Below are 57,671 nucleotides of genomic sequence, written 5' to 3'. Positions count from 1 at the left end.
TGGATATGTCTCGTCTAGCTGTGGCAGGCGAGACATCAAATTGATCTGTGATGTTGTTTACACTGATCATCTGTTGCTGTTCTAGCAACGATAATATTTTTTGATGTCGCTGTGATTCATTCATTTCACTGATTACCTATACACATCCATGCGTGATTATTTCGTGATTACTTCTGATTGGTTTTGATTCTATTTGCCAGTTATATTTCTGTCAAACAGTTATTGGCCTTTTTTGTGATCTATATTTGAATTCATATAAGTTGTTGTTTTTATTGATTTTTTATATTTTGATGTGATGGTGGTAACAAAAATAAAAGAAGATTTTGCTGGAAATTGATTTATATCAACATAATCAAAAGTGGTCATTGAATGATTACTTTTGATTACATATCGTCTTATCGTGAGCAAAAGCAGAGCTAAATAAGATCATAAAAACTTATCCGCTCTAATCCTACAAAACAAAAAATCTAAATTAAGAGGTAAATATATGGAAATGGTCTACAACGCCTTCTATATTTTTTACAGCCAAGTAATGACTAAAGCACCATTATTACTTGGTCTAGTCACCTTCCTCGGCTACTGGCTGCTCAGAAGGGATATGACAACTATCTTAAAAGGAACAATAAAAACTATTGTTGGTTTTATGATGGTTCAGGTCGGAGCTAACGTTCTGGTCGCTGGTTTTAAACCTGTAATTACTAAATTATCTGAATATCATGGTTTAACTGGATCTGTTATTGACCCATATACATCGATGATGGCAACGATGGAGACCATGGGAGATGACTACTCTTGGGTGGGTTACACTGTACTATTAGCACTTGCTATTAACATTATTCTAGTTTTATTTCGCCGTTATACGGGTATTCGAACCATTATGCTTACGGGACACATTATGTTCCAACAAGCAGGTTTAATTGCTGTCTTCTATTTTGTATTAGGCGGCAGTATGTGGGAAACCATTGTTTGTTCTGCGGTTCTAATGGCACTGTATTGGGGTATTTCTTCCAATATTATGTTTAAACCTACAGAGGAGGTAACCGGTGGTGCGGGTTTCTCAATAGGTCATCAGCAGCAAGTTGCGTCATGGATTGCGACAAAAATAGCGCCTAAATTAGGTGATAAGAATGAGAGTGTAGATAATCTCAATTTACCTAAATGGCTGCATATTTTTCACGATAGTATTGCTGCAACCGTAATTGTTATGACGGTTTTCTTCGGCATCATCCTTCTTTCCTTCGGCCTACAAAATCTGCAAGAAATGGCAGGCTCTACTCATTGGTCAATATATATACTTGAAACGGGTTTGAAATTTGCTGTTGCAATTCAAGTAATTGTTGCCGGTGTACGTATGTTTGTGGCGGAATTATCGGAAGCATTTAAAGGGATTTCTGAGCGCGTTATTCCAAATGCAGTCCTTGCTATCGACTGTGCTGCAATTTATGCGTTTTCTCCTAACGCAATGGTATTTGGTTTTATGTGGGGTGCATTAGGCCAATTTACCGCGGTTCTTGTCATGCTCGCATTCAATGCTCCTATCATGATCATTCCAGGCTTTGTCCCAATGTTTTTCTCTAATGCGACAATAGGTGTCTTTGCTAACCACTTTGGTGGTTGGCGTGCCGTCATGAAGATTTGTTTCGTAATGGGGATTATCGAAGTACTCGGTTCTGCATGGGCAATTCATTTGTTAAGTAACCAGGGAGCTTCATTTAATGGTTGGATGGGCATGGCTGACTGGGCAATCGTGTTCCCGCCTATTATGCAAGGTCTATCGGCAACTAAGCTGTTCTTCTTTGTCATCATTGCCTTAGCTTGTGTGTACATGTTCTTTGCTTCTAAAAAGCTTCGTGCTGAAGAAGATGCCGTGGGTGTTATTCAAGTTTCTGATGAGCCTGAAGTATTGCAAGTTGTTGAAGAAGCAATCAAGCAGCATGATGGTGTACGTCCAATCCACATTTTAGCTGTTTGCGGTAATGGTCAAGGTTCATCAATGATGATGAAAATGAAAATTGGAAAATACCTCGAAAAGAAAGGTATTCCACACGTTATGGATTCATGTGCAGTTTCTGACTATAAGTCCAAACTGGCTGCGACAGATATTATTGTTTCATCAAAACACCTTTCAGCTGAAATGGATGCCGGTGAAGGAAAGTTTGTACTAGGGGTTCAGAACATGCTTAATCCGAACACCTTTGGCGATGAACTCATTTCTTTAATTAATAAGCGTCTTTCAATTCAATAACTATATTTTATCTCTTACCAAGGTTGGCATTCTTTATTTAAAGAGTGCCAATGGGAGGCTTTATCATGGCTTTTAAACAATCATTAATTGAAAACAACTCTATTGCACTACAAGCATCTGCAACGACATGGGAACAAGCAATAAAAATTGGTACAGATATGTTAATTGCATCTGGTGCAATCCAGCCAAGTTATCACGATGCCATCATTCAAAGTGTTAAAACCCTTGGCCCTTATATTGTTATCGCACCTCAATTAGCGCTACCACATGCCCGCCCTGAAAATGGGGTTAATAGAACAGCATTTGCCCTTGTGACATTGCAGCAACCGATTGTGTTTGATGGTGAAGATGAACCTGTTGATGTGTTGATCACGCTGGCTGGATCTTCATCGGATGAGCATATGGAAGGCTTGTTGGAAGTCACACAAATTATTGATGATGAAGAAAGTGACACTGGTGTTGATCTCGATAAATTACGCCGCTGTCGAAGTGCTGATGATGTTTATCGTGTCATTGATGAAGCACTTGAAGCCGAGATGGCATAAGGGGGCACATTATGTATCAAGAATTAAAACAGCGCGTATTAAAAGCCAATCTCACACTGCCTAAATATGGTCTAGTGACATTCACCTGGGGCAATGTTTCTGAAATTGATCGTGAGCGAGGCGTTATTGCAATTAAGCCTTCAGGCGTTGAATACGACAATATGCAAGTCGATGATATTGTTGTTGTTAACTTACAGGGCGAAATCGTAGAAGGGCACTTAAACCCCTCTAGCGATACGGCTACTCATTTAGAGTTATACAAAGCCTTTCCAAAAATCGGAGGCATTGTTCATACCCATTCACGTAGCGCAACTATTTGGGCACAAGCTGGTATTGATATCCCAGCACTCGGCACCACACACGCTGATTACTTTTATGGTGATATTCCATGTACCCGAAAATTAACTCACCAAGAAATTAGTGGGGAGTATGAACGTAATACAGGTCTGGTCATTATTGAAGAATTTCAGCAAAGAGGGATAGATCCTTTAGCAATACCAAGTGTGATTGTTGCAGGACATGCGCCTTTCTCATGGGGGAATAATGCGATAGATGCAGTGCATAACGCAGTCGTACTCGAAGAAGTATCAGCGATGGCACTAGCGACCCGCAGTTTAAATAGCGGCATTCGCATTCAATCTGAGTTATCTGATAAGCATTATTTACGTAAACATGGCGAGCATGCTTATTACGGTCAACGGTGATAACAATGCATAAAATTTTAGCATTAGATCTTGATGGTACCGTACTTACTGATAGTCATACTATTCATCCGGAAGTAAAGGCATCCATTCAAGAAATTAGTCAAAAGTATCATGTTGTAATTGTGACAGGCCGGCATCATACCGCCGCATACCCTTATTATTTGGAACTTGGTTTAACCACACCAATTATTTGTTGTAACGGGACTTATATTTACGACTACAGCAGTAATACGGTATTAGCGCAGCGCTCAATAGAAAAAAATAAGGCATTAGCATTTATTGAGTTAGCGAAAGAATTTCAAATGAAGTTGGTGATGTATGTAACCAATAAAATGGTGTACTCACGTTCTACACCAATTACTTATATGCAAGCTCTTGAGAAATGGTCGCACCAATATCAGGAATCAGAGCGCCCAAGAATAGAGCAAATCGATGATTTCCAGTCATTAGCAAACAATGAAGAGTATGTGTGGAAGTTTGTAGTAGAAGGCTTACCGAGTTCGATTGAAAAACTAACAGAACACCCATGGATTAAAGAACACTTTAATGGTGAGCGTTCATGGTCAAATCGTATTGATTTTGCAGCGAAAGGTAATAATAAAGGCACGCTTCTCGCTCAATATGTCGAGCAACTCGGGTACCACGCTCATCATGTTATTGCCGTGGGTGATAACCATAACGATATTTCAATGTTGCAGTACGCAGGCTTAGGCGTCGCCATGCTTAATGCTGACGATATTGTAAAAGCTAATGCGCAATATATTTGCAAAACAGATAACAACAATAACGGCTTAGTCCAATTATTTCGTGAAAAATTTAAAGGATGATCTTATGAACAAACCAATGATTCAAATTGCTCTTGACCAAACATGTTTAGATGATGCAATGGCTGTTGCTGAAAAGGTTCAGAGTTATGTTGATGTGATCGAAGTTGGGACTATTCTCGCTTTTGCGGAAGGAATGAATGCGGTTAAAACCTTACGAGTTCAGTATCCTGAACACATCCTTGTTTGTGATATGAAAACGACGGATGGTGGCGCTATTTTATCTAAAATGGCGTTTGAAGCAGGGGCTGATTGGATCACTGTTTCAGCTGCCGCGCACATTGCAACAATCGAAGTATGTAAGAAAGTTGCTGATGAATTTAATGGCGAAATTCAGATTGAGATTTACGGTAATTGGACGATGGATGATGCGAAACGCTGGGTTGAACTTGGCATAACTCAAGCTATTTATCACCGTTCACGAGATGCTGAATTAGCCGGAATTGGTTGGACAGATAACGACATTGAAAAAATGCGTCAACTGTCGGAAATAGGCCTTGAACTTTCAATTACAGGTGGCATTGTGCCTGAGGAATTGCACCTATTTGAAGGTATTAAGGCGAAAACGTTTATTGCCGGACGTGCACTAGCAGGTGAACAGGGGCAACAAACTGCGACAGCTCTTCGTGAACAAATAAATCGCTATTGGGCATAGGGGTTTATTATGTATCAAACACTGACACGTTCCCGTATTGGCCTTTATGAAAAAGCATTACCTAATGATATGGGATGGGAGCAAAAAATAGTAACAACCAAAGAGTTGGGATTTGATTTTCTGGAAATTTCAGTGGATGAATCCGATGAACGTCGTAGTCGTTTAGATTGGGATGATGAAACTATCTATCAAATTAGACGGCTATCAGAGCAAAATCAGTTGCCGTTACATTCAATGTGTTTAAGTGCTCATCGTAAGTTTCCATTTGGTTCAGCAGATCCAGAGATCAGAGAGCAAGCTAAAGTGCATATGGATAAAGCCATTACGTTAGCTTATAAAATGGGGACCCGAACTATTCAGCTAGCAGGATATGATGTTTATTATGAGCCTGCAGATACGAGTACTCACCAACGGTTTATTGAAGGGATGCAATGGGCGGCAAAACAAGCTGAACGAGCAAGTGTGATGCTAGCTGTCGAAATTATGGATACTAAATATTTAAATTCATTGAGTAAGTTTGAAATTTTACGTCGTGAAATTAACTCTCCATTCTTTTGTGCTTATCCTGATGTCGGTAACATTTCGGGTTGGAATTATGATGTGTGTACTGAATTAGCACTAAGTATGCCTCACATAACTCAAATCCACTTAAAAGATACATATAATGTGAAAGAGAATTATAACGGGCAATTTAGAGACTTAGTTATCGGTCAGGGTGATGTTGATTTCAATGCTATTTTTAAAACCATCAAGCAAACGCAGTGTGTAGTGCCTTTTGTTTTAGAAATGTGGGCTCAAGATGATAACTGGAGAGAAAATATTGTTACGGCTAAAAGCCATTTGAATCAATCTTGTATGGCTGTTGGCTTACCACTATTTTTTGAATAAATAGAACAAGAAACAGTATACTTTTGTATGCTGTTTCTTTATTTATTTGATACTTTTCTAAAGATATACTCCCTTCCTTTCTTTATATATAATCGAGTAATTAACGCTAAAAAAGACGTATATAATGAAACGTATCCATTTACAGCTTTTTCTTTATGAGATGACTCATACATTGATTGAGCTTGAGGATTTACCGAGTCTGAGTAGTCGCCAGGCTACTGAGTTCCATGAATGGTACAAGACTAAACGTAAGCTTTTAAACTTTGAAGTACATTCTCAGTTATGGGTAAAAGTGAATGTGGATGGTTTCTCTACGCAGCTACAATTACAACCTAACGGTAAATTAGTTGAAGAAGATCTCTTTACAAAAAAGGAAATTAAAGGATTGTGGCATGTATCTGATGGTTTTTTATTTATGAAAATAATAAGCGGTGAAGTGATAGTTGAATATCAAGTCATTGGAAGTAATATAAATAATATTCACTCTGGATTTGAATATATTAATGGTATATTGAGTGGTTATAGTAAATTTATTCAAATAAAAAACAATTAGAATAAAAGATATTAAACCTCGAGTTTAACTGAGGTTTAATTGAGTTTTTTATAGTCTACTTTTCCCTGATATATTATCTTTTGACTAACGTTGTAATATGTAATTTATTTAATTTTTCATGCTTTTATTCGTTTCTATTTAAAGTGAAAACTTTAATGATATTGATTTAATAAGTCAATGATGTAAATGTTTACATCTATTAAAAGCAAAAATAAAGTTAAATTTTATTATTCGTTATATCAATAATATTATCTTTACTCGTTTTATTAAATATAAGAGAGTTTTAAATGATGATGGATATAGCGCTTATTATATTTTAATAATTGATTAAAATCATATTTGATAGTAAAGGGAGAAAAACTACCACTTTAGGGGTAAAAATAACCTTTTGACCATTAATAAAATACTCAATATTAGTGCTGAAATTTAAGTCGGACGTTATGTATGATCAGCACTAAATGGTTAGAACTCTATCTATATCTACAAAACCAACTTCCTTCACTACCATCACAACAAGACGTTGAGCCAAAGTTTAACGATCGTTTGATGTTTTTAAGTGCCCAATTTGCTCAAGCAGATCGTGAACAAGATAAAAATCAACTCGATTGGCTAGAGCATGAAAGTTTTACTCTAGTAATGAGTGAGTTATTTGAGTCACTTTCAATTACAGAGTCCCAACTGCAATTTTTGTTTGAAACCTTAATGGCTGCGCAGATGTGTCAGTTGGCCATGATCGTTACCAACCTATATAAATCGCTGCTTTCTGAGCATGAATTTAAAAGTAAATGTGGTCTTGTTTATCAGCAATTGGGCGATTACGAGATGGCTAAAGCAATGTTGCAGGAGTCTATTTCTCTCAATGAAAACAGCCCAATGGTGTATTGCCACCTTGGATTTAACTACCTTTATCAAGGTGACAGCTATTTAGCCGCCGAGCAGTTTCAACGCAGTATTGAAATTGATGGAAACTTCGTCGGTGGGTATCAAAATTTGGCGGGTCTACATTATCAAGACAGCAAATTTGAGTTAGCGACTGAGTATGCAGAGAAAGCGTTTATCTGTGATCAGTCATTAGTCTCTACTTATATCACCGCTGTAAGTTCATATCTTGCCCTTGGTCAAAATGATAAAGCTGATCAATGGATCACGATGGCATTAAATCACGATATTTCTTCCATTGAATTGGTGCGTTTAGCTGGGATCACCGCACACCAAAATGGTCGTTTAGACGAAGCGCTTGAAGCACTGGATCATTATCTTTTATTTAAACCAGAAAGCTACGATGTGGTTAGCATTCGTGCTCGTGTTAAAGCGGACTTACGCCTTTATGCTGAGCTAGAGCAAGACATTCGCCAATTACTTATCTTTGAACCACACGATGAATGGTGCTTAGAACATCTCTTCTTGTGCTATTTCCACACCGAAAAATGGGCAGAGGCGCAATTGGTGATGGTTGAGCTTAACAAGCTGGCAGCACACTACAAAATTACCTATCGAGATCAGCTTAATACCATTAACAAAGCGCTGAGTCTTGATGTGATCGAAATATAATTATAAGCCTGGAGTGAATGTGAAAGAGCAAGTTGAATTTGGTGTCGCAGACACCTCTCGCCGTGACTTTTTGAAGCTAGGTGGCGTCACTGCTGCAACGGTAACGGTGGGGGCTGCGGCAGGTGCTGGCTTTGTATTAGGTCGAGATCCTGATGCGAATGTCGGTTGGGGGCGCACTGAATCTGGTCACGATATGTATTTTGATCGTGAACCGTTCCGTGTTGATGTTGCACCCACTCTGGAAGTTGCTGGTGAGCTAACACGCCCAGAGTGGAGTGATTTTTTATTTCATCGCACCCGTGTACTGGGCGCAGAAATGAAAAATGGCTGGGTACCAACCACTGATTGGCGTGAGATCCCCAATGAAAGAGTGCGTGAATACTACTCACGTTACCCTGAACGTTGGGCTGATATGTACCAGTCATTTGAAGAGAAAGCCGAGCATGCACAAAACTTTGAACAGCATCGCTCACGCTTTGCTCTCGGCTGGGCGTATTCTGCAGCCTATATGCGTGGAGTGAAGAGTGACTTTCCACCAAGTCCGAAAGGTCACCCTGATGAAGTCGATTTTCAATGGGTTAAACGTACTAAACAAGAGTTTAAATCACCCAAACATGCCTCTGATTTGATCAAAAAAATGGCATTCAAGTTTGGTATGAGCATTGTCGGCATTACTAAAATGGATCCTAATTTTATGTTTAAAAATACCATGCGTGGTATGCCAGATTGGGATGAGTCGGTGCCTAAACACTGGAAGAACGTAATTGTATTTGGTACCCCAATGAACTGGGATCCAATGTACGCTGCGATTGGCTATTCCACATCTTATGACGGCTATTTCCGTGCGAAAAATGCCTCTGGTTTAATGGCGGCATTTCTTGGTGAATTAGGTTATGCCGCACGACCACAATGGCCGGGTTCTGACTATGAAATCGTAGTTCCACCACTCGCAATTCAAGCAGGAATGGGGGAGGCGGCACGTAATGGTATTTTGTTAACGCCTGAGCTAGGACCAAACATTCGCCTTGCTGCTGTGATCACTGAACTGGATCTTGAGGCTGATAAACCGATTGATACCAAGGTTAAGCACTTCTGTGAAGAGTGTAAGATTTGTGCTGATTCTTGCCCTAGTGAATCAATCAGTAAAGCAGATAAACCCGATGCGATTGTACGTGGTTATCGTAAGTTTGCATTTAACCAAGACAGTTGTTGGACAATGTGGCGTCAGGGTCCAACTGAAACGGCAATGGGCTGTCGTGTGTGTATAGCCGTATGTCCTTATACGCGTAAAAACAACTGGATTCACGCGTTGGTGAAAGAGACCGATCCTCGTGATCCAACGGGTATTACACGTAAAACGCTACTGGCAATGCAACATAACTTTTTCTATTACCCAGAGGCTGAAGCGTATCACGGTGATTGGAATGGTGGCCGTTTTGCAGGTTACCACCAACCACCAGAATGGATGCGTAGTGAAAACTACCTAAAGGTTGAGAAAACTTGGGAATACGATGGTAACTGGGAGGGCTTCTAATGTTTCCACAATCGACGGTACTTGATCCACTCTTTTGGATGGCATTTGGTGCACTCCAAGTGCTGGTTTTCGCAGGCGCTAATCAATGGGCTAAGCAATTTAAACTTGGTATGAATTGGTGGAAATGGACACTTGTTGGAGGTTGGTGGGCTTCTATCGTACTCACTGTTGCTGGCGCATTCACGCTATTAGGTGAAAATGAAGGTTTAGCCGGTTGGTACTTCTTAGGCTTTGCTGGGACAGGTCTTATCATCGGGGGCGCTGTGTTGCTACGCGTACTGATTGCACTGAAACCCAAAAACGCGCATTGATCCTATCCATTGTGATTTAGCACTATTTTAAGGAGCAAGCCACAAGGATTAAATTTAGTGGCTTGTCTATTTCTCTATGACAAGAAAAAAAATACAAACGCCAAATCGAAATAAAAACCTCGAGAAGATCCTCAGCATCTTATCAATATTATTACTGATGGTTGCTTGGTATTTAGGCGGCTTACGCTCGAATAACTCTCAAGCTCAATTTTTTGAACATATCGTATCACCAAGTGTGAGAATGCACGAAGTTGGGCCCAATTTATATCAATTGATTGATAAGGGTGGCGAAACAGATGCTAAATGGATTAGCTTTGGCTCGGGGATCGGCTATGGTGGAGAATTGACGGTTGGTGCAGTGTTTACGGCTTCTGGCGATGTTGAAACTGTCTCATTACTCTCTTCCAAAGAAACATCTTCTTATTTTGAAAAAGTGGTTGAAGAAAAACTCCCCGAAGCGCTGCTTGGTAAAAACATCAAAACGACTCTCCATGTTGATGCAATTACGGGGGCAACGTTAACATCAGGTGCATATGTTCATGCTCTTAATCAAGCGGCAGATCCCGTTCGCAAAACATTATTTGACTATCGTTTGTCAGAGCAGAGCTCTCCGTGGCACTACGTTAAATGGTTAGATGCAGCAGCTTTGATTTTGTTTGTAATTGCTGTTTGGGTAAATCGCACACGCTCAGAACATAAGGTAAAAATGAATCTTGCCTTGTTAACAGTATCAACCCTTTTGTTTGGCTTCCACTCAGCATCGCTTTACTCAGCTTCGACGATGGGGGGATTTGTTTATGGTTCGTGGATTTCTGGAGTTGCAAGCTATACGCCGTTTATCCTGCTAGCGTTAAGTATCATCTATATCTTTTGCTATAACCGTAACATTTATTGTCAGAGCTTGTGTCCATTTGGTGCAGTTCAGCAATGTCTTGCAAAAGTAGGTAACGCAAAACCTTCTCCAGTACGCCATCAGTTTTTTATTTGGTTTCCGCGTGTATTACTACTGATCACATTATGTTTGGGAGCGTATTTCCGTAACCCTGCTGCTTTCGTTTACGAACCTTTTGGTATAGCTTTTGGCATGATCGGTGGAATGTATCTGTTTGTATTAACAGTCATGATCATTTTGACATCTCTGGTCGTGCGTCGCCCTTGGTGTCAGAGTCTTTGTCCTATTAATGCCATGACTGATTTCTTAGTGTTTAACAAAAACTGGTTTAAGCAAGTACTCAATAATAAAGGTAAAAAAGTGCGTCAGACTCAGGTAAGAGAACCAAGAACTGTACGTAATAATCGAGCAAAAAATGAAATAGCGAAGCAGGAAGGAGAGTAACAATGAGGCAATATATCTCGATGGCATTTTACTGTTTAGCTTCAGTGGTGATCGTTCTGCAACTTTCGACTAGTTTCATCAGTTTGACTAACGAGCAAACGAGTCAGCAATTACTACATATTGTGACCAAGCAAACAGAAAAAGAGCCAGTAGTAGTAGAGAGTAAGCCCCAAATTGATTATCAGCAGATGGCTGAAGATATGGCGCAAGAAAGTTACTAGCCATATTCACACAATAACTATATAAACAGTGGCTATAGAGTGAGGAGTTTATCATTGTGTAAGCTCCTTTTTCGTTAATTATGAACAGTAAATGTATTCCACTTGAGCGTATGCGCTCTGAATCAGGTTTAACCACACCTTATCTCTTTCGTATCTCGCAACTATATAGTGAACGCGGTATAGAAGAGGTGTCTCGTCACCATCGACTTAATTTCAGTGCGTTGATCTATATTACTGAAGGCGAAGGGCAACACTACATTGACCACCAATTTCATCGAGTACGAGCTGGAACGTTACTTACATTAGGTAAAAACCAAATTCATGCTTTTGCCAAGAACCGTACGGTTAATGGTTTTGTGATGCCGTTTAACTGTGCATTTTTGGCTGAAAGTAGTCACGATCCTTATTTCGATTCGATCATTGCAGCTTTAGTGCATGTAAATTGCATCTACAATATCACCGAGGATATCGACGCTCTGTTTCGAGTTATGGTGCAAGAGTTCTATTCTGAATCCGAATTTCGCACAGAAATCATTCGCAGTTTACTCCGTAGCGTATTGCTAAAAACCATCGTACCTATCTATAAGGCTAATGCCAAACAAGTGCAGTTAGGCACTAGTGATTTCTACCGTTTAAAAAGCTATATCGATGAACACTTTCGTCAACGCCCTTCAGTCGCAGAGATTGCCTTGTCTATTGGGAAAAGTGTTAAACAGGTAGATAAGTTAGCAAAAGATAACGCAGGGATAAGTGTTAAAGAATTGCTGGATGAACGAGTTTTGATTGAAGCAAAACGTCAGTTAGCTTTTAGCCAATATTCAATCACAGATATAGCTGAACAACTTGGCTTTAATGAAGCAACGAATATGACTAAATTCTTCAAGCGTCATACTGATGTGAGCCCGAAAGACTTTCGTCAGTTATGCCGTATGGGATTAAGGCAAAGCTAGATTTTATCCAAATTGAGATGTGAAAAATTAACTTACTTTCTTAAGTGTTTTGAGTTAGTCAGACTGTTTTTGATATTAGCTTTTATAATGATGTTTCTATCAAAAGAAACAATAGAAGTGAGATTTATGTGTAAAAGATACACATAAATTGGTGACCAAAATGCGACCATAAGTGGTCTAATCACTAAAAAACAGAATAAATATCATACAAAAGTGGTGTTTGTAATACACTGAAATTAAACAACTTAATTTTTCACTTTCTCTTTTTTGTAATTAAATTACGGGTGGGTTTAAGACTTCCAAGCTGATGATTTTAGGCCTTCAACTTCTAGCAGTTTGCTTAGGTCGTTTAGCTTAAAAGTACCAGCTTTGATCAGCGAAATACCTGGCTTTTCAGTTAATGTAGTCATTGGATTTGTCCTTCTTTTTTTATAATAAAGGCTGGGGTTCCCCAGCCTTTTTGTAGGGTGTTGCGTATTACATGCGTGCTTTGAAGATCGCTACGATTTCTTCTAGGCTCGCTTTGCGTGGGTTCGTTAAAGAACACGCATCGTTTAGAGCGTTTTGCGCCATGAACGCTAGCTTATCTTCAGTTACACCCAAATCAGCTAGGCGTTGCTTGGTGCCTACCTTTTCAGATAGTGCATCAATGGCTTCAAGGGCTGCATTTACTGCTTGCTCTTGGGTCATTGCTGCAGTGTCGATACCCATTGCTTTCGCAATATCAACAAAACGCTCTGGTACTTGTTTCGCGTTAAAGCGCGAAACTTCTGCCAATAGGATAGCGTTACATAGGCCGTGAGCCAGGTCGTAAACACCACCTAATTGGTGCGCCATTGAGTGAACGTAACCTAAAGATGCATTAGAGAATGCCATACCAGCAAGGTACTCGCCGTACTGCATTGCATCACGAGCTGCGCGATTTTGACCGTCGTTCACAGCAGTTTCTAGGTTGTTTACAATCAGCTCAATCGCTTTAATCGCTGATGCATCAGTGATTGGTGTCGCTGCAGTTGAAACATACGCTTCAACAGCGTGCGTTAATGCATCCATACCGGTTGCAGCGGTTAGGAACTTAGGCATTGCTACCATTAGCTCTGAATCGTTCACTGCAATAATTGGCGTGAAGTGCTTATCAACCACTGGGTATTTGGTTTCATCTTCTTGGTTAGTGATGATTGCAAACACTGTCATTTCTGAAGCAGTACCTGCTGTTGTGTTCACGGTTACCAATGGAAGTTGTGGTTTTTTAGAAAGGTGTACACCTTTAGAGTAATCACGAATGTGACCACCGTTCGCTGCCACCAATGCGATACCTTTAGCAGTATCGTGTGATGAACCACCACCGAATGAAATCACAAAATCAGAATGGCTGTTTGCAAGTAGCGCTAGGCCATCTTCAATGTTTTTCTCTGTTGGGTTTGGCTGCACGCCATCGTAAATAGTGAAATCAATACCGTGAGCGGTTAGCTCGTCAGTTAGCTTGCTAACTAACCCCACTTCAACTAATACACTGTCTGTCACGATTAGGGCTTTTTTCAGCACTTTTGACGCAAGTTCAGCACCTAAAGATTGAATAGCGTTAGGACCCATTAATGTTACAGGTGGCATGTAGAATACATTGCTCATAATGAAGCTCCGTTAATATTTAAGAATTTATGTTGGCTTATCGCATGTGCCATAAACCGGAATTTTTTACAGAGTGTGAGTAGCAAAGTGAGTGTTACCGGCACCGAATCGTTATGGTTGTTGTTGGTGTCGATGCCGACATCTTCTCATTTGCTGAAATATAAACAATAGAGTTAAAAGTAAATTACTATTACGTACGGGTAATAATAAAAGTGAGCGTATTGTTTGCAGCGCTCAGCGGCTTATTTATCTGTTGCTGATAGTAGTTTTTCAGCAAAGCTTAGGTGCGCTTTAGGTTGAGTGAATACCACACCAGAATGTGAACGCTCTGCAGTGCCTTCTTTTTGGTAGTGCTGTGCATTCATGCTGTTAACAACAGCTTTTTCAAATTGTACGTTACCTGTGAAGTCGCCATCTTTTGCTGAAGCGTTGTAAGACATAGCGATAATAGCGGCTGCGATGGTTGCTTTAATAACTGTTTTCATGAGTAATAAAACCTTGTGTATTTATGTTTGTGAACGCCTTGTGCGTTTCGATGGGTGTATTATTAATAATTACCATAAAAACAACAATACATATAAAACACAAAAGATTATTACCATAATGCAATAATAGATACCAAAGTAAGGTATGTAGAGAAAGAAAGGGAGAACAAAGGAAGAAGGTCAGTATCGTGGGTGCCGTTTGAATGCATCAAGATATACGGGAGCGTAGTCACTCAGAGATAAAGTGTAGAAGTTGGGGGGAGTAGGGCGAGGGTGTTGATGAATAAATTAAGACAGTGGAATATTATTGGAAGTTTTTTAAACGTAGATACAAATTTAAAATTATTTGTTCACGAGTTACAAACTTGAAGGAAGTTGTAGTAAATGTCCCTTTATGTGATGCATGAATCCTCACCATAAGCAGAGATGTTTACGGTGAGGAGTTATCTGTTTGATTACAAGACGCTAGCTTTTCAATTTTAATATTTCGGGTGTTTTGGATGATTCCAGCTAAGCAGAAATAGCACTTTCATGTCGATGACTTTTGCCTAAGTTCACAAAAATGCACAGGATAATACCTGCGGCTAATCCCCATGCAGCGCCTTTGGTTGCGATAACTGCCGCCATCACTCCTGCAATACCCAAATCATTGACGGTTTTTGATTTTGTGACCCCAACACGAAATGAAACAAACCCTTGAATTAAGAGCGTTGCAGCCAGCGCAATACCTAATAAACGTCAAAATATAGGTTGAGACCAAATAGGGGCCATATGTTGCCTTGAACATCTAGGGAAAGTGCTCATCTTTATTGAATTTTGATTCAAAAAACAAATCTTATTCTGAGGGAAATGTTAATTAAGGGGCTCAACATCAACACTGTATTTCCACATATCCGCATCTTCATCCCCAATTTCGACACTCGCAACTTGACCTGAACTGTTTAGAACAAAAAAAGGCAGGTTCATGTAAGAATCACCGTCTTTATAATGACAATGCATTTGCGCTTCTAATCGAATAGCGGCTGCGTCTTCCTGAGTAATCTTTACAGAATATGTACAATCATCAGCTTGAGATGTTACTTTTTGATCGAAAAAAGGCACCTTAAGTGACGGGAAAATTAACTCTTGCTCTGAGTCTTTAACCGACACAGAAACCTGATAGCCACCTGACGTAAGTGCAAAACAGGGAAAGCTACACATTAATAAACCTAATAATTTAATTTTCATATCTCTTAATTTTCATGTTTTTTGAAGAGCGAGTAGATTTGCTTAATTGACAAATCATATTGCCTGTATGTTGATGAGGTTTCGATATTAAATCAATAAGTCAGTTGTATGTTTTGAACTGCTATTTTAGTTATATCCTACCGAACCACTTAATCTCTTATTAAAACCTCTGCAAACTTAACTGCTTACCTTTTGTGTATTGGCCTAATAATGATAAATGGAATTTATTGCCTGCCAGTAAAAATGAAAATAACCAAAAACGAGCACGAGTCCCGACTCGACGTCGTTTAATTGATTCGAGAGAGCGTATCGTTAATTGGTGGCAAGTTGCATGGCAAACCGAGCAAGAGCAGAAACGCTTTTTTGATGAAGCGGTATTATCTTTGCCTCATTTACCATTAGCGTGTCGCAATTTTGATGACGTGTTTGAAGCGATGGGTTTACAAGTGAATGGCGTTAAAAGTCGTTTGCTGGTGGGTGAGTGGTAAATAAAGAAAGCCCGCTATGGTTGCGGGCTTTTTGCATAGGTTATCCGTTATGAAAGTGGTAACTGACGTATAATACGTTGTACATCGTTACCGTACTTCACTCGCTGACGGGTTGCTTCTAAAGAGAACATCTGTGTTTTTCTCGCGGCAGGGTTGGCACTTCTTCCTTCCGTTGCCATGCTCTCAGCTGAAGGTTGACTACTGTCTAATCTTCCCGGGATAGTTTTAACTGTCGACCAGCCAAGGCTGCCGATGGCACGAGCCGTCATAATACCTTGGTAAATTGTGTAGCCTCGAGCACCGACTTTAACTTGTCCAAGCAAGATCTTAGTAAAACCACCGTGAATAGGAGGAGGCGTGTAGGTCATGGTTTTACCGCCTTGCACCATTTTGGTTGCGATTACCTGACCTTCTGAACTACCAATTTTCATTGCAGGATTGGCTTTACTTGCCCATTCAAGTTTATATTCACCTGATGGTCGGATTTTATTCCACAATCGAGAGCCAAGTCCGGGTTGGGTGACATCATCAAATGCGCCACCTGCACGGATCCAACGTAAATTTTGCACAGATTTATATGCTGAATATCCGCCACTGACCACGCCGATGATATCGAATGGAATGGTAGCAATATCTAGATTACGTGAAACCTTACCATCATCAATCACACCTGATGCGATTTGAAGTGCGCCACTAGTCATACCCGCAATACTGCCGATGATGCCAGCTGCAAGCACTAAACTTGAACCGCCTGTTGGAGCGGCAAGGGCAATTCCGACAATGCCTGCGAGGATCCCAAAGACGCCAAATACGATTTTACTGATATTTAAGTGGCCACTTGGATCGGTAAAGTTGATTGGATCGTTATGGCAGTACACGTATGCGTTGTGAACACCCTCGTTGAAAGGTGCCAAGCTATCAGGGGCATTGAAGCGCATTAATTTGGGTTGGTAAACACGGTAACCTTTACCTAAATGATAACCTTGTAGAATGGGATCTAACCACTCACCGTTAAAACCTAAACTTGATGGTGGCGCCGTTATTGATTGGGCGATCGCTAAGCGTACCGAGGTTGGCAATAATGAAATACCACTTGCAACAGCGGTTGTCTTGCCTATTTTAATTAAAAACTCACGTCGATTTAGCGGTGTAATAAATACAGAATCTTTATTGTTCATTGGTATTTTCCATCTGTTCGCGTTGACCGAAAGGAGAGTAGCGATACACAGAGCCAGTTTGATCTGCGGTATTAGAAGCGATGACTGAACCATGCTGATCGGTTGCTAATAGCGATACAACAGCGCCTTGTTCAGACCATTTCGGCATACCATCGTCATAGATGTAGTGAGTCACAGTGCCATTTTCTTCAATTGCAGCGAGATCGCTCCACAGGTATGTAAACGCTCTACTTTCTGAATCAGATTGTTGGCGAATAAGACGATCATTACTGTCGTAGGCGTATAGCCATTCTGTACCGTCAGCGATCACTCTGGTTAATCTGTCGAAATCGTCGTAATTGAGAACTCGGCCTTCACCATCTTGGATCATGTTTCCATTTTGATCGTACGCGAGTACTGTTTGCGGCGGCAGCTCAGGGTGAGTATGGGTAATACGTGTTAGTTGGCAAGGATCATCCGATTCGTAGTAATAGGTGGCGTTATCTTGAGACTTTGTTGTCACACAACGTTGCGTGAGCATATTGCCAAGATCGTCATAGCTCCATTCAAGTGAAAGGGTTGGCTGTCCCCAATCACTCATTGGGCCGCTACCCAAGAATTCGACTTTCGTGAGCTGTGAAAGCGCATCATAGCTATAAGTTTCTATAACATCGCCTAACGCCGCACATTTCTTGGTACGCGTCGCAAGCAAGCCTAGCTTGTTATAGTCTTGATATTGCTCAAAGATATAAACATCATTCAGCGCGACTGAACGATAAATTTCACGGCTATAGTTGTCCCATTCGAGATCAGTGATCTGAATTTGATTGCCTGATGTCAAACGCTCTAGCGTAATGCGATCAAATTGATCGTATTCATACTCTAGCGTGGCATTATCCGTACGTAATGTAACCAGTCGACCTATCTCATCATAGCCATATTGACGATTATCATCTGTGCCTTCGATAGATGCAATCACACCACCGTTGGAGTAACGATAGCGACGAACATTACCGTCGTGCTCTTCAAGTTCAGGTAAGCCTAATGATGAGTAACTGATAGTGCTTCGGCTACCTTGGTTATCATGGCTACCTGTCGCAAGACCTGTGACAGGATCATAGCTATAACTGGTTACTTGCGATCCTGCATCTTTCTCGCTGAGTACGCCTAGTTGATCATTGCGGGTAAATCGTCTTGTTGGCGCAGCTAAACTTGATTCGGTCTCTGGGATATTACTGCTATCAGTGTAAGACCATATTAGAGCTGCTTGACTGTTTGAGCCGCGACGAAGTGTCAGTGGACGACCTAAGCCATCGATATCACGCTGACCGATAGTTTGCGTACCAATCTGTAGCTTGGTTACTTGCGTTTGATCTGTATGGTTCGCGTAAGTGATATGTTGGGTCGCACGATTCGTTTGGGTTATTTGGATCACCCGATCAAACGGGTCGTATTGATAGCTTTTAGCTTGGTTTAATGGATCTGTTTCTTTTTCTAAACGTCCCCAAGCATCGTATTCATAATGCCAAATACGATCACCGTGCTGTTTCTTCTCTTCTAATCCCCAGCTATTAAGATCACTGACGGTGAGAGCGAGGCCGTCAATCCCTTGCGTTTTTTGGCGAGTCGCAAGATTGTTAAACGAAAGGTGGCGACTACCATTTGCTAAAATAGTTGCCTGAACTTGTCCCCAATCATCGTATTCATATTGCTCGGTTTGTGTAACAGCAATGGTACGGGCATATTTATCTGGTAGTTCATCAAAATCACTTTTACAGATTAAACGACCAAATGCGTCATACTCTTTTTTCCAAATGGTTCTGTTGTCTAGTTTCGCTTCTAATTCTCGCCCCTGACCATCCCAACTTTGCTCACATAGATTGCCTTTACAGTCAGTTAACACCATGGTTTGTCTAGCTCGGCTAGAATCAATCAGATACTCATATGAGCGTGATGCGCTGCCTTCAATACGTTCAGTTGTTGTTCGGCGCAGTGAATCGTACTCGAAACTACAATGTACGCCATCGCTATCGATGTGATGGGCGAGTTCCCCAATATCGACATAGTGTCCAACAACCAGATTGGTTTTTGTATTATCGTGGCATATGAGCTCTTCATGCTCTTCAATGGTGTCATTATTGAGCATGTACTGATAGTTTGATGTTTTCGAATAGGTGCGATCAGAGTGAATAAGATCGTTTCTGATAGAGGCCAATCGACCTAATGTAAAGCGCTCATTTGCATTTTGGTGGTAGCTATAGTGGCTTAGGTAGCGACCATGGGCATTTTCTAATTGTAATACGACGTCACGGTGATCGTTTTGAGCTGTAATTTCTGTATATTCATATGAAATCTTACGTTCTTCCAAACCATTACTAAGAGTACGTGATTTGACAAAGTTCACCATGCCAGACGGTGAGGCTGGACAGCCTAAATCACCAGTCAGAGGGTAATATTCATAGCGTTCAGTAATGTTATTCTCATCTTTAAATAACAGCATATTGCCATATTTATCGTACTCCCAAACACGTGTTTGTTGATGACTATCGCTGCCTGATAACCATGTCTGCTCCTCTTTGTTGATCAACGCATATTGTGCAGGTTGGTCAGAGAAAGGTGTATTGTTACGAGCAGGATAGCTAAGGTTTTTGCGATGAACTAAACGACCATTAACCAGACGTGCTTCTTCAACGAGTAAATGGAATTGGTTGTAGATTTGAATGGTTTTAGTGTAATTGTTTTCAACTTTTTGTACTTGATAAGTGTACTCAATTCCTCTTTCAAGTAGGTTATCAATGCCTTCACTAAGACTTGTACCTGGTACGCCATAACCCATAAAGTTGCGGCTATCCGTGTTCACACTGCTATATTCAGTGGAAATGATCGGTGAGTTTCGAGTTAGGACACGGTGCAATGTGACAGCTGGGAGATAAGTATTGCTGTTTACTTTGATCCCATTCGTGTCATAAGTGAGTTGCTCAATCATGCCGCAAGGATGGGTCACGTTTTGGATCAAGGTATAAGCACCGATGGCGGTGTAGCCAAAGTCAAAACTCCCTGCATTCTCAGACAAGTTGCATTGCACCAGTTTATCATTGGTCAGAATAAGGCTGAAATAGGCTTCATGCACACTGCCAATATTCGTGAAAATGTTTACTCTTCCTTGACTTACATACGCAATAAGTAATAAAGGCTGGCTTTCTGAGGTGCGATCATCCCACACTTTACTAAGGCGTCTTTCTGAGCCAATATCAAGCCAAGAGAAATACAGAGCATGACCATCACTTTGGACGATCTTTATCAGGTTTCCGTACTCATCTAAGATATCTTTACGACCATTTCGATACGTGATTTCATAGCCTTTTGCATTGCTGCTTATTGAGAAATCAAGCAGCTTTTTATAACGGATATCTAGCTTATAGTTAGCGCTTAATTCCGCCCGGTATGATTGCCCATTGGCAAGATAAAGCTGCTTATTTTTAATATCGTATCTTGGGATATTTAATTTCCAGCCTTTGCCAAATCCAAGGTTCTTTGTTGAATAGGGAGAAAACTGCAGGGCAATATCAAGGTTGGGACCTTTTAGCCAGTTACCCATTAATGATCCCAGTAGAATTTGATATGAATAGCTTCTGGTTCTTTGATCGACACCACCAGAGCAAAAACTATCGAAGTTAAATGCATTAGAAGTCCAATTAGGCATAGTGCCTCCTTTAAGGCGAAGTTAGCCCAATAAGTGGGCTAACTTGTTTTATGAAGTCTGAAAATTACTGGTTAGTGAGTTGCCATTTGGTGTAATCCCATTTTTGATTACCATTTGAGGAATCATTTAGAGGGTATGTGAGTTTTAGACGTGCGGGATTGCCGTATTGGTCAAATGCGGTAAAGCGATACTCTTTTTGTGAGTCATTGATGGAGGTATTTCCAGAAAACAGCAATTGGCTCAAGGTCACAGAGCGCAGTCTTTGATTAATACGCCACGTTGCAGTGCGGCCTTCACCTGCTGCTGTATTCCACACGTATTCATCTGAAACAGTACGTTCTCTACCCGGTTCAAAAATATAGCCTTTTACTGAGCGGAAACCGTTTGGACAATCACCGTAGCAGCCAAGCCATTGGTCGTTTAAGAATACGTAGTTGTTGTCTGATTCATGGTTGTTGTCCATCGCCACTTTGGTCATCGTGACAGAAGTATCTAAAGGTGTAATATAGAAATTGCGTACTTCTGCTTTTTCAAAGTAGAAACCATCTCCAGCGTCTTCCCAGACTTTTTCACCTTGTCCAATATCTGCAAATTCAGCAGCGCCATAAACTTTAGGTTGTATACTTTGGTAGAGCGCATTTTCATCGCGTGGATGTTCACAACTATCGAAGGCAGTGCCATCAGTGAATCTAACTTTTGCACAGATTTGGCGATATTGTGCGGTTTCGTTACTGTACACCCATGCCGTTAGCTTATTTGACGCATTTGAGAGAATACGAGAGTTGGGTAAGTTGTCAGCACTGCGATGTACACTGTTGATTTGATGGGCATAACTATTTTCGTTGTAGCTGAAACCCCAGCAGTTGCTGCCATAAGTACAGTCTTTATCCCGACCTAATTGGGTATCGTTGTTCTTGATGTAAAACGATAGCGCATTTTTTACTTCATCGTTACTGACTGATACGGGAGTGCCATATTTGTCGGCGAAAGCAATATTAATATTTAGCTTAGATTGCATGCGGCCATTGGCGTAAAACATCATAGGCACACCAAGGCTTTCATTATGATCAGCAGAAAGTGTGATGGATGAAACAATATAGTTACTATTGATATCAGCAAAGCTTGATGCTGATAACAAAGTGAATGGCAAGGTGAGAAGTAGATGTCGCTTAAGAAGGCTCATTTTTATTTCCTTATGATTGTAGATAATTTTAATAGCAGTCTGATAATCTGTATTTTTAAGTTAAAGTAGTGCTTCTCCTTTTTATTTAAAATCAGTCAATTAGTTTTAATTAACGCTTGTTTATATAGTTAAAATCACTCATTACATTTGCGATATATTGAGATGTCAAAGCGTGAAAGAGCCGAGTGAATAGGCAATTGGCGATAAACGTCAATCGTATTTTTCTACTCTTTCATGTGATAGATAATATAGTTTCTTACTTTTTTATTTCTTTAACTTGTTATTTTATAGATATTTCTTATATGCCTAAATAGACAAAAAATAAAGAACATATCAAAATTCAGATATATTTATAAAAGGGGTTTAGATTAATATATAAGGTTTATTATTATTCGAGAGCAACATTTTCAATAGCTAATTATTTATTGTGTTTAATTTGTTTGTTAATCAGAACTATTGTTTGCTTAAGTTTTATTAATATTATTCATTTTATCTTTCCTATATAACGTACAATAAACAGTCTTTTTGTGTATATAGCTATTCTTTGTAAGCATGATAATGATCGCAAAAATACAATAGTGGATTTTTTGTATGGTTTTTTAGGCAGGGTAATTGCTTTGTTGTTAATTTTGTCAATTTTAAAATATTAAAAGAATAGCGATTACTATTTATATATTTACGTTTGTTTTGTAAATATAAACTTTAAGAGGGAATATTAATATATAAAAATACAAATAATTGATGTTTTTGATGATTGTATTTCTTTTATGTATATTTATTTTTCTCACACTACAAATATCAGTGATTTTTTATCTTTTTTGATAGTTTTTAAATGTTTTTATATTGACTTTAATTTTTTCAATTGTGCTTATAATAAAAAACCTCAACGTTTATCACGTTGAGGTTTGGGTTTTAAATGTAGGCAGAGTGTCATCAACATGGTGTTGATAGTCTCTATCTTTTAATTATTGTTAATAAGTGGCTCATACCGAGCCACTTAAACTTCTGTTATAGATTCAGCACTACAGGTTAGCTTGTGCGATTTTGACAGCTGCTTGTAAATCAGGGATGGTAGTTAGCTCAGGAACACGTTGAGTGTAAATCACTTTATTATTCTTATCTGTCACGATAATACTACGAGTTAATAAACCCAACTCTTCAATTTGAGAGCCTGTTTTCATACCAAATTGATGCTTTGATGAATCAGAAAGGTATGTGATGTTTGTTAGTTTGTGATTTTTTTGAAAACGCTGCTGAGCAAAAGGTGTGTCTGCACTAATAGCTAAAAACTCAATACCTTTTAACTCTGCTTTGTTGTCAGCAACAAATTTTGATAGATCAATGGCTTGTTGAATACAAACTGGAGTATCAACAGACGTTAATACATTATAAATTTTAACGCTGTTTGTTTCTGTACTGGTATCAAATGGCTTAAGATCAGATGTAACCAGCTGCATTGATGGCATGTAGTCACCAACGTTAAGCGCTTTACCTGATAAGTTAAACGTTGTGGTCTTTTCCAGCGTTACCACTTGCTTTTGACCGAAATTGGCATTTGCGTCCGTTGTCGCAAATTGTGCAAATGCGCTTCCTGATAGTAATAAGGCTGTAAGAAGTGTTAGCTTTTTCATTTATTTTTCCAGTACAGCAATAGCAGCATCGTAGTTGGGTTCATCCGTGATTTCTGCAACTAGCTCTGCATGGATCACTGTGCCTTCTTCATTTAATACAATTACTGCACGAGTTGCTAAATCGCGTAGTGCACCTTCAGCCAGTTTTACACCGTATGCTTGTGTAAATTCAGGGCTGCGGAAAAATGATGCCATTTGTACATTTTCAATACCTTCAGCTGCGCAGAAACGACCTGTTGCAAAAGGGAGATCTGCAGAGATACACAGGACAACAGTATTGTCGATGCTTGCTGCTTTTTGGTTAAAAGCTTTTACGCCAAGCGCACAAACAGGTGTGTCGATACTTGGGAAAATGTTTAATACAACATTTTTGCCTTTTAGTGATGATAATGAAATATCACCTAGATCAGAGCCACATAATGTGAACTCTGGTGCTTGTGTACCTACTTGAGGGAAAAAGCCTGACAGTTTAATTGTTGAGCCTTGGAAGGTTACTTCTGACATATTATATACCTTTGTTTTATATGGTTATATTTCATTCAATAGAATAAAGGTCGCTTATAATATCGCTAAAAAGCATAATGTAAACATATTAATAACAATGTTTTTACTGTTGGTTTTCTTTCATTTAATTATTTTAAATAAGCAGTTTGTTTCTTTGTTATGGTTTTGCCTAACTTTAATATGCTTACTAAAAAGTTATTTAATATCAATTGTTTGTTAGCTTTATTTTGCTTTGTGTTAAATCGCTAAGTGAGTGATGGTTTTTTATTTTGAACGTGTATTTTTTGTCTTGTTTCGATACTTCTGATGACGCTTTGAACGTTCAAAAAATAGCCATATCAAGTGGTTGCTGTGATGTGGTTGTTCTTAATGCGGCTGAGTTAGGCAGTAAATGATAAGAATGATTGAGACTCAATCACACCTTGGTCACATCAGGTTCAAGTGTTTTGGTGTCGAAAATGTTTACTGATAAGCGAAGGGGGCGCAGACAACGATCTCAGTATTGATTATTAGCAATAACGAGATCGTTGATGTTTATGCATGAATGGGAAAGGCGAGGCTAACTTACAATGCCAAGCATTTCTTTTAGGGGTTTGAGGTAACGTCTACTAATAGGTACTTCAAACCCTGTTGTGGTGATGATTTCTGCTAGTCCATTTTCCAGTAATTTAATCTCGCTGATCGCTTTAATATTGATGAGATATTGGCGATGACAACGCACCAGTGGCGTTTTTTCTTCTAAGGTTTTTAGGGTCAGTTGCGTGCTTGCGGTTTGCTCACTGGCACGAACATGAACACCACTGATATCGCTGTAAGCACATTCAACATTGTTAGTTGCGATGATCACAATACGGTTATGACCAACACAAGGGATTTGCTCTAGCTTTTCTGGTGCAAGGGCTGACACTGTTTGTGGTTGGGCTGATTGCGTGATCGCTTTATGACAGCGGTGAACGGTTTTGGTTAAACGCTTAGGATCAACTGGCTTGAGTAAATAATCAAAAGCGTTATCTTCAAAGGCTTGAATCGCATATTGATCGTAAGCGGTCACAAACACCACATATGGCATGGTGTCGGGATCTAACATACCGAGTAATTCAATGCCTGTGACTTGTGGCATTTGAATATCTAAAAACACCACATCCGGTTTTAGCTCATTGATTTTCTTGAGCCCCATAATGGCGTTAGCTGCTTCTCCAATCACTTCAATGTGACCTGTTTCTTCTAATAACTCTGCCAGCTCTTCACGGGCAAATTGTTCATCATCAATGACCAGCGCAGTTAACATCCAATACGACCTTTTATATGTGTTGATTGTACTTATTGTGCGTGGGGGATAATAAAGCTTATTCGGGTAAATTGGTGCTGCTCACAGGCAATTTTTAGCGCTGAATCACGACCAAATTGATTGGATAGTCGTTTACCGACGATCTCCATACCTAAACCAACATGGTTATCTGCTGGTGGCTGATAATTACCGGCATTATCTTCAACGATGATTTCATTGCCTTGTGGGTGAGGCTGGCTATAAATTTTCACTGTGCCGCCTTCTAACATCTCGGAAATACCGTGTTTAATGGCATTCTCAACCAGAGGTTGCAGGGTAAAACTTGGCAATATTGTATCGAGTAATGGATCTTGAATATCAATATCGACGGTTAAGCGATCAGTAAAACGGGCTTTCTCAATTGTGAGGTAGGCATTCACATGGGCTAACTCTTCGCGTAGCGTCACGGTATTAATATTTTGCTTTAAGTTACTGCGGAAAAACTGCGATAAGTTTTGAATAAGCTTACGGGCTTTATCAGGATCGCGTCTGGTGATCGCACTGATGGTATTAAGCGCATTAAACAAGAAGTGAGGGTTCACTTGCGCATGTAACAGCTTAATTTCCGCTTGTGATAATAAGGTTTGTTGCTGTAAGTAATCACCGTAGAGAATTTGGCTCGACAATAGCTGCGCAATCCCTTCTGCCATCGACATATTGACGGTAGAAAAGAGCTTACGTTTTGGCTCATAAAGTTTAATCGTACCGACTACCTTATTACCTGCGCGTAGCGGAATGATCAGAGCCGATCCCAGCTTACACTCAGATGCTAATGAGCATTGATAAGGATGTTCACGCCCATCGAGGTAGATGATGTCGTTTTGCGCCATCGAATCTAAGGTACTTTGCGATGAAATAGGGGTGTTAGGTTGATGGTGATCGTCTCCAATACCGACAAAAGCCAAGATTTTTTCCTGATCGGTAATGGCTACAGCCCCGACTTTGGTTTCTTCGTAAATAATACGCGCGATCTTATTGGCGTTTTTACTGTTAAAGCCTGTGCTTAGAATCCCCACCGAGCGATCAGCAATGGTTAAAGCGCGACGTGAAAACGTGGCTGAATACTTTTCAAATATCGTTTTACGATCTTGCAGAATACTCATAAACAATGCGGCACCCACGGAATTGGCTATGATCATCGGAACGGCAATGGTAGAAACCAGCTCATAGGCTTGCTCGAAAGGTTTGGCGACTGTGATCAAGATGAGCATTTGCACCACTTCAGCGACAAAGGTGACACCAAATACCATGCAAGGGTTAAATAACAATGCGCCTTTGTTACGCTTAAGCAGGTAAACATGGAGTAAACCGCCGATCAAGCCTTCGGCAGTGGTTGAAATAGTACAGGCAAGATCGGTAAAGCCACCGAGCGTATAACGATGAATACCGCCCGTTAAACCTACCGCAAAACCCACCACAGGACCGCCAAATAAGCCGCCCATGACAGCACCAATAGCACGGGTGTTCGCAATTGCATCGTTGATATGTAAGCCAAAGTAAGTGCCAAGAATGCAGAAACTTGAAAACAGTAAGTAGCAAATCACTTTGTGGCTAAGGCGTGAAGAAATACTCAGTAGGGGTAAGAAGATCGGGGTTTTACTCAGCATATACGCCAGCACTAAGTAAACACACAATTGTTGTAATAGGGAGAGAACCAGTTCCATGGTGAACCTAACCTTGAAAAGAATGCCGAGATTGTAAGGTAAACAAAAAGAGCCTGCATTGAGCAGGCTCTTACTATTACATCATGATCATATCAATGACGGAGGGATTGAGGTTACTGATTGTTAAGCTGTTTCAGAGGTTGTTGGTGCTTGCTCTTCATCTGCTAAATCCGTTTCACCTTTGCCTTTCGATGTTTTGATCACATAACCTGTCACGAAGAGTGAGAAAGCGATACCCGCAATGGTTGAGATCTGCATTGGTAGACCAAAACCAAGTGTGCTGTTGTTTAAAATGAAAGTCACACACACAGTGGTCATAAAGATAGCTGGAACTGTGGTGATCCAGTGCAGCTTGTTATGACGCAATAGGTAAGCTGAAGCCGTCCACAACATCATTACCGCCGTGGTTTGGTTAGCAAAGCCGAAGTAACGCCAGATAATACCGAAATCAACCTGAGTTAAGATACCACCAAGGACAAACAGTGGCACAGCCATTAGTAGACGATTACGCAGTGTTTTTTGCTCAACATTGAAGTATTCAGCCAAGATCAAACGGCTTGAACGAAACGCTGTGTCACCAGAGGTAATTGGCAGAATCACCACCCCAAGGAAAGCCAAGATACCACCGAATGTGCCTAATAAACCAAAGGATGCGCTATAAACTACGTTACCAGGGCCACCACTTTTCACCGCTTCTGATAGTGATTCAAGCGAGCCGAAGAAAGACAGCGCAATAGCACACCAAATCAGTGCAATCACACCTTCACCGATCATCGCACCGTAGAATACGAAACGGCCGTTTTTCTCGTTGTGCATACAACGCGCCATCAGTGGAGATTGCGTTGCATGGAAGCCAGAAATTGCACCACAGGCAATGGTAATAAACAGTGCAGGCCATAGCGGCATGTCATTTGGGTTTAGGTTAGTAAGCATATCACTGACTTTGAAATCACCCATTACGGTGTGTTCGCTAGAGAACGCAATCGCAGTCATTAGGCCAACCGACATGAAAATAAGCAGTGCGCCAAACAGTGGGTAGAATCGACCAATGATTTTATCAACAGGCACAATCGTCGCGAGAATGTAGTAGCCGAAGATCAGCACAACCATGGTAGTAACGTTAACCGTTAGGCTTGTTTGCTCGTTGATCAGATTTGTGATCATATCGGCAGGAGCAGAAACAAACACCACACCCACAAGCAGCAATAGGACAATGGCAAAGATGTTCATAAAATGTTTTGCGCCATTACCTAAGTAGCGACCTGTAATGCTTGGCACTGAAGCACCGCCATTACGGATAGATAACATACCTGAGAAATAATCGTGTACTGCACCTGCGAAAATACAGCCAACCACAATCCAAAGCATAGCGGCAGGACCATATAGCGCACCCATGATCGGGCCAAAGATAGGGCCAACACCGGCAATGTTGAGCAGCTGAACAAGGTAAACACGTTTGGTCGACATCGGAACAAAGTCGACACCGTCAGTTTTGGTATGAGCAGGGGTTTTACGTTGTTCATTGATGCCGAATACTTTCTCTACGAAAGCACCGTAAATGAAGTAGCCGCCAATGAGGGCTGCGACACAGGTGAGAAACCACATCATAGCAATTGTCCTTAATTGAGTGTTTGGGGAAGCTTAGGACGTATGATATTCGCCTCTTATATTTACTGCATGCGCTCAATGTGTGAGTGGCAGAATAGTGTGATGAGTGGTCGTTATGAAGGATGAGTGGTTTGGGTTTTGAGTTATAAAGCCGTACTTAACTTAATAACAGCCAGTGAAGATAAAAATTAGATTACGACACCGCACCAATATAACAGCTCGATAGGCATTCTCCGCAGCCATTACAATCGTCATTTAGTATTGGTGTGCTGTTAGCAATCAGGCTGAGTGCTTGTTTCGGGCAATCATCGACACATTCTTGGCAATTATCAAAGATCTTAGCGTTACAGCTTTTACTAAAAGTTGGACGCCAGCCTGTATCTGTGGTGTTTAGAGTATTCAGTGCTTGCGTTGGGCAAGCATTAATACAAGCTTGGCAAAAGGTGCAATGGTTGCAACTGAGATCCATCACAGGCCCATTGTTACCCATGGTTAAGATATTCTGTGGGCACGCACTCACACATGCCGAACAGCTATCACAAAGATGCGTAAATAGACTTTCTTCAACAGCGCCAAGTGGTCTTCCTGCATTTATCTTTCCTGCCTCTGGTGTTTCAACCGATTGTGAAACACCACGAGATAGCGCGCGAAATAAACCACGACGACTGTGGTTCACTTCGCTCTCTTGCTGCATTAAATCGGCGCTATCGTGTTTCATCATTACGCCTCTTGCCAGTAGTTATGACGTGTCACGATTTCCAATTGTTGCTCTTCACAATAGATGGTTAACCACGCCAGTGTATAAGCGGCAAGTTGTTGGTAAAAATCCGTTTTTGCGTGTTGCTGCATGCTTTCTAGCATGAAAGGGGCAAAGGGCATTAAGTGCTCACAGAGTAATTCATTCGCCGCTGTTTGATTCTCTTGTTCCAGCAATATTGAAACCAACATCAGCATTAAACCAATGTGATCTTCAGGCTCTCGCATACCGGTATCGCAGGTGAAACCTTGCTGGCGAGTAAACTCTCGGTATTGCAAAGTTGATGAGCCAAACAGGGCATTTTCTTTATCTAAATACGCCGATCCCCAAGGTGGACACGGCATATCACCACTACCTTGCAGCAAATGGAAGTGATCGGATTCAAGCTCGTCACTGTTAACAGCGTGCGCAAGTGCTGCAATATTTTTTAATAAATCATCATCTTGTTCAGCAAAGGCTTGCAGAATGGTGGAGCCGTTGTTTGAGCGTGGTGAGTAGAACAATAAGCCACCAAGAAGGCGAAAAAGTGTAGATTCGTAATGCATTAATTCAACTTTATAAATTTTTGGCGGAGCATACCCAGTTAATACGAGGAAAAAATTGCGCTAAATCAAAAAAGTCAGGGTGCTGATATATTTATTTATATGATTAATAACTTGTTAAATATTCTAGATAATTTAAATTTATAAAATTTTGTGACTAACTTCTCAGTTGTAACTTAACAATGATGGAATTTTATATTGCGAATACGCTTTATTGATTGAGCGCAATATTTCACCCTCCGCTTTGAGTGTAAAAGGACGCCCAGAAAAAGACCGCGAGAGTCTTTTCGCATTTTTGATGAGTAGTTGTCCTATGAAAAACACACTGAAAGCAATGATTTCCGGTGGTCTCTCAAGACGTGATTTTATGAAAACGTCGAGTGCTGTCGGTGGATTGGCTGCGACTGCCAGCGCCATGACCCTGCCATTTAAATCTAGCCCTGTTGCTGCTGCCACCGAGCAAGCAGTGAACGAGAAAATCGTCTGGAGTGCGTGTACCGTAAACTGTGGTAGCCGTTGTCCATTACGTATGCACGTGGTTGATGGTGAAATCAAATGGGTAGAAACCGATAACACAGGTGATGACGAATACGGCAATCACCAAGTGCGCGCGTGTTTACGTGGTCGTTCAATGCGTCGTCGTGTTTACAATCCAGATCGCTTGAAGTACCCAATGAAGCGTGTCGGTAATCGTGGTGAAGGTAAATTCAAACGTATTACTTGGGATGAGGCTTACGATGAAATCGCTAATAACATGAAGCGAATCATCAAAGATCATGGCAACGAAGCGATCTACCTTAACTACGGTACAGGTACGCTGGGTGGCACCGTGACTAAATCATGGCCGCCAGCGGGATCGCTTGTGGCACGTATGATGAACCTATGTGGTGGTTACTTAAATCACTACGGCGACTACTCAACAGCACAAATCAAAGAAGGTCTTAACTACACCTACGGTGGTTGGGGTGCAGGTAACTCGTTCTCTGATCTTGAAAACACCAAGCTGATTGTTCAATTTGGTAATAACCCTGCTGAAACCCGTATGTCGGGCGGCGGTTTGATCCATCACTTAATGGAATCAAAAGAGCGTTCAAAAGCGCGCATGATCATGATTGACCCTCGCTACACCGACACTGCTGGTGGTCGTGAAGATGAGTGGATCCCAATTCGTCCAGGTACAGATGCTGCGTTCGTTGCTGCGATGGCGTATGTGATGATCAAAGAAGATTTGGTCGATCAGCCATTTTTGGATAAATACTGTGTCGGTTACGATGAGAAAACCCTACCAGCATCAGCACCAGCTAAGAGTGACTACAAGTCATATATCTTAGGTGAAGGCACAGACGGTATTGTGAAAACCCCAGAGTGGGCAGCACAAATTACGGGTATTCCAGTTGATACCATTATTAAAACAGCCCGTGAAATTGGCTCAACAAAACCTTGTGCAGTATTGCAAGGCTGGGGTTTACAACGTACAGCAAACGGTGAAATTGCTTGTCGTGCGATCGCAATGTTGGCACTGCTAACGGGTAACGTGGGCATTAACGGTGGTGGTACTGGTGCACGTGAATCTGACTACAACATTCCGTTTGTCCGTTTCCCAACCTTAACTAACCCGATTGAAGCGTCGATCCCAATGTTCCTATGGACAGATGCGATTGTACGCGGCACAGAGATGACTGATCTACGTGATGGTGTTCGTGGCGTTAAACAGCTTAAATCACCAATTAAGATGATCTGGAACTATGCTGGTAACTGTTTGATCAACCAGCACTCTGACATCAATAAAACTCACGATATTTTACAAGATGACAAAGCCTGTGAGCTGATTGTGGTGATTGATAACCATATGACGTCATCAGCGAAATATGCCGATATCTTACTGCCGGATCTAACAACCTCAGAGCAATCTGATTTCTGTATGGATACTAAAGCGGCCAACATGCCGTACTTCATTTTTGCTGATAAAGCGATTGAACCGCAATTTGAAGCCAAAGGTATTTACGAGATCTGCGCTGAGATTTCAAAACGCATGGGTGTGGGCGAGCAATTTACCGAAGGTCGCGATCAAGAAGGGTGGCTACGTCACTTGTATGCGTTAACCCGTGAGCAAGATCCATCACTGCCTGATTTTGAAACCATGCGTAAGCTAGGTATTTACAAGCGTCGTGATCCAAACGGTCACTTTGTTGCTTACAAAGACTTCCGTGAAGATCCAGAAAAGAACCCACTAACTACGCCATCGGGCAAGATCGAGATCTACTCTGAGCGTTTAGCACACCTTGCGGCAACGTGGGAGCTACAAGACGATGAAGTGATCCATCCATTGCCGATTTATGTGTCGACGTTTGATGGTTGGGACTCGAAGAAACGTGAGCAATTCCCATTGCAGCTAACAGGTTTCCACTACAAAGCCCGTTGTCACTCAACCTACGGCAACGTTGATGTGATCAAAGAAGCGGCACGTCAAGAAATGTGGATCAACCCGATTGATGCTCAGCAACGCGGTATCGCAAATGGCGATTTGATCCGTATCTTCAACGAACGTGGTGAAACCCAAATTCCAGCTAAAGTGACGCCGCGTATTCTGCCGGGTGTGGTCGCGTTGGGTGAAGGCGCATGGTACGCACCGGATAAACGCAAAGTCGATAAAGGTGGCTGTATCAACGTATTAACGTCACAGCGTCCAAGTCCGCTAGCGAAAGGTAACCCACAGCACACTAACTTAGTGGAAGTTCAACTGGTGAAAAAGGCATAAGGTTAAAGCATGAAACAATACGGCTTTTATATTGATTCAAGTAAGTGCACCGGTTGTAAAACGTGTCAGCTTTCTTGTAAAGACAACAAAGACTTAGATGTGGGTGTTAACTTCCGTCGTGTGTATGAATACGCAGGTGGTAATTGGGTAGAAGATAACGGCACTTGGCGTCAAGACGTGTTCTCTTACTACGTATCTATTGCGTGTAACCACTGTACGAAACCTGCTTGTACCAAGGTGTGTCCAAGTGGCGCAATGCACAAGCGTAAAGAAGACGGTTTTGTGGTGGTTGATACTGAAAAATGTATCGGTTGTCAGTACTGCGGTATGGCATGTCCTTATGGCGCACCACAATACAATGCTGAAAAAGGTCACATGACCAAGTGCGATGGTTGTTACGAGCGTGTGGGTCAAGGGTTACAGCCGATTTGTGTGGATTCTTGTCCACTACGTGCATTGGAGTTTGGCCCTATTGCTGAGCTGCGTGCTAAATACGGCAGCCATGCAGAAGTAGCACCGCTACCAAAAGCATCACTAACCCAACCAAACATCATCATTAAACCGAACCGCCATGCGCGTCCATGTGGAGATACCACAGGTCACTTGGCTAACCCGAAGGAAGTGTAATATGGCATGGCATGAATGGCCGCTTATCGTTTTTACGGTATTGGCACAAACATCGGTTGGTGCATTTTTAGTGTTAGCCACCATGATGTTAACAAAACAGTTATCGCTGGCAGCGGAAAAGCGTCTACATCAAGCGATGTTCGGTTTATGGGCGATCATGGGCGTGGGCTTCTTAGCTTCTATCATGCACCTTGGTAGCCCACTGCGTGCAATGAATGCGTTGAACATGTTGGGTAGCTCTTGGCTATCAAATGAAATTGCAACGGGCAGTGCGTTCTTTGCTTTAGGTGGCATGTTCTGGCTATTGTCAGTATTAAAGCTTGGCAGTGTGGCAATTCGCAAAGCCTTTATGGTGGGTGCAATGCTGGTGGGTGTTGCCTTTATGTATGCCATGACCATGGTTTACATGATTGATACCGTACCAACATGGTACACACCATTAACACCTGCGGCATTTATGATCACCATGCTGATCAGCGGTACGGCATTAGCACAACTATTGTTATCAGTAGCAAAACATGACAGCACAGCGGCGAATAAGCTGTTACCTATCATGGGTCTGGTTGGCATGTTCGCAGTCGTGATGGTTGTGATGTTGCTTTCATCGCACCTTGCAAGCATTGAAACCAGTGTGACTAGCGCATTAGCCGTCGTACCTGAGCACACAAGCTTACAGCTAACCCGTATCGTTTTAACGGTAGTTGCAATGGTGTTGTGGTTATTGCCAGTGGTTCAGCGTAAGAAAGTGGCAGTACTTCCGATGGCAATGGCGTTTACCATGATAGTAGTAGCAGAGCTAATCGGTCGTGGCATGTTTTACGGCATGCACTTAAGCGCAGGTATGTAAGGCTCTGAAATCATAAGAGCATATAAGTTTAAGTGATAAGCTGAAAATACAATGGATAGGGGCGAGAGCTTCTATCCATTTTTTTATTCACGACTTTCAATAATACCCAAGCAACCTCAAGATGCAGTGTTCAGCGAGACGACCTTAGTTCTCAGGCGCGGCAACGATTCGAAGATATAGTGGTTCTACATTGAGAATCGTTAACAAAGCCTGAGAGCTAAGGACGCTCGCCCTTTGGGAGCGTGTCACTGAGCCGACTTCTTGCGTCAGACAACTTGGAAAGAGCCCGCTATTCCGCTTCGTTGTCTTCCTTGAATTCAACTCAGTGACTTTGCTCTGAATCAGGCATCTTGAAGTCGCTTGGGTATAACTTATCGTCTTGATAACGCTGCTGACCAATTTGCTCACCTTGCTTGTTATAGATCTTTACCACCCCGTTCTTTTTGCCATCGACATAAAATTCTTCAATTTTTACCTTGCCATTTCTAAAGTAACTTTTAGCTGTGCCGTGGAGTTTGCCTTTTAGGTAGTTTTCTTCAAACTCTAAAGTGCCATCATCATAATAGCCTTTTAAACTGCCTTGTGGCTTGCCATAAACGTAGTTCTCTTCAAGCTTAATCACACCGTTCTCATAGTAAGCTTTCAGTAGCCCATGAGTTTGTCCGTTGACATAGTTCTCCTCGTATTTTAATGCGCCGCTTTTGTAATAAATTTTGCTGATCCCTTGAGGATTACCGTTACGAAAATAGCCGACAAGCTGTAATGCACCATTCTCGTAATAGCTTTTTACCACTCCCTCAGGTTTGCCTTTTTTGAAATAACCTTTGGTTCTGACTGCACCACTTTTGTAAAACCCGATACGAGGTCCTTCGAGTCGACCATTGACGTAATTATCTATACTTCTTAGCTCACCAGTGGGGTAGTAGTTCTTTTGGGTTGCAGCAGACGATAAAATTGGTAACAGCAGCAAATACATTGCGATCAGCATGGGGGTAAGTTTCATCGTGCTACTCCATATTACGGCAGTGATAAACTGAGTATATGCCTATCTATTTGCTGTAATGACACAATGAAACAGTGGTATCAAAAGTTAGTCACATCGTGAGAGATAAGATCTTACTCACTGCGTGCTAAAAATATTTCAAAATGTTTCAGTTAAATATATTTATATAGAATATAAAATCTTCCACTTATCGTTAATTATAATTTTATTTTTGATGGTTTATAAAAATTAGCGTCAAAAAAGTATCGTCGGTGATTAAAAAATAGGGTTTCTATGAAAGCAGATCTCAAATCTATTTTCTGGATGTTTCATGTTTTGCGTTATTTCGCCAAATAAATAACAAGCGAATGTCATAAATTTGAATCGGGATGATTACCTAAAAAGAGTAATAAAAACGTTCTGTTACATCTCGCAACTTTGGATTTTTATTAGCTCCGTTATGCTTTGCTCATCTAGGGTGAGCTGAGTAAAGCCTGCCTACTTGTGAATGTAATTTAATGAGAGTAATAAAATGAAAAAAACATCTCTATTTGCATTGAGTGCAGTTGCACTGTCTTGCGCAATTAGCTTTACCGCTCACGCTGGCGATGAAATGGTTAACCCAGAAGGTGGCGTTGTTGTAGGTTACTGGCATAACTGGGCTGATGGCCAAGGTTATAAAATGGGTAACGCACCAGCAATGACACTAAAAGACATTAACCCAATGTATAACGTGGTTGATGTGTCTTTCATGAAAGTTTATGACGTTGCAGCAGGGCGTATTCCTACTTTCCATTTAGATCCAGCGACAGGTCTAACAGAGCAACAATTCATCGAGCAAATCAAACAGCTTAACGATCAAGGTCGTGCAGTGCTGCTTGCGCTAGGTGGTGCAGACGCGCACGTTGAAATGAAAAAAGGCGACGAGCAAGCTTTTGCTGATGAAATCATTCGTCTAACGGATCTATACGGTTTCGATGGTCTAGATATCGATCTAGAGCAAGCTGCCATTGATGCGGCTGATAACCAAACCGTTATTCCAGCAGCATTGCGTATGGTTAAAGATCACTACCGTGCACAAGGTAAAAACTTCTTAATTACCATGGCACCAGAGTTCCCATACTTAACCACATCAGGTAAATACATTCCTTACATCACAGGTCTTGAAGGTTACTACGACTGGATCAACCCACAGTTTTACAACCAAGGCGGTGACGGTGTTTACGTTGAAGGCATTGGCTGGATTGCACAAAGTAAAGATGAGCTAAAAGAAGAGTTCATCTACTACATGTCTGATTCATTGATTAATGGTACTCGTGGTTTCACTAAGATCCCACACGACAAACTTGTATTTGGTATTCCAACCAACATCGATGCGGCAGCAACAGGTTACGTGCAAGATCCACAAGACTTGTTCGATGCATTCAAACGCCTTGAAGCACAATCTCAGCCATTACGTGGTGTAATGACATGGTCAATCAACTGGGATATCGGCACTAACGCTGCGGGTCAAGCGTACAACAGCAGCTTCATTAACACTTACGGCCCGTTCATTCACAGCCAAGTGCCACCTGTTGTTCTACCGGGTAAACCTGTGATCACGGGCTTAACCGATGCGCGTGTTCAACACCGTTCTAACTTTGATCCAATGGCTGGTGTAACCGCAACCGATAAAGAAGACGGCACATTAACATCAGCTATTAACGTGTCAGGTTCGGTAGATACACAACGTGTAGGCGAGTATGTACTAACTTACTCTGTAACAGATTCTGATAACAACGAAACCGTATCACCACGTAAAGTCACCGTATTTAGCGCATTACCAACGTTTTCTGGTGTCGCCAATGCAGTCGTGAAAATTGGTGAAAGCTTCGATCCAATGGCTGGCGTATCAGCATCGGATGCAGAAGATGGCGATCTAACCGCAAACATTACGGTATCTGGCACAGTAAACACCGCAGTTGCTGGTCAATATGAGCTTGTTTACTCAATTACAGACAGCGCAAACCAAACAGTAACAGTGAAGCGTACCGTGGTGGTTAATGATGGTTCTATCGTGTGTACTAACCCGTGGAAAGCCGATGCAACTTATGTTGAAGGTGATGTAGTAAGCCACAACGGTAAGAACTGGCAAGCTGGCTGGTGGACACAAGGTGACGAACCAGGCACAACAGGTGAATGGGGCGTGTGGCGTGAAGCGGGCGATAGCGACTGTGGCGGCGTTGTACCACCACAACCAGAAGCGGATTTCACCGCATCGCTAGCTGGCGTAAACAGCACGTATAAGATCACTAACGGTACAGCGACACTGAACCTGAATTACACAGCGAACAAAGCAAGTTCTGTTCAGATTGATGTGATTGACGCTATGGGCTACCCAGTTAATGGCGGTAACTTCAGTGCTGATTTTACAGGTAACAGCGCCATTCAATTAGTGCTAGATAACGTAGCGGAAGGTAAACACTCACTACGCATGATTGCTCAGTCAAAAGGTGAGCAAGTGGAATCTCGCCACCACTTCACACTAGAAGAGCAAGGTACAGTTGAGCCGCCAGTTACCGATGTTCCTGCTTATGAAGCAGGTAAAGCGTACCAAGCAGGCGATCAAGTATTAGGCACAGACGGTAACGTATACCAATGTAAACCATGGCCTTACACAGGCTGGTGTGCAAGTGCTTCATACGCACCGGGTGCAAGCCAACACTGGGCTGATGCATGGGATAAGCTATAAGCGACCATTAGCTAAATAAACGAAAGCCAGCATGTTAAGTGCTGGCTTTTTTGTTTAATTTTTATGGGTATCTCTTATTAACGGGTGCATCTTCACGGTCAAGAAGATGAATCGCAATAAATATATCGACATCGTTTGAATAATAAAAATCGTAGTTTTATTTCTATTGATACAATATAAATATGGTTAATTTATTTTTAATCTATCGAATGCTTTTCTATTTTATAATTTTTTATAAAACATCTTGGTTTTATTGTAATTTTATTTCCATCAATACTTGAATAATGAGAACTACATCAATTCCTTGAAGGTATAATACTTTCGTCTAATAGTCTTTTTGATAATCTTAATGTTAACTTTTAGTTGCAAATAGAGCTCTAGATTGAGCGTATTTGGAAATGATAAAAATTAAATAATTAAGGACTAAAAAATGAAAGATAAATTACAAGCAGCCATGTCAGTGAAGCTAAAAGGTTTAAACATTGAAGATCAACCGCCACGATTAGTGCGCTCTAATGCTGCTTTTGAGTCAAATCCAGATGTAGAAAGCAAAAAGAAATAACGAATAACCTCATAAAAGCACTCATCATTTAATGAGTGCTTTTCAGATATTAGGCGCATAAATATGAATAATATTCAAAATGAATTATATGCAATGCTTGAAAGCTTTAATGTGAATCCATCGGATGAATATAAAGAATGCATTGAGAAATATTTAACGGCGGATCTTTCTTTTACTTCTGAATTAATGGAAGGGTTGGCGAAAACAATCTTTAGAAGTAAAAAGATGATGGCTTATTACTTACTTCATAATTCAATAGATGAAGCAAAAGGCGCAGCAAGACTTCGTTTAATGGCAAATCGTTATGCAGATGAAGAATTAAAACAAAAAATGCTAAGGCATTATAACGATGAGATGAATCACTCAACAATGTTTGCCAGCCTTATTCCTTTGACGGGCTATGAAGCCGAAGTTGATGACACCGGTGTCGAAGGCGAATTAACAAAAATATTAGACTTTGATGATAATATTAAAACGTTTATTTTTAGAGTTCATTCCATCGAAGTGCGCTCTTGGCGATTGTTATTACTCCATTTGAAAATCATCGAAGGAAGTAATGAGCAATATATGAAAGACATGCAGCCAACCATACAAAATATCCTTGAAGATGAAATGAGGCATGTTTCTTATACCGCACAATATGTTAGCCAATGGCTACATCAAGATCCTTATCTCTCTCAATCCTTTATAAACTGTATTACGCATACGAACAGAGAAACATGGGAAGATCTCTCTGCGATGTCTAACTTTATGCGTGATAACGTTGTTCAATTAATGCAAGAAGCCGAGGTATAAAATGAACGCTTGGAGGCACCATTTATTTTCACGCTCACCAATATCTATGCTCATCATTATTGGTATTGCATCGGTGATTGCTAATACTGGATGGCGAGTGGTGATGAACAACTTTGCTGTCGATACGGTGGGTATGACGGGGGCAAATATTGGTGTCCTTCAAAGTATCCGAGAAATTCCCGGTTTGCTGTCATTCACTGTCATGTTCTTACTGATGTTAATGTCAGAGCAGCGCGTCGCCATTCTATCACTTTGTGTACTGGGGATCGGGGTGGCGATAACAGGCTATTTACCCTCGATTTATGGCTTTTATTTCACGACGGTTCTAATGTCTATCGGCTTTCATTATTTAGAGGCAGTTAATCGCTCTCTTTCAACTCAAGTGTTAGAAACGGAAAGCTTCGGACAATCAATGGGAATGATACGGGAAGCCTCTTCATTCATTGGTCTCGCCACCTTTATTGCTATTATTCTTGCGATCCAGTTTTTTGATGCCTCAGCCAAAACTATCTTCTTTTTCTGTGGACTCACTTGTGCAGCCTTAGCGGTATATTTACTTTCTTTTACCCATTTTAAAGAACATAAAGTTGAGCAGAAAAATAACATCATTTTAAGAAAAGAGTATTCGGTCTATTACCTGCTAACGTTTCTTGGTGGGGCAAGAAGACAGATCTTTGTTGCCTTTGCTGGTTTATTAATGGTGCAAAAGTTTCATTATTCCATCACCATGATGGCAGTGCTATTTATGATCTCTAGTTTAGCGACGACCCTTACTGTTGCCTCCATAGGGCGGTTTATTGATCGCATCGGAGAGAAAAGGGCATTGATGATTGAATATGTGGCATTGGCGGTGGTTTTTACCTCGTATGCCTTTGTTGACAATCATTATCTTGCTGGTGGGTTATATATTCTCGATAGCATTTTATTTAGCTTCACCATTGCACTTGCTACCTACTTTAAGAAAACCATTCGCAGTGATGAAATTGCCTCATCTTCCAGTGTCTCTTTTACGATTAACCATATTGCAGCGGTGTTTTTACCGTTCTTATTAGGTTTATTGTGGGTATCCAATTATCAAATCGTGTTTTTCTGCGGTGCTGTTATTTCTTGCATGAGCTTAATGGTGGCGTTCACCATTAAATCTGAGCCATTAAAGGGACAAACAATAAAACAGGTTTGAGGTGTGTTTAGCTGAGTATGAATGAAACAAAGCCAGCATGTGCTGGCTTTGGGGGGATTTAACAATAATTCTATTTATGCGTACTAAACACCACCTATGTATGGCAAATTTATACTTAGGTCAGGTTATATCGAACAGAAAGTAAGAATATTAAAATACTACATCCATTTTTGATATCCTTAACGTTAAGTTCATTTACCTCTTCGTCCATCAATACATGTCTCATTGCATTGATTAAAGAATATATAGTAATTGGCTGTTTCTCTAGCGCTTCCTTTTCACATACATATTTTTTAGACGGGCTGTAGAATGCGCAGTTCTCAATAATCATTCCCAGAGTTAACCGCTTATGGTTGTAATATTCAAAGCCAACTCTTGTTGTATGGTTTTTAAAGTTTTCAGCATGATCATTAAGTAATTGATATGCAACTATTCTAGAGATTGCGAGCAATAATTTTCCCGCAATCTCTTTGTACATATCGTCATCCCCTACCTTCAATTGTTGAGCACAATTAAGTTCCTCTATCGCTTTTATTCGATTTTCAGTTTCAATTTTGTACTCTTCTCGTTTCATTGCTGCATTGAGTGATTCTTCCTGTCTTCTATCCAAAGAAATAAAACCTTGTAATATAAGAAGGTTAGAGCAAAATGCCCCACCCAAAACCAAAGATTCTTTTTCAAAAGAAGGATTATAAACAGATAAGAAAAACAACCCCAAAAAAAGCAGAAAAGCTAGATAAGCAACTACATATCTCTTTACGTGCTGAAACATTACCACCCTCTTTTAGCTAAAATCACACTGATAAGACATTTAAATGAAATGTAAACTTGTTATCAACACCTTCAGTTTTTTCTGCAACTTCAGAAATTAACGGACATGGATTATTTGAAGCGACTCAAATATTCATAAAATAGGCCTAAAACGATTTTTAGGCCTCGAATACTAATTACTCGACACCCTGTGTGACTTTTATCTAAAAACGGCTGTATTTAACATATGGCATCTTCCACGCACCTCATCATTACTGTTCCTACTAAAAATGCGCTAAACGCATTATTTTTAATAGAAAACCGATGAATAAATCACCCTTTTAAAGCGTTAAAACTGTGTTACCAGAATGAACAATTTAGCTTATGGGTGATTGCTGCTACTTTTAACTGATAAGTTTCATATCTCAAAGTTTTATGTCTAGAAAATTAGATATACATCTAATTTTATAAAGTGTTTTTCTACATTGCTTTTGTGTTGGTGAATGTCTGCGTATAAATTACTGTTATTAAAGTTAATACCACCTGATAACGGGTTATGAGAGAGCCTTGTATGACAGCTAAAATTTCAACCTCGCAGCTTGCGAAAGCACGAGGTATTGCAGCAAAAGCGCTATTTAATCAATTAGCCGATGCGGGCTATATCACCCGAGATAACGACGAATGGCATTTAACAGAAGTGGGTAAAAACGCCCAAGGTGAATACAAACAATCACCTAAGTTTGGGCAATACATTGTCTGGCCTGATTCGTTAGAGATCGTTGAACAACCTGAGTTTGATGGTAAGAAGTTATCAGCGACTCAAATAAGCACTCATTTCAAGTTAACCTCCCAGAAAATAAATCAAATTTTAGATGAGCTAGGTTGGATCAATAAAGCGGTTAAAGGCTGGAAAGTCAGTAACTCAGGGCTTCGTCTTGGTGGGGTACAAAAAGAAGACTTTAGAACTGGCGTACCTTATGTGGTGTGGGATGAAAGCGTGTTAAAAAATAGCAGCTTAATTCACTCGGTTAATGAGATCACAGGGGCAAATGCTGAAGCGAAAAGTACTGATAATTCAGTTTCTAATTTCCGCCAGAAGTTTGAAGCCAAACACCGCGCCGCAGACGGGCATTATGTTCGCTCGAAAGCTGAAATGCTGATTGATAATTGGCTGTATATGGCTGGTATCGTTCATGCCTATGAGCGTAAGTTGCCGATTGAAGAAGATCTGTACTGTGATTTCTATTTACCGACAGGCAAGGTGTATATCGAATTTTGGGGCTTGGAAGATGATCCTAAATACGCCGATAGAAAGAAAGTGAAGCAAGATCTGTATGCTAAATACGGTTTTAATTTGATTGAATTAAACGATGACGATGTGCAGAACCTTGATGATGTGTTGCCTCGTATGTTGCTCAAATTCGACATTAAGGCGTATTAATCGCTTATTGTCTTGAAAAACACTGTTTTGAAATAAATCCTGAAATGAAAAAGCGATAGTGCCTTAAGCTATTTCTAGTTAAGTGCTATCGCTTTTTCATGTTTGATGATTTTGTGCGTCGATATCAATAGCGGTTGGGCTATTCATTGGTGCAAAAGAGATCGTATAAGGTTTCGATTAAGGTTTTGATTTCAGGGGATTTGAGCGAGTAGTAAATGGTTTGCGCATCACGACGGGTTTCAACACAACCATGTTGACGTAATACCGCTAAATTCTGCGATAGCGAGGATTGTGGAATACCCAGCATTTCGTGTAATTCTGAAACCGAACGCTCTTGCTCTTTGAGTAAACAAAGCACCATGAGTCGTGTTCTATTTGAAATGACTTTCAGTAACGCAACGGCTTGGTCTGCGTTTTGCGCCATAACATCCTGATCCATAATATTTTCTTATGTTTAGTTAGCTGATCAAAGGATAACATGTTTTTTCTTGCAAGAGGTAATGAAGGTAACTTGTATATCGTATTTTACTAATATACGATATTTATCATAGAGTCGGTGAGTGATTACATTCACATAAGAGAAAACAGGGGAGCAAGATGGATAACTTTACGCCAATATCGGCCTTGATAGGCGGTGGTTTGATTGGGGTTTCTGCACTGATCTTGATGATATTTAACGGCAGAATTGCTGGTATTTCGGGGATCTTTGCTCGAAGTTTATTTCAGCCAACACAAAATCAGTGGCAACTGTTGTTCCTTGTGGGGCTGATGCTTGGGCCGTGGTTAGCGTTTGGCTATCACTTACCAAGCAGTATCGATCTTACTTGGTGGCAGGTGATTATTGGTGGTTTCTTGGTGGGGTTGGGTAGCCAATTAGGTTCGGGTTGTACCAGTGGTCATGGTGTGTGTGGTATTGGGCGGTTATCTGTTCGCTCTATTGTCGCCACCTGTATTTTTATGGCGAGCGCATTGATCACGGTAGGAGTGTTGTACTAATGAAAAACCTTATCGCATTACTCTCTGGTTTGATTTTTGGTATTGGCTTAACTGTATCGCAAATGGTTGATCCCAATAAAATTATCGGATTTTTATCTATCACTACCTCGAAATGGGATGCCAGTTTGTTGTTTGTAATGGGCGGTGCGCTATTGGTGTTTGGGGTGGGCTTTGCTCTGTGGCAGCGTTATCGATCTGCTCCTGTTTTTGAATCGCAGTTTTATCTCCCACTGAAACAGCATGTGGATCGCCCATTAGTTATTGGTGCCATGTTGTTTGGTATTGGTTGGGGGATTGGCGGTTTATGTCCCGGTCCTGCGTTAGCTAATTTATTAGCAGGTAATGAAAAGATCATCGTGTTTGTACTGATGATGAGTCTCGGTATGTGGGTAGGAAAGAAACTGTCAACAACCAAGATATTTTAAAATTTATCAGTTATTTAACTGATTTATATATGCTTTGAATAGACTCGAAATTTTCTTCATCTCATTTGTGAGATGCCCGTGAGCTAGATGTAACGATAGCATTTTATTGTTTACTGCGTTACGGGCTGCTTTCCATTTCTCAAAAACGCAGCTTAGTCTCTTTGGCTTGGTTGTTTTATGAGCGTTACCTTTCTTATTAATAAAAATGTCATGATTACCTTATATGTTTAAAGCGTGATTTTGTTCTTATTAAGTATATTTGGTTGGTCGAATATTCCATTTATTAACACTAATTAAACGTTAGTCACAGAAATTTAAATTGACATCCATACAATTCAACGAGTTTCGTTTATGAGCGAAAATGCTCGTTTTAATAATGTATGGATAACAATGAGGCTCTGATGTTTGGAATATTCAAACCGAAGGCGCATCTCGCACCTTTATCAAGCGGTAAGGTCGATAGCACCTATTCTCGCCTACGATGGCAATTATTTTTCGGTATTTTCGTGGGCTACGCCGGTTATTACCTGGTACGTAAGAATTTCAGTTTGGCGATGCCATATTTAATTGATGAAGGCTTCACTCGCGGTGAGTTAGGTATTGCTTTAGCTGCGGTTTCTATTGCGTATGGTTTATCAAAATTTTTAATGGGGAATGTGTCAGACCGTTCTAACCCAAGATACTTTTTAAGCGCTGGTTTAGTGATGTCTTCGCTGGTCATGCTCTGCTTTGGCTTTATGCCGTGGGCGACAGGTAGTGTGGCAGCCATGTTTATCCTGTTGTTTTTAAATGGTTGGTTCCAAGGAATGGGATGGCCAGCCTGTGGGCGAACCATGGTGCATTGGTGGTCTCGCAAAGAGCGTGGCGAAATTGTCTCGGTGTGGAACGTGGCACATAACGTAGGTGGTGGCTTAATTGGCCCACTGTTTATTCTTGGTCTTTGGGCATTTAATGACGACTGGCGTACCGCTTTTTATGTACCCGCTTTCTTTGCTTTGCTAGTCGCATTTTTTGTTTGGTTAACAGTGCGTGATACACCGCAATCATGTGGTTTGCCGCCGATTGAAGAATACAAAGATGATTACCCTGATGGGTACGATAAGTCGTTTGAAACGGAAATGACGGCGAAAGAAATCTTCTTTAAATATATTTTTAACAACAAGTTACTGTGGTCAATTGCGATTGCCAATGCCTTTGTTTATCTGATCCGTTATGGGGTTTTAGATTGGGCTCCAGTGTATCTAAAAGAAGCGAAAGATTTCTCTGTTGATAAAACATCATGGGCTTATTTCCTATACGAGTGGGCAGGTATTCCTGGCACCTTATTGTGTGGCTGGATCTCCGATAAGTTATTTAAAGGACGTCGTGCTCCTGCTGGCATTTTATTTATGGTGTTGGTAACGCTGGCGGTGTTGGTTTACTGGTTTAACCCGGCAGGTAATCCAACCATTGATATGTTAGCGCTGATCGCTATTGGCTTCTTAATTTATGGTCCTGTTATGTTAATCGGTTTGTATGCGTTAGAGCTGGCACCGAAGAAAGCAGCAGGGACAGCAGCAGGTTTAACGGGGCTATTTGGTTACCTTGGTGGCGCAGTTGCCGCCAATGCCATTCTTGGTTACACCGTTGATCTTTATGGCTGGGATGGTGGTTTCATTATCTTAGTGGGTTCATGTGTGACATCTATTGTGTGTTTTGTTTATGCACTATTAGGTGAGCGTGCCATTCATGAACGTAAAGCGAGAGAAAAAGCAGCATTAGCACAATAAAGCGTGTTGAGGGGTGAATGAGCCCCTCACTTTTATCAAGGATATAGGATGAAAAAAATCTCAGTAGGCTTAACTTTTTTGGCCCTTAGCATCTCGGCAGGCGCTATCGCTAAACCGCTTGTTATTGCGCATCGTGGCGCATCGGGTTATTTACCGGAACACACGCTTGAAGCGAAAACGCTCGCTTATGCCATGAAACCTGATTTTATTGAGCAGGATGTGGTGATGACGAAAGATGATCAATTAGTGGTATTGCATGATCACTATTTAGATCGCGTCACTGATGTGGCTGAACGTTTTCCTGATCGTGCGCGTAAAGATGGACGTTATTACGCAATAGATTTTACGCTTGCTGAAATTAAATCGCTCAAGGTAACGGAAGGGTTTAATGTCAATGATAAAGGCGAGAAAGTCGCTGGTTTCCCGCAACGATTCCCAATGTGGAAGTCACAATTTACGGTTCCTACTTTTGCGGAAGAAATTGAATTAATCCAAGGTTTGAATAAGACGCTAGGCTACGATATTGGTATTTACCCTGAGATCAAAGCGCCTTGGTTCCACCGTCATGAAGGCAAAGACATTTCGAAAGCGGTACTGAAAGTGCTGAAACAATACGGCTATACCACTAAAAACGATAAGGTATATCTGCAATGTTTTGATGCCAATGAGCTAAAACGTATCAATGATATCTTAATGCCTGAAATGGTAATGGATTTAAAATTGATCCAATTGATGGCTTACACGGATTGGAACGAAACCATGGTATATAACGGTGATAAAGCAACACCGTATAACTATGATTGGATGTTTAAACCTGATGGTATGGCGAAAGTTGCGCAATATGCGGAAGGGATCGGCCCTTGGAAGCCAATGTTAGTGGATGATAAATCGACCAAAACGAACATCATTATTAAACCATTAATGGCACAAGCGAAAGCGGCTGGTTTAAAAGTGCATCCTTATACTTTCCGTGCTGATGAAGGCCGTATTCCGTCATACGCAGAGAGCTTCGATGGCATGTTAGATGTTTTCTATAATCAGGTAAAAGTTGATGGTGTCTTTACTGATTTCCCTGATAAAGCGGTAACGTTTCTTAACAAAGATCATAAGCACTAGTTAACTATTCAGCCCTCTCGGTAACGATAGATCACCGAGAGGGCTTGTTATTACCGCACTTCAATTCCACTTTTTTGTTATCGTATTGCCTTTGTTTTTCTCTCGCCATCGAAACGTTTCGCTAGTTGAACTGTGAGCCACATGTCATTTTTCTTCCGATCTTTACGTCCAAAAACGATCACTCTCACATCTTGTTGAACAGGGGATAGTCAAAAAATCTTGTCGGATTATTATGCTGTCGAAACGTTTCGATGGTGTTTTCTAAAACGGTAATTTTCTACCTATTAGCCGATGCCTTTAGTAAGAAAACGTATAACCGAAAGGTCAATAACATGAAAAAAAGTACCCTTATTCACTCTGAACTGTCTTACTTAGTTGCCACCTTAGGGCATACCGATGAAATCACTATTTGTGATGCAGGTTTGCCTATTCCTGATCAGGTTCAACGTATTGATTTAGCGTTAACTCATGGCGTACCGAGCTTTTTAGATACGGTGCGTGTGATGCTCTCTGAAATGCAAATTGAAGGGGTGATCATGGCAGAGGAATTTGCCCAAGTGAGCCCTGAACATCATCAAGCGCTACTGGCTGAACTTGAGCAAGAACAAGCGCTAACAGGTAAAACCATCAACATTGGTTATATCAGCCATGAGCAATTTAAACAGCGTACTAAGCAAAGCCGAGCTGTGGTGAGAACCGGTGAATGTACCCCTTACGCCAATGTGATTTTCCAATCGGGCGTGGTGTTTTAAGCCGTTGTCGATGTTGTAAAAGCGTTATGTAAATTCCCCCTAATTTTGCAATACAGAGTATCACTCAGCGATGGGTGATCGGTTATGGAAGATAGATCAATGTTTATTAAAAATAACACCATCCAACATCCGGATGGTTACTTAAATAAAACACCGTTATTCCAGTTCTTGTTATTGTCATCGGTTTTTGCGTTGTGGTCTGCTGCCGCTGCGCTGAATGATGTGTTGATCACCCAATTTAAATCGATTTTCGATTTGTCTAATTTTGCATCGGCACTAGTTCAATCTGCGTTTTATGGCGCGTACTTTTTAGTGGCGATCCCAGCCTCTATGGTGGTAAAGAAAACATCGTATAAGTTAGCGATTTTATTAGGTTTAGCCCTGTATATTTTCGGTTGTTTGATGTTCTTCCCTGCATCACATGCCGGCACTTATACCATGTTCCTTGCGGCCATTTTCTGTATTGCGATTGGTTTGTCTTTCCTTGAAACCTCTTGTAATACCTATTCAGCAATGATCGGTGAGCCTGATCGCGCAACGCTGCGTTTGAACGTGTCGCACACCATTAATGCGATGGGTTACATCATTGGTTTGTTATTAGGTAAGCACTTAATTTTCCAAGAAGGCGTCGATGTTGGGCACATGATGGACACCTTAACAGGACCAGAGCTAGCTGCATTTAAAGAGCAAGTGCTACAACAAACGCTTGAGCCGTACAAATGGTTAGTAGGCATTATTGCAACTGTTGCGATTTTAATTGCCATTACTGAATACCCGAACTGTAAAGCTGAAAGCGATAGTAAAGATAATCAACCATCATTTGGCGAAACCTTGTCTTACCTTGCTGGCAACGTGCGTTTCTTCAAAGGTATTGCGACTCAGTTTGCTTATGTAGGTATGCAAGTGGCGGTGTGGTCGTTCACTATTCGTCTTGCACTAGAGCTTGATCCAAACATGGTTGAGCACGATGCAGCTAACTACCTACTGTATTCTTTCATTATGTACTTCCTTGGTAAGTTATTAGCTAACTACTTGTTTACTAAAACATCGCAAGAAAACGTGCTAATGGGTTACTCAGCGATTGGTTTTGCTTGCTTAATGTACGTGACCTTTATTCCTAGCTTTACCGCAGTATGGGTAGCTGTCGGTACTTCAGCATTGTTCGCACCTTGTTGGGCGACGATTTTCGCTTCAACATTGCAATCGGTTGATACTCGCTACACAGAAACAGCAGGTGGTTTTGTGGTGATGTCTATCATCGGTGGTGCAGCTATTCCGGTATTACAAGGTTTAGTGGCAGATAACATTGGTATGCAAAGCTCGTTCATCGTAAGCGCAGTGTGTTTTGCGGTGGTGTTCTTCTACTTCTTTAGTGAGAAGAAAGCAAAGCAAGCATTTACTTACTCTGTGGCTAAGGCGTAATAGGATTGTATGACCATTCTTTCATGATGTGAGTTATCTAAGAATGGTCATATTTCATCGAGGTGACTATGTTTACTCTTCCTCTTTATAAAGAGCAATTTTCTAAAACCAAAACCCGTATTGCCCAATCTGAGCATTTCGATATTCATACGTTTATTTATAACTCAGGTGTTCATGCGGTTGAAATTCAGAACAGTAAAGGTCGTTTAGTGATTTTGCCGTTTATGGGGCAAATGATTTGGGATGCGGAGTTCTTAGGTACAGATCTTTGCATGAAGAATATGTTCTCAGAACCGAAACCGGCCAAAACCATTGTTGAAACTTACGGCTGTTTTGCTTTTCATGCTGGTATGTTGCGCATGGGTTGTCCAACCCCACAAGATGATCATGTTCTACACGGTGAAATGCCATGTGCTGCAATGGACTCAGCATGGCTTGAAATCAGTGAAGAGATGGTTGTGGTAAAGGGCAGTTATGAATACGTGATGGGCTTTGGCGATCACTATTTGGCAACGCCATCGGTGACGTTAGCCAAAGATGCCAGCGTGTTTGATATTCAAATGGTGGTGGAGAATTTAGCCACGGTAGCCATGCCGCTGCAATACATGTGTCATATCAATGCGGCTTACATCGAAAATGCGCAAATGAGCCAGAATATCCCTGATAATGCATTCATTTTACGTGAAAGTATCCCAGCGCACGTTCAGCCGAATGCACAGTGGCTCGCTTATAATGAGCAACTAAAAGCCTCGCCACCGATTTCGGTATTAGATAAACCCGCCATGCACGATCCTGAAATCGTCTACTTGATGGATGATGTTGACCAATATACCGATCGTGCAGTGTTTAAGATGGCGTGTGAAGATAAGTGCTTTATTACTGAGTTTGATACCAAAGACTTTAATCATGCTACGCGCTGGATTTTATGTAATGGCGATCAGCAAGTGAACGCTTACGCACTGCCTGCAACTTGTCGTCCGGAAGGTTTCTTAGCGGCAAAAGAAAAAGGCACGTTGCAATATTTAGCGCCGAATGAAACTCGCACCTTTACGGTTCGTACGGGCATTAGCCAAGCTTAAAAATTTTGTCTGCGTGTTAATTTCCCCTATGGTTAGTGCGCAGACGAGATGCCTTTGACGTTTTCTAACTGAAGAAATCAAAGTCATCTTATTTATCACAATGAATGTAAAAGGCTCGATAGAGCTGAGGATAACGATATGAGCAAGTTAGTGGTTTTAGGTAGTGTGAATGCGGATCATGTGCTTCAAGTGCCTTCATTTCCTCGTCCGGGGGAAACATTGCATGGTCGCAACTACCAAGTTATCCCTGGTGGTAAAGGGGCAAACCAAGCTGTGGCTGCGGCACGCTTAAATGCTGATATCGGTTTTATTGCCTGCGTGGGTGATGATGCGTTTGGTATATTTATGCGTGGCAATTTCGTCAAAGATGGTATTGATACCCGTGGCTTAAAAACCGAGAAAGGTTGCCCAACGGGTATTGCGATGATCCAAGTTTCTGACAGTGGTGAAAATAGCATTTGTTTATCTCCTGAAGCTAACGAGCGTTTAACCGCAGAAGCCATTGAAGCTGATCTTGATATGATCCGTGATGCTGAATACTTGTTAATGCAGCTTGAAACGCCAATGTGTGGTATCGAAAAAGCAGCAAAAGTTGCGAAATCAGCCAATACCAAGGTGATTTTAAATCCAGCCCCAGCCCGTGAACTTTCAGATGCGTTATTAGCTTGTGTTGATGTGATCACCCCAAATGAAACTGAAGCTGAAGTGCTAACAGGCGTGACAGTAACAGATGATAAATCGGCACAAAAAGCGGCAGATATTCTTCATGTGAAAGGTATTGATACCGTGATGATCACCTTAGGTGCAAAAGGTGTGTGGTTAAGCCGTATGGGCAAGGGCGATATTATTTCAGGCTTTCGTGTTGAAGTGACAGATACTACAGCTGCTGGCGATACCTTCAATGGCGCGTTAGTGACTGGTTTATTAGAAGGATTGGCTTTAGAATCAGCGATTAAGTTTGCTCATGCTGCTGCTGCAATTTCAGTGACTCGCTTTGGTGCGCAAACGTCTATCCCAACGCGTGAAGAAGTGGATGCTTTTTTAGCGCAACACGCTTAGTTCAGGAGAAATAACATGGCTACGATGAAAGATGTCGCAAAACTGGCAGGGGTTTCTACCTCAACAGTGAGCCATGTTATTAATAAAACTCGTTTTGTCAGTGAAGAGATTTCAGAGCGGGTCAATAACGCTGCCAAAGAACTTAACTACTATGCGCCCTCAGCCTTGGCGCGTAGCTTCAAAGTTAACCGTACTAAAACCATTGGTATGTTAGTGACAACCTCTACCAACCCTTTCTTTGGTGAAGTAGTGAAAGGTGTTGAACGCAGTTGTTACCAACAGGGTTATAGCTTGATTTTGTGTAATACCGAAGGTGATCACCAGCGTATGCATGAATCAATCAATACCTTGTTGCAAAAGCGGGTCGATGGTTTGATCTTAATGTGTGCCACGCTTGAAGGTGAGCATTTCGATATTTTCGAGCACTATGCTGATATTCCCGTCGTCGTTATGGACTGGGGACCAATGCAGTTCACTAGCGATAAAATTCAAGATAATTCGCTACGTGGTGGCTATATGGCGGCAAAATACTTAATTGACGCAGGACATAGCGAGATTGGCTGTATCACAGGTCCATTAGATCGAATTCAAGCCGAGATGCGTTATAACGGTTATTTACAAGCTATGGATGAAGCAGGCTTTAGCGTGGAACCATCATGGGTAGTGGAAGCGGATTTTGAATGTGAAGGTGGCTATAACGCTTTTACCCAGCTGCATGCTAATGGAACATTACCGAGTGCTTTAGTGGTTGCTAATGACATGATGGCTATGGGGGTGATCAATGCTGCAAATGAGCTAGGCATTCAGATCCCTGAGCAGCTTTCTATTATTGGTTACGATGATATTCATATTGCCAAGTTTATGTCGCCATCGCTAACGACTATTCACCAGCCTAAATACCGTTTAGGGCAAGCCGCGGTTGAGACGTTATTAACGCGTTTAGACGAGCCAGAAACCGCCCCTCAAATCATTGAACTAGAACCAACCTTAGTTGAGCGCAACAGTGTGAAATCATTTAAGCAATAGAATAGTGTTGATAGGTTTAGTAAGAGTAAAAGGTACGCACGATATCAAGTAAATCCTCTTAGCGAATTTTTGAGATATTATCGATAACTATAATCGTAAATATCAACTATACCTTATTGTTAAAAGCATATTTAATGCTTGTTGGAAATAAAAACAATAAGGATAAAACATGAACAAGACAAAGACCTTACTCTTCACCGCTCTAGCTTTTGGTTTATCTCACCAAGTGCTAGCACAAGATCTCACAGTTAAAATGACCGATCTACAAACAGGTAAGCCCGTTGGTACGATTGAATTGAGCCAAAACAAATACGGAGTAGTATTTACGCCTGAACTGGCTGATTTAACACCGGGGATGCATGGTTTCCATATTCATCAAAATGGTAGCTGTGCTTCATCAGAAAAAGACGGCAAAGTTGTTTTAGGTGGCGCTGCTGGTGGACATTACGATCCGGAGCACACTAATAAACATGGCTTCCCATGGACTGATGATAATCATAAAGGTGATCTGCCAGCACTGTTTGTTAGTGCAAATGGTTTAGCAACGAACCCTGTTTTAGCGCCACGTTTAACGTTGAAAGAACTCAAAGGTCACGCAATTATGATCCATGCTGGTGGTGATAATCACTCTGATATGCCAAAAGCATTAGGTGGCGGCGGCGCACGTGTGGCGTGTGGTGTGATCCAATAAGTTAGTGAAAACCAACAGCGAGTTTGTCGCTGTTGGTTTTATTTTAATTAGGTTAAGGTTTTTAGAAACAGCCAGTTAATTGTAAAATATGTAAAAATGTGAAACTCAAGGTAAATTTGAAATCTTCTTTTAATAACCTTTCATAAACTGTGGCTTTAATCAAATTTATAAAGTTAACAATAGCGTAATTTCTCGCTCGCATTCGGTCTTTGAGTGTCTATTGCTTATATGGATATGCGAGTATCATGAAACTAAATAAAACAACCCTTGCCGTAATTGTGGCATCTAGCATCGGTATTGGCTGGCTGACGCTAGGGGGCACACAAGTCATCCTTGATAAAACATCTAGCACTGAGTTCTGCCTTTCTTGTCATTCAATGGAAACCCCATATAAAGAGTATTTAGGCTCTGTTCACTTTAGTAATGCTAAAGGGATCCGTGCTGAATGTTCTGACTGTCATATTCCACAAGAACCAATGGAATATTTGTGGACTAAGATCCGCGCTACCAAAGATGTTTATCATGAGTTTGTGACTGGTAAGATTGATACCGACGAGAAGTATGAGCAGCATCGTGCAGCCATGGCGGAAACCGTGTGGGAACAAATGCGCGGTAATGATTCTGCCACTTGCCGTAGCTGTCATGATGAAGATGCGATGGAAACTTATGAGCAGTCGGAAGAAGCGCAGAAAATGCACTTATATGCGGCTGAAAATGATCAAACCTGTATTGATTGTCATAAGGGCGTTGCCCACCTTCCTCCTGAAGCCAAAATGGATTCAACCGCGCTTGAACACTTGCTAGATGAAGCGAAAACAACCCCAGCAGATGCAAAACTGGTGTACCCAGTACAAACCATTGCTATGGGGGACTTCGGCTCTATTAACCCAGCGACACCACTGAAAAACCTAAAAGATGAAGGCGGAAAACGCCAAGTCGAATTATCCGGTTATCAAATGCAAGGTGCCGAGCAAGTGCTGTACATGGGCGAAGGTCAACGTGCCATTATTGCAACTTTAACTAAAGACGGTGAATCTGCACTGAAAGCTGGCGAATTTAAAGCAGATGCTTATGGCAACCAATGGCGTCCAGTATCGCTTGTGGCAACCATTGAAGCGCCAGTACTTGATAGCCAACAACCGCTTTGGAATTACGCAGAGCAACTAGATAACGTGTTCTGTTCAACCTGTCACGCTAAGATCCCTGCCAACCACTTTACCGTAAATGCATGGCCTTCCATTGCGAAAGGTATGGGCGATCGTACGTCTATTTCAGCAGAAGATCTTGAGATCTTAACGAAGTTCTTCCAGTACAACGCGAAAGATGTGGTAGGTCACTAAGCATGAATAAGGAAATTACCATGATGTCATTATCACGCCGCCACTTTTTAAAAGGCGCGACTGCTTCTGTTGGGGCATTGACGATTGCTAAGGCGATGCCTGTTTGTGCAACCACCACTGAGCTACAAGGAAAAGCGGTGCTCTCGGCTGCTCACTGGGGCGCAATGCTGATTGAAGTGCAAGATGGCAAGATTGTGTCATCGAAAGGCGCATTACCAGCAACGGTTGAAAACAGCTTACAAACCACAGCGAAAGATTATGTGCACACTAAAGCTCGTGTGAAATACCCAATGGTACGTAAAGGGTATTTAGACAACCCAACAGCGCCACAAGGTAAACGTGGCAGTGATGAGTTTGTGCGTGTGAGTTGGGATCAAGCGTTAGATTTGATCCACAACCAACATATGCGTATTCGTCAAACTTATGGTCCCGAATCCGTTTTTGCTGGTGCTTATGGTTGGCGTTCAAGTGGCGTATTACATAAAGCACAAACCTTATTGCAGCGTTATATGAGTATGGCGGGTGGTTACTCGGGTCATATGGGTGACTATTCAACTGGTGCAGCACAGGTGATCATGCCGCACGTGGTGGGCTCGATTGAAGTGTATGAGCAGCAAACCACGTATCCTGTGGTGTTAGAAACCAGTGATGTTGTGGTGCTATGGGGCTTGAATCCGCTTAATACCTTAAAGATCGCGTGGAGTGCGACTGATGGGGCGGGTCTTGAGTTTTTCCATCAACTGAAAAAATCGAACAAGACCATTATTGCTATCGATCCGATGCGCTCGGAAACCATTGAGTTCTTTGGTGATCGCGCAGAGTGGATTGCACCACACCCTAGTACCGATGTGGCAATGATGCTAGGTATTGCTCACGCATTGGTTGAAAGCGGTCAGTACGATAAAGCTTTCTTGGATAAATACACCACAGGCTATGACAAGTTTGAAGATTACTTGTTAGGTAAATCAGACGGTATTGCTAAAACGCCACAATGGGCATCGGCTATCTGTGGTGTTCCAGCTAAGCAGCTAACAATTTTAGCCAATATCTTTAGTAAAAATCGCACCATGTTAATGGCGGGCTGGGGTATTCAACGTCAGCAATATGGTGAACAACGTCACTGGATGCTGGTGACGTTAGCTGCAATGTTGGGGCAAATCGGTTTACCGGGTGGTGGTTTTGGCTTCTCTTATCACTATTCAAACGGTGGTAACCCAACCCGTGATGCTGGCGTATTACCAGCGATTTCTGCTGCTATTGATGGTGCTTCTTCTGCCGGTAATGACTGGGCAGTATCTGGCGCAATGAATAGTTTCCCAGTGGCGCGTATTGTTGAAGCGTTAGAAAATCCGGGGCAAACCTATCAGCATAATGGTCATGAAAAAGTCTTTCCTGAGATCAAAATGATCTGGTGGGCTGGCGGTGCGAACTTTACTCACCACCAAGATACCAACCGCTTAATTAATGCGTGGCAGAAACCTGAATTAATTGTGATTTCAGAGCCATATTGGACAGCAGCAGCAAAACACGCAGATATCGTGTTGCCGATCACTACCTCGTTTGAGCGTAATGATTTAACCATGACAGGTGACTACAGTAATCAACACTTGGTGCCAATGAAGCAAGTGGTTGAACCACAGTTTGAAGCACGCAATGACTTTGATGTATTCGCCGATATGGCAGAGCGCCTAAAAGCAGGTGGTCGTGGGGTTTATACCGAAAATAAAACCGAGATGGAATGGCTAAACGGTTTCTACAAAGAAGCTCAAGCGATTGGTCGTCAAAACCGTGTTGCAATGCCGAACTTTGCTTATTTCTGGAAACAAAACCAACTGCTTGAAATGAAATACAACGCGCAAAACGCCAAGTTTGTTCGTTATCAAGCGTTCCGTGAAAATCCAATTATGAATCCACTAGGTACACCAAGTGGTAAAATTGAGATCTTCTCGAAAACCATTGAAGGTTATAACTATGCGGATTGTCCCCCTCATCCAACGTGGTTAGCGCCAACGGAGTGGGTAGGTAATGCCAAAGATGGTGAATTACAGCTAATGACATCCCATGCAGCGCACCGTCTTCATAGCCAGTTGAACTATGCTGAACTTCGTAAAGAATATGCGATTGCAGATCGTGAGCCGATCTCTATTCACCCTGAAGATGCTAAGCAACGCGGTATCAAGCAAGGTGACTTAGTACGTGCTTATAACCATCGTGGTCAAGTGCTAGTTGGTGCTTACATTACTGATGGTATAAAGCAAGGTTCAGTGTGTATTCACGAAGGCGCATGGCCTGATTTAGATCCAGCAACAGGGATTTGTAAAAACGGTGGTTGTAATGTGCTGACTGGCGATATTCCGACTTCTCGTTTAGCCAATGGTTGTGCAGGTAATTCGTCAGTAGTGAAAATTGAAAAATACACAGGTCCGGTATTGCCACTCACCGCATTCGATGAACCGGCCATTGCGTAAGCTATTTAAATCATCAAAATAATCATAAGCCGCAATGAACTATTGCGGCTTAATTATTTAGAAAAACAGTCGATATCTTTAGATAATGAGTTAAGAATGATCTTTGATAAGACTTGTTTGATCAAGATCGTGAAAACATCGATAAAATGTAACTGAAAGCAAAACTACACTATAATCGTACAAAAGAATTTTTAATAAATAAGGATATTGAGTATGTTCAAACTGTGGAAGACTAAAGAAACAGACAGGCCTGCGTTAGGTTCCGCCTCCATTGCTAAGCAACGCCTATTAGGTGAACTTCGTACTAACCGTATTCCTTACAATATTCAGATGATGAAAGATGAGTTAGCTAAGCTTTTATCTCAATGGTCAGATGTTAAAGAAAATAAGATCGAGATCGTTAAAACGTCTGAATCGACGTCTCTATTAAAAATAAAGTGTCGCTGTTCATAGTTTAATCGTTTGATTGAATGTAAAAGCTCCTTCTTTTCTGCTTTTGCCTAAAGCAATACATCTTTACGTCTAAATTTCTTTCATTTTCATCTTATTTTCTGAATTCCCCGTCTTTCCTTTAGTGCCGCTACGCTTCTTTTATCAATAAATTTCATCGTTTTAGCTTTTTTGTTTGTTCCT

Annotated in this window: 52 protein-coding genes (1 of these 52 only partly in view); 35 read left to right on the top strand and 17 right to left on the bottom strand. The window is 41.2% G+C overall.

Annotation, left to right across the window (positions count from 1 at the left end; translation table 11 throughout):
- A protein-coding gene (gene ulaR / locus Q7657_RS00785; RefSeq protein ID WP_107166459.1) for an HTH-type transcriptional regulator UlaR crosses the window boundary here: on the bottom strand, positions 1-124 show its start. 632 nt of this gene lie to the left of the window's left edge; only the first 124 of its 756 coding nucleotides appear in the window; it begins with the start codon at positions 122-124; the stop codon falls past the left edge of the window.
- A 363-nt stretch (positions 125-487) separates the two neighbouring features.
- Here ulaR and Q7657_RS00780 point away from each other — a divergent pair, with 363 nt between their 5' ends.
- The 13 genes from Q7657_RS00780 to Q7657_RS00720 all read left to right on the top strand — a co-directional run bounded on the left by Q7657_RS00780 (position 488) and on the right by Q7657_RS00720 (position 12,317).
- Positions 488-2,245, top strand: coding sequence for a PTS ascorbate-specific subunit IIBC (locus Q7657_RS00780; RefSeq protein ID WP_008988510.1), 1,758 nt, complete (start codon positions 488-490; stop codon positions 2,243-2,245).
- 65 nt (positions 2,246-2,310) lie between these two features.
- Positions 2,311-2,790 (top strand): PTS sugar transporter subunit IIA, encoded by a 480-nt coding sequence (locus Q7657_RS00775; protein WP_107166502.1) that lies wholly within the window; start codon positions 2,311-2,313, stop codon positions 2,788-2,790.
- Between the two features lie 11 nt (positions 2,791-2,801).
- The gene (locus tag Q7657_RS00770) at positions 2,802-3,494 is read left to right on the top strand and encodes an L-ribulose-5-phosphate 4-epimerase (protein ID WP_061014428.1); all 693 of its coding nucleotides are present in this window, start codon (positions 2,802-2,804) and stop codon (positions 3,492-3,494) included.
- Positions 3,495-3,499: 5 nt separating this feature from the next.
- The gene (locus Q7657_RS00765) at positions 3,500-4,321 is read left to right on the top strand and encodes a Cof-type HAD-IIB family hydrolase (protein WP_107166458.1); all 822 of its coding nucleotides are present in this window, start codon (positions 3,500-3,502) and stop codon (positions 4,319-4,321) included.
- Positions 4,322-4,325: 4 nt separating this feature from the next.
- Positions 4,326-4,973: a 3-keto-L-gulonate-6-phosphate decarboxylase UlaD gene (locus tag Q7657_RS00760; protein ID WP_107166457.1), complete on the top strand. Its 648-nt coding sequence runs from the start codon at positions 4,326-4,328 to the stop codon at positions 4,971-4,973.
- Between the two features lie 9 nt (positions 4,974-4,982).
- Positions 4,983-5,861: an L-ribulose-5-phosphate 3-epimerase gene (locus tag Q7657_RS00755; RefSeq protein WP_107166456.1), complete on the top strand. Its 879-nt coding sequence runs from the start codon at positions 4,983-4,985 to the stop codon at positions 5,859-5,861.
- Between the two features lie 124 nt (positions 5,862-5,985).
- Positions 5,986-6,414, top strand: coding sequence for a hypothetical protein (locus tag Q7657_RS00750; protein ID WP_107166455.1), 429 nt, complete (start codon positions 5,986-5,988; stop codon positions 6,412-6,414).
- Between the two features lie 444 nt (positions 6,415-6,858).
- Positions 6,859-7,965, top strand: coding sequence for a tetratricopeptide repeat protein (locus tag Q7657_RS00745; protein ID WP_107166454.1), 1,107 nt, complete (start codon positions 6,859-6,861; stop codon positions 7,963-7,965).
- A 19-nt stretch (positions 7,966-7,984) separates the two neighbouring features.
- Positions 7,985-9,499: a 4Fe-4S dicluster domain-containing protein gene (locus Q7657_RS00740; protein WP_107166453.1), complete on the top strand. Its 1,515-nt coding sequence runs from the start codon at positions 7,985-7,987 to the stop codon at positions 9,497-9,499.
- Entirely contained in the window at positions 9,499-9,810 is a 312-nt protein-coding gene (locus tag Q7657_RS00735) for a VcrB family reductive dehalogenase putative membrane anchor (RefSeq protein WP_060989780.1), read from the top strand. Before Q7657_RS00740 ends, Q7657_RS00735 begins: the two co-directional genes overlap by 1 nt.
- A 76-nt stretch (positions 9,811-9,886) precedes the next feature.
- Positions 9,887-11,146 carry an FMN-binding protein gene (locus Q7657_RS00730; protein WP_107166452.1) on the top strand — a complete coding sequence of 420 codons (1,260 nt, stop codon included), beginning with the start codon at positions 9,887-9,889 and terminating at the stop codon, positions 11,144-11,146.
- A 2-nt stretch (positions 11,147-11,148) separates the two neighbouring features.
- Positions 11,149-11,367: a hypothetical protein gene (locus tag Q7657_RS00725; RefSeq protein WP_107166451.1), complete on the top strand. Its 219-nt coding sequence runs from the start codon at positions 11,149-11,151 to the stop codon at positions 11,365-11,367.
- Positions 11,368-11,447: 80 nt separating this feature from the next.
- Positions 11,448-12,317, top strand: coding sequence for a helix-turn-helix transcriptional regulator (locus Q7657_RS00720; protein ID WP_107166450.1), 870 nt, complete (start codon positions 11,448-11,450; stop codon positions 12,315-12,317).
- Positions 12,318-12,794: 477 nt separating this feature from the next.
- Here the strand turns inward: Q7657_RS00720 and Q7657_RS00715 are convergent, their stop codons facing one another.
- The 3 genes from Q7657_RS00715 to Q7657_RS00705 all read right to left on the bottom strand — a co-directional run bounded on the left by Q7657_RS00715 (position 12,795) and on the right by Q7657_RS00705 (position 15,658).
- Positions 12,795-13,946 carry an iron-containing alcohol dehydrogenase gene (locus Q7657_RS00715; protein ID WP_107166449.1) on the bottom strand — a complete coding sequence of 384 codons (1,152 nt, stop codon included), beginning with the start codon at positions 13,944-13,946 and terminating at the stop codon, positions 12,795-12,797.
- A 242-nt stretch (positions 13,947-14,188) separates the two neighbouring features.
- A complete protein-coding gene (locus Q7657_RS00710; RefSeq protein ID WP_107166448.1) occupies positions 14,189-14,431 on the bottom strand; it encodes a hypothetical protein in 243 nt (80 codons plus the stop codon).
- An 852-nt stretch (positions 14,432-15,283) separates the two neighbouring features.
- Positions 15,284-15,658, bottom strand: a complete 375-nt coding sequence (locus Q7657_RS00705) for a hypothetical protein (protein ID WP_107166447.1) — start codon at positions 15,656-15,658, stop codon at positions 15,284-15,286.
- A gap of 227 nt (positions 15,659-15,885) precedes the next feature.
- Here Q7657_RS00705 and Q7657_RS00700 point away from each other — a divergent pair, with 227 nt between their 5' ends.
- Positions 15,886-16,146, top strand: coding sequence for a hypothetical protein (locus tag Q7657_RS00700; protein ID WP_181319866.1), 261 nt, complete (start codon positions 15,886-15,888; stop codon positions 16,144-16,146).
- A 47-nt stretch (positions 16,147-16,193) separates the two neighbouring features.
- Here Q7657_RS00700 and Q7657_RS00695 read toward each other — a convergent pair whose 3' ends face one another.
- The 10 genes from Q7657_RS00695 to Q7657_RS00650 form a co-directional block, all read right to left on the bottom strand.
- Positions 16,194-17,324, bottom strand: coding sequence for an RHS repeat-associated core domain-containing protein (locus tag Q7657_RS00695; RefSeq protein ID WP_107166446.1), 1,131 nt, complete (start codon positions 17,322-17,324; stop codon positions 16,194-16,196).
- Positions 17,314-21,006: an RHS repeat domain-containing protein gene (locus tag Q7657_RS00690; RefSeq protein WP_107166445.1), complete on the bottom strand. Its 3,693-nt coding sequence runs from the start codon at positions 21,004-21,006 to the stop codon at positions 17,314-17,316. The genes Q7657_RS00695 and Q7657_RS00690 overlap by 11 nt, the downstream gene beginning before the upstream one ends.
- Before the next feature lie 64 nt (positions 21,007-21,070).
- Positions 21,071-22,189: a hypothetical protein gene (locus Q7657_RS00685; RefSeq protein WP_107166444.1), complete on the bottom strand. Its 1,119-nt coding sequence runs from the start codon at positions 22,187-22,189 to the stop codon at positions 21,071-21,073.
- A 1,022-nt stretch (positions 22,190-23,211) separates the two neighbouring features.
- Positions 23,212-23,820, bottom strand: coding sequence for a peroxiredoxin (locus Q7657_RS00680; protein ID WP_053987768.1), 609 nt, complete (start codon positions 23,818-23,820; stop codon positions 23,212-23,214).
- Positions 23,821-24,324 carry a thiol peroxidase gene (gene tpx / locus Q7657_RS00675; protein WP_107166443.1) on the bottom strand — a complete coding sequence of 168 codons (504 nt, stop codon included), beginning with the start codon at positions 24,322-24,324 and terminating at the stop codon, positions 23,821-23,823.
- Positions 24,325-24,883: 559 nt separating this feature from the next.
- Positions 24,884-25,612, bottom strand: coding sequence for a two-component system response regulator BtsR (gene btsR, locus Q7657_RS00670; protein ID WP_053987766.1), 729 nt, complete (start codon positions 25,610-25,612; stop codon positions 24,884-24,886).
- A gap of 32 nt (positions 25,613-25,644) precedes the next feature.
- On the bottom strand, positions 25,645-27,315 hold the full coding sequence (locus Q7657_RS00665) for a sensor histidine kinase (protein ID WP_107166442.1): 1,671 nt from the start codon (positions 27,313-27,315) through the stop codon (positions 25,645-25,647).
- A gap of 123 nt (positions 27,316-27,438) precedes the next feature.
- The gene (locus Q7657_RS00660) at positions 27,439-28,923 is read right to left on the bottom strand and encodes a carbon starvation CstA family protein (RefSeq protein WP_107166441.1); all 1,485 of its coding nucleotides are present in this window, start codon (positions 28,921-28,923) and stop codon (positions 27,439-27,441) included.
- A gap of 193 nt (positions 28,924-29,116) precedes the next feature.
- Complete coding sequence (locus Q7657_RS00655) at positions 29,117-29,644, bottom strand: 4Fe-4S binding protein (protein ID WP_258178276.1); 528 nt, start codon at positions 29,642-29,644, stop codon at positions 29,117-29,119.
- The gene (locus tag Q7657_RS00650) at positions 29,644-30,225 is read right to left on the bottom strand and encodes a TorD/DmsD family molecular chaperone (RefSeq protein WP_107166440.1); all 582 of its coding nucleotides are present in this window, start codon (positions 30,223-30,225) and stop codon (positions 29,644-29,646) included. Before Q7657_RS00650 ends, Q7657_RS00655 begins: the two co-directional genes overlap by 1 nt.
- Before the next feature lie 310 nt (positions 30,226-30,535).
- Between Q7657_RS00650 and Q7657_RS00645 the strand changes: the two genes are divergently transcribed.
- Genes Q7657_RS00645 through Q7657_RS00635 form a run of 3 tightly spaced genes read left to right on the top strand, consistent with a single transcriptional unit; the run spans position 30,536 to position 34,454 of the window.
- Entirely contained in the window at positions 30,536-32,980 is a 2,445-nt protein-coding gene (locus tag Q7657_RS00645; protein ID WP_107166439.1) for a DmsA/YnfE/YnfF family dimethyl sulfoxide reductase, read from the top strand.
- A gap of 9 nt (positions 32,981-32,989) precedes the next feature.
- Positions 32,990-33,607 carry a DMSO/selenate family reductase complex B subunit gene (locus tag Q7657_RS00640; RefSeq protein ID WP_008988756.1) on the top strand — a complete coding sequence of 206 codons (618 nt, stop codon included), beginning with the start codon at positions 32,990-32,992 and terminating at the stop codon, positions 33,605-33,607.
- A gap of 1 nt (position 33,608) precedes the next feature.
- Positions 33,609-34,454: a DmsC/YnfH family molybdoenzyme membrane anchor subunit gene (locus tag Q7657_RS00635; protein ID WP_107166438.1), complete on the top strand. Its 846-nt coding sequence runs from the start codon at positions 33,609-33,611 to the stop codon at positions 34,452-34,454.
- A gap of 322 nt (positions 34,455-34,776) precedes the next feature.
- On the opposite strand, the gene Q7657_RS00630 is transcribed toward Q7657_RS00635, so the two are convergent.
- Positions 34,777-35,457: a toxin-antitoxin system YwqK family antitoxin gene (locus Q7657_RS00630; RefSeq protein ID WP_107166436.1), complete on the bottom strand. Its 681-nt coding sequence runs from the start codon at positions 35,455-35,457 to the stop codon at positions 34,777-34,779.
- A 511-nt stretch (positions 35,458-35,968) separates the two neighbouring features.
- Here Q7657_RS00630 and Q7657_RS00625 point away from each other — a divergent pair.
- The 4 genes from Q7657_RS00625 (at position 35,969) to Q7657_RS00610 (ending at position 40,704) form a co-directional block, all read left to right on the top strand.
- Entirely contained in the window at positions 35,969-38,167 is a 2,199-nt protein-coding gene (locus tag Q7657_RS00625) for an immunoglobulin-like domain-containing protein (protein WP_107166435.1), read from the top strand.
- Between the two features lie 430 nt (positions 38,168-38,597).
- Entirely contained in the window at positions 38,598-38,729 is a 132-nt protein-coding gene (locus tag Q7657_RS00620) for a hypothetical protein (RefSeq protein WP_258178275.1), read from the top strand.
- Positions 38,730-38,792: 63 nt separating this feature from the next.
- The gene (locus Q7657_RS00615; RefSeq protein WP_107166434.1) at positions 38,793-39,524 is read left to right on the top strand and encodes a GTPase; all 732 of its coding nucleotides are present in this window, start codon (positions 38,793-38,795) and stop codon (positions 39,522-39,524) included.
- A gap of 1 nt (position 39,525) precedes the next feature.
- Positions 39,526-40,704, top strand: coding sequence for an MFS transporter (locus Q7657_RS00610; protein WP_107166433.1), 1,179 nt, complete (start codon positions 39,526-39,528; stop codon positions 40,702-40,704).
- Positions 40,705-40,819: 115 nt separating this feature from the next.
- Here Q7657_RS00610 and Q7657_RS00605 read toward each other — a convergent pair whose 3' ends face one another.
- A complete protein-coding gene (locus Q7657_RS00605) occupies positions 40,820-41,476 on the bottom strand; it encodes a hypothetical protein (RefSeq protein WP_107166432.1) in 657 nt (218 codons plus the stop codon).
- Positions 41,477-42,025: 549 nt separating this feature from the next.
- On the opposite strand from Q7657_RS00605, the gene Q7657_RS00600 reads away from it, so the two are divergent.
- Positions 42,026-42,895 carry a hypothetical protein gene (locus tag Q7657_RS00600; protein WP_061012377.1) on the top strand — a complete coding sequence of 290 codons (870 nt, stop codon included), beginning with the start codon at positions 42,026-42,028 and terminating at the stop codon, positions 42,893-42,895.
- Positions 42,896-43,034: 139 nt separating this feature from the next.
- Here the strand turns inward: Q7657_RS00600 and Q7657_RS00595 are convergent, their stop codons facing one another.
- Positions 43,035-43,334: an ArsR/SmtB family transcription factor gene (locus Q7657_RS00595; protein WP_107166431.1), complete on the bottom strand. Its 300-nt coding sequence runs from the start codon at positions 43,332-43,334 to the stop codon at positions 43,035-43,037.
- 158 nt (positions 43,335-43,492) lie between these two features.
- Here Q7657_RS00595 and Q7657_RS00590 point away from each other — a divergent pair, with 158 nt between their 5' ends.
- From Q7657_RS00590 to Q7657_RS00530, 13 genes are all read left to right on the top strand, one after another.
- Positions 43,493-43,891 carry a YeeE/YedE family protein gene (locus Q7657_RS00590; RefSeq protein ID WP_107166430.1) on the top strand — a complete coding sequence of 133 codons (399 nt, stop codon included), beginning with the start codon at positions 43,493-43,495 and terminating at the stop codon, positions 43,889-43,891.
- Positions 43,891-44,316, top strand: coding sequence for a YeeE/YedE family protein (locus Q7657_RS00585; RefSeq protein ID WP_107166429.1), 426 nt, complete (start codon positions 43,891-43,893; stop codon positions 44,314-44,316). Before Q7657_RS00590 ends, Q7657_RS00585 begins: the two co-directional genes overlap by 1 nt.
- 401 nt (positions 44,317-44,717) lie before the next feature.
- Entirely contained in the window at positions 44,718-46,085 is a 1,368-nt protein-coding gene (gene glpT, locus Q7657_RS00580; RefSeq protein WP_107166428.1) for a glycerol-3-phosphate transporter, read from the top strand.
- 48 nt (positions 46,086-46,133) lie between these two features.
- Positions 46,134-47,201, top strand: a complete 1,068-nt coding sequence (glpQ, locus tag Q7657_RS00575; RefSeq protein WP_107166427.1) for a glycerophosphodiester phosphodiesterase — start codon at positions 46,134-46,136, stop codon at positions 47,199-47,201.
- 332 nt (positions 47,202-47,533) lie between these two features.
- A complete protein-coding gene (gene rbsD / locus Q7657_RS00570; RefSeq protein WP_053987780.1) occupies positions 47,534-47,953 on the top strand; it encodes a D-ribose pyranase in 420 nt (139 codons plus the stop codon).
- 99 nt (positions 47,954-48,052) lie between these two features.
- A complete protein-coding gene (fucP, locus tag Q7657_RS00565) occupies positions 48,053-49,375 on the top strand; it encodes an L-fucose:H+ symporter permease (protein ID WP_107166426.1) in 1,323 nt (440 codons plus the stop codon).
- A 68-nt stretch (positions 49,376-49,443) separates the two neighbouring features.
- The gene (locus tag Q7657_RS00560; RefSeq protein ID WP_107166425.1) at positions 49,444-50,454 is read left to right on the top strand and encodes an aldose 1-epimerase family protein; all 1,011 of its coding nucleotides are present in this window, start codon (positions 49,444-49,446) and stop codon (positions 50,452-50,454) included.
- 138 nt (positions 50,455-50,592) lie between these two features.
- Positions 50,593-51,513: a ribokinase gene (gene rbsK / locus Q7657_RS00555; RefSeq protein WP_107166424.1), complete on the top strand. Its 921-nt coding sequence runs from the start codon at positions 50,593-50,595 to the stop codon at positions 51,511-51,513.
- 15 nt (positions 51,514-51,528) lie between these two features.
- Positions 51,529-52,539, top strand: coding sequence for a substrate-binding domain-containing protein (locus tag Q7657_RS00550; RefSeq protein WP_107166423.1), 1,011 nt, complete (start codon positions 51,529-51,531; stop codon positions 52,537-52,539).
- 169 nt (positions 52,540-52,708) lie between these two features.
- Positions 52,709-53,230: a superoxide dismutase family protein gene (gene sodC / locus Q7657_RS00545; protein ID WP_107166422.1), complete on the top strand. Its 522-nt coding sequence runs from the start codon at positions 52,709-52,711 to the stop codon at positions 53,228-53,230.
- Between the two features lie 245 nt (positions 53,231-53,475).
- Positions 53,476-54,570, top strand: a complete 1,095-nt coding sequence (locus Q7657_RS00540) for a NapC/NirT family cytochrome c (RefSeq protein WP_053987739.1) — start codon at positions 53,476-53,478, stop codon at positions 54,568-54,570.
- Between the two features lie 20 nt (positions 54,571-54,590).
- Positions 54,591-57,038 (top strand): molybdopterin guanine dinucleotide-containing S/N-oxide reductase, encoded by a 2,448-nt coding sequence (locus tag Q7657_RS00535; RefSeq protein ID WP_107166421.1) that lies wholly within the window; start codon positions 54,591-54,593, stop codon positions 57,036-57,038.
- 213 nt (positions 57,039-57,251) lie between these two features.
- A complete protein-coding gene (locus Q7657_RS00530) occupies positions 57,252-57,491 on the top strand; it encodes a cell division topological specificity factor MinE (RefSeq protein WP_107166420.1) in 240 nt (79 codons plus the stop codon).
- Positions 57,492-57,671 lie beyond the last annotated feature (180 nt).

The sequence above is a fragment of the Candidatus Photobacterium acropomis genome, assembly GCF_030685555.1.
Classification (GTDB): Bacteria; Pseudomonadota; Gammaproteobacteria; order Enterobacterales; family Vibrionaceae; genus Photobacterium; species Photobacterium lucens.
This window is presented reverse-complemented; position numbering and strand designations above follow the sequence as displayed.

Coding starts and splice junctions, on each gene's coding strand:
- Q7657_RS00725 (WP_107166451.1), top strand. CDS start 11,149: ATGAGGCAATATATCTCGATGGCATTTTACTGTTTAGCTTCAGTGGTG.
- Q7657_RS00630 (WP_107166436.1), bottom strand. CDS start 35,457: ATGAAACTTACCCCCATGCTGATCGCAATGTATTTGCTGCTGTTACCA.
- Q7657_RS00775 (WP_107166502.1), top strand. CDS start 2,311: ATGGCTTTTAAACAATCATTAATTGAAAACAACTCTATTGCACTACAA.
- Q7657_RS00655 (WP_258178276.1), bottom strand. CDS start 29,644: ATGATGAAACACGATAGCGCCGATTTAATGCAGCAAGAGAGCGAAGTG.
- Q7657_RS00710 (WP_107166448.1), bottom strand. CDS start 14,431: ATGAAAACAGTTATTAAAGCAACCATCGCAGCCGCTATTATCGCTATG.
- Q7657_RS00635 (WP_107166438.1), top strand. CDS start 33,609: ATGGCATGGCATGAATGGCCGCTTATCGTTTTTACGGTATTGGCACAA.
- tpx (WP_107166443.1), bottom strand. CDS start 24,324: ATGTCAGAAGTAACCTTCCAAGGCTCAACAATTAAACTGTCAGGCTTT.
- Q7657_RS00695 (WP_107166446.1), bottom strand. CDS start 17,324: ATGAACAATAAAGATTCTGTATTTATTACACCGCTAAATCGACGTGAG.
- Q7657_RS00735 (WP_060989780.1), top strand. CDS start 9,499: ATGTTTCCACAATCGACGGTACTTGATCCACTCTTTTGGATGGCATTT.
- Q7657_RS00680 (WP_053987768.1), bottom strand. CDS start 23,820: ATGAAAAAGCTAACACTTCTTACAGCCTTATTACTATCAGGAAGCGCA.
- Q7657_RS00585 (WP_107166429.1), top strand. CDS start 43,891: ATGAAAAACCTTATCGCATTACTCTCTGGTTTGATTTTTGGTATTGGC.
- Q7657_RS00760 (WP_107166457.1), top strand. CDS start 4,326: ATGAACAAACCAATGATTCAAATTGCTCTTGACCAAACATGTTTAGAT.
- btsR (WP_053987766.1), bottom strand. CDS start 25,612: ATGTTAACTGCGCTGGTCATTGATGATGAACAATTTGCCCGTGAAGAG.
- Q7657_RS00530 (WP_107166420.1), top strand. CDS start 57,252: ATGTTCAAACTGTGGAAGACTAAAGAAACAGACAGGCCTGCGTTAGGT.
- Q7657_RS00715 (WP_107166449.1), bottom strand. CDS start 13,946: ATGAGCAATGTATTCTACATGCCACCTGTAACATTAATGGGTCCTAAC.
- Q7657_RS00660 (WP_107166441.1), bottom strand. CDS start 28,923: ATGATGTGGTTTCTCACCTGTGTCGCAGCCCTCATTGGCGGCTACTTC.
- Q7657_RS00730 (WP_107166452.1), top strand. CDS start 9,887: ATGACAAGAAAAAAAATACAAACGCCAAATCGAAATAAAAACCTCGAG.
- rbsK (WP_107166424.1), top strand. CDS start 50,593: ATGAGCAAGTTAGTGGTTTTAGGTAGTGTGAATGCGGATCATGTGCTT.
- glpT (WP_107166428.1), top strand. CDS start 44,718: ATGTTTGGAATATTCAAACCGAAGGCGCATCTCGCACCTTTATCAAGC.
- fucP (WP_107166426.1), top strand. CDS start 48,053: ATGTTTATTAAAAATAACACCATCCAACATCCGGATGGTTACTTAAAT.
- Q7657_RS00600 (WP_061012377.1), top strand. CDS start 42,026: ATGACAGCTAAAATTTCAACCTCGCAGCTTGCGAAAGCACGAGGTATT.
- Q7657_RS00770 (WP_061014428.1), top strand. CDS start 2,802: ATGTATCAAGAATTAAAACAGCGCGTATTAAAAGCCAATCTCACACTG.
- Q7657_RS00645 (WP_107166439.1), top strand. CDS start 30,536: ATGAAAAACACACTGAAAGCAATGATTTCCGGTGGTCTCTCAAGACGT.
- Q7657_RS00550 (WP_107166423.1), top strand. CDS start 51,529: ATGGCTACGATGAAAGATGTCGCAAAACTGGCAGGGGTTTCTACCTCA.
- Q7657_RS00665 (WP_107166442.1), bottom strand. CDS start 27,315: ATGGAACTGGTTCTCTCCCTATTACAACAATTGTGTGTTTACTTAGTG.
- Q7657_RS00720 (WP_107166450.1), top strand. CDS start 11,448: ATGAACAGTAAATGTATTCCACTTGAGCGTATGCGCTCTGAATCAGGT.
- Q7657_RS00540 (WP_053987739.1), top strand. CDS start 53,476: ATGAAACTAAATAAAACAACCCTTGCCGTAATTGTGGCATCTAGCATC.
- Q7657_RS00605 (WP_107166432.1), bottom strand. CDS start 41,476: ATGTTTCAGCACGTAAAGAGATATGTAGTTGCTTATCTAGCTTTTCTG.
- Q7657_RS00640 (WP_008988756.1), top strand. CDS start 32,990: ATGAAACAATACGGCTTTTATATTGATTCAAGTAAGTGCACCGGTTGT.
- Q7657_RS00560 (WP_107166425.1), top strand. CDS start 49,444: ATGTTTACTCTTCCTCTTTATAAAGAGCAATTTTCTAAAACCAAAACC.
- Q7657_RS00705 (WP_107166447.1), bottom strand. CDS start 15,658: ATGAAAATTAAATTATTAGGTTTATTAATGTGTAGCTTTCCCTGTTTT.
- Q7657_RS00610 (WP_107166433.1), top strand. CDS start 39,526: ATGAACGCTTGGAGGCACCATTTATTTTCACGCTCACCAATATCTATG.
- Q7657_RS00595 (WP_107166431.1), bottom strand. CDS start 43,334: ATGGATCAGGATGTTATGGCGCAAAACGCAGACCAAGCCGTTGCGTTA.
- sodC (WP_107166422.1), top strand. CDS start 52,709: ATGAACAAGACAAAGACCTTACTCTTCACCGCTCTAGCTTTTGGTTTA.
- Q7657_RS00625 (WP_107166435.1), top strand. CDS start 35,969: ATGAAAAAAACATCTCTATTTGCATTGAGTGCAGTTGCACTGTCTTGC.
- Q7657_RS00690 (WP_107166445.1), bottom strand. CDS start 21,006: ATGCCTAATTGGACTTCTAATGCATTTAACTTCGATAGTTTTTGCTCT.
- Q7657_RS00615 (WP_107166434.1), top strand. CDS start 38,793: ATGAATAATATTCAAAATGAATTATATGCAATGCTTGAAAGCTTTAAT.
- Q7657_RS00535 (WP_107166421.1), top strand. CDS start 54,591: ATGATGTCATTATCACGCCGCCACTTTTTAAAAGGCGCGACTGCTTCT.
- Q7657_RS00755 (WP_107166456.1), top strand. CDS start 4,983: ATGTATCAAACACTGACACGTTCCCGTATTGGCCTTTATGAAAAAGCA.
- Q7657_RS00685 (WP_107166444.1), bottom strand. CDS start 22,189: ATGAGCCTTCTTAAGCGACATCTACTTCTCACCTTGCCATTCACTTTG.
- rbsD (WP_053987780.1), top strand. CDS start 47,534: ATGAAAAAAAGTACCCTTATTCACTCTGAACTGTCTTACTTAGTTGCC.
- glpQ (WP_107166427.1), top strand. CDS start 46,134: ATGAAAAAAATCTCAGTAGGCTTAACTTTTTTGGCCCTTAGCATCTCG.
- Q7657_RS00765 (WP_107166458.1), top strand. CDS start 3,500: ATGCATAAAATTTTAGCATTAGATCTTGATGGTACCGTACTTACTGAT.
- Q7657_RS00780 (WP_008988510.1), top strand. CDS start 488: ATGGAAATGGTCTACAACGCCTTCTATATTTTTTACAGCCAAGTAATG.
- Q7657_RS00745 (WP_107166454.1), top strand. CDS start 6,859: ATGATCAGCACTAAATGGTTAGAACTCTATCTATATCTACAAAACCAA.
- Q7657_RS00590 (WP_107166430.1), top strand. CDS start 43,493: ATGGATAACTTTACGCCAATATCGGCCTTGATAGGCGGTGGTTTGATT.
- Q7657_RS00750 (WP_107166455.1), top strand. CDS start 5,986: ATGAAACGTATCCATTTACAGCTTTTTCTTTATGAGATGACTCATACA.
- Q7657_RS00620 (WP_258178275.1), top strand. CDS start 38,598: ATGAAAGATAAATTACAAGCAGCCATGTCAGTGAAGCTAAAAGGTTTA.
- Q7657_RS00650 (WP_107166440.1), bottom strand. CDS start 30,225: ATGCATTACGAATCTACACTTTTTCGCCTTCTTGGTGGCTTATTGTTC.